This is a genomic window from Micromonospora sp. NPDC048868 (genome assembly GCF_043198195.1).
GTDB classification, from domain to species: domain Bacteria; phylum Actinomycetota; class Actinomycetes; order Mycobacteriales; family Micromonosporaceae; genus Micromonospora; species Micromonospora reichwaldensis.
The window spans coordinates 1-46,334 of sequence record NZ_JBICUN010000031.1; the positions used below are offsets into that span (position 1 = coordinate 1).

The 46,334-nt window shown below is 74.7% G+C and carries 44 protein-coding genes and 2 pseudogenes; 13 read left to right on the forward strand and 33 right to left on the reverse strand.

Going from position 1 to position 46,334, the window contains the following annotated elements; genetic code table 11:
* Positions 1–535: 535 nt before the first annotated feature.
* Positions 536–1,822: a tyrosine--tRNA ligase gene (tyrS, locus tag ACGFNF_RS29445; protein WP_393172191.1), complete on the reverse strand. Its 1,287-nt coding sequence runs from the start codon at positions 1,820–1,822 to the stop codon at positions 536–538.
* 101 nt (positions 1,823–1,923) lie between these two features.
* On the opposite strand from tyrS, the gene ACGFNF_RS29450 reads away from it, so the two are divergent.
* The gene (locus ACGFNF_RS29450; RefSeq protein WP_393172193.1) at positions 1,924–2,313 is read left to right on the forward strand and encodes a PaaI family thioesterase; all 390 of its coding nucleotides are present in this window, start codon (positions 1,924–1,926) and stop codon (positions 2,311–2,313) included.
* 51 nt (positions 2,314–2,364) lie between these two features.
* Here ACGFNF_RS29450 and ACGFNF_RS29455 read toward each other — a convergent pair whose 3' ends face one another.
* From ACGFNF_RS29455 to ACGFNF_RS29465, 3 genes are all read right to left on the reverse strand, one after another.
* Positions 2,365–3,684, reverse strand: a complete 1,320-nt coding sequence (locus ACGFNF_RS29455; RefSeq protein WP_393172149.1) for a hemolysin family protein — start codon at positions 3,682–3,684, stop codon at positions 2,365–2,367.
* A 131-nt stretch (positions 3,685–3,815) separates the two neighbouring features.
* On the reverse strand, positions 3,816–4,460 hold the full coding sequence (locus tag ACGFNF_RS29460) for a hypothetical protein (protein WP_132240207.1): 645 nt from the start codon (positions 4,458–4,460) through the stop codon (positions 3,816–3,818).
* A gap of 52 nt (positions 4,461–4,512) precedes the next feature.
* Positions 4,513–4,995 (reverse strand): GNAT family N-acetyltransferase, encoded by a 483-nt coding sequence (locus ACGFNF_RS29465; protein ID WP_357579135.1) that lies wholly within the window; start codon positions 4,993–4,995, stop codon positions 4,513–4,515.
* Between the two features lie 271 nt (positions 4,996–5,266).
* Between ACGFNF_RS29465 and ACGFNF_RS29470 the strand changes: the two genes are divergently transcribed.
* The 3 genes from ACGFNF_RS29470 (at position 5,267) to ACGFNF_RS29480 (ending at position 9,945) form a co-directional block, all read left to right on the forward strand.
* A complete protein-coding gene (locus ACGFNF_RS29470) occupies positions 5,267–8,014 on the forward strand; it encodes a cation-translocating P-type ATPase (RefSeq protein ID WP_393172152.1) in 2,748 nt (915 codons plus the stop codon).
* Between the two features lie 49 nt (positions 8,015–8,063).
* Positions 8,064–8,960 carry a universal stress protein gene (locus ACGFNF_RS29475; protein ID WP_393172154.1) on the forward strand — a complete coding sequence of 299 codons (897 nt, stop codon included), beginning with the start codon at positions 8,064–8,066 and terminating at the stop codon, positions 8,958–8,960.
* Between the two features lie 127 nt (positions 8,961–9,087).
* Entirely contained in the window at positions 9,088–9,945 is an 858-nt protein-coding gene (locus ACGFNF_RS29480) for a universal stress protein (protein ID WP_357579132.1), read from the forward strand.
* Positions 9,946–9,993: 48 nt separating this feature from the next.
* Here ACGFNF_RS29480 and ACGFNF_RS29485 read toward each other — a convergent pair whose 3' ends face one another.
* Complete coding sequence (locus tag ACGFNF_RS29485; protein ID WP_357579131.1) at positions 9,994–10,617, reverse strand: FMN reductase; 624 nt, start codon at positions 10,615–10,617, stop codon at positions 9,994–9,996.
* Positions 10,614–11,729 carry an LLM class flavin-dependent oxidoreductase gene (locus ACGFNF_RS29490; RefSeq protein WP_393172157.1) on the reverse strand — a complete coding sequence of 372 codons (1,116 nt, stop codon included), beginning with the start codon at positions 11,727–11,729 and terminating at the stop codon, positions 10,614–10,616. Before ACGFNF_RS29490 ends, ACGFNF_RS29485 begins: the two co-directional genes overlap by 4 nt.
* A gap of 237 nt (positions 11,730–11,966) precedes the next feature.
* Between ACGFNF_RS29490 and ACGFNF_RS29495 the strand changes: the two genes are divergently transcribed.
* A complete protein-coding gene (locus ACGFNF_RS29495; RefSeq protein WP_357579129.1) occupies positions 11,967–12,179 on the forward strand; it encodes a type II toxin-antitoxin system HicB family antitoxin in 213 nt (70 codons plus the stop codon).
* Complete coding sequence (locus ACGFNF_RS29500) at positions 12,176–12,400, forward strand: type II toxin-antitoxin system HicA family toxin (RefSeq protein ID WP_357579128.1); 225 nt, start codon at positions 12,176–12,178, stop codon at positions 12,398–12,400. The genes ACGFNF_RS29495 and ACGFNF_RS29500 overlap by 4 nt, the downstream gene beginning before the upstream one ends.
* Positions 12,401–12,511: 111 nt before the next feature.
* Here the strand turns inward: ACGFNF_RS29500 and ACGFNF_RS29505 are convergent, their stop codons facing one another.
* On the reverse strand, positions 12,512–13,144 hold the full coding sequence (locus ACGFNF_RS29505; protein ID WP_393172195.1) for a DNA-3-methyladenine glycosylase: 633 nt from the start codon (positions 13,142–13,144) through the stop codon (positions 12,512–12,514).
* 93 nt (positions 13,145–13,237) lie between these two features.
* Here ACGFNF_RS29505 and ACGFNF_RS29510 point away from each other — a divergent pair, with 93 nt between their 5' ends.
* Positions 13,238–13,654, forward strand: a complete 417-nt coding sequence (locus tag ACGFNF_RS29510; RefSeq protein ID WP_357579126.1) for a DNA-binding protein — start codon at positions 13,238–13,240, stop codon at positions 13,652–13,654.
* A gap of 50 nt (positions 13,655–13,704) precedes the next feature.
* On the forward strand, positions 13,705–14,061 hold the full coding sequence (locus ACGFNF_RS29515) for an MmcQ/YjbR family DNA-binding protein (protein ID WP_132240196.1): 357 nt from the start codon (positions 13,705–13,707) through the stop codon (positions 14,059–14,061).
* Positions 14,062–14,101: 40 nt separating this feature from the next.
* On the opposite strand, the gene argH is transcribed toward ACGFNF_RS29515, so the two are convergent.
* From argH to ACGFNF_RS29595, 16 genes and pseudogenes are all read right to left on the reverse strand, one after another.
* Positions 14,102–15,565 carry an argininosuccinate lyase gene (gene argH, locus ACGFNF_RS29520; protein ID WP_357579138.1) on the reverse strand — a complete coding sequence of 488 codons (1,464 nt, stop codon included), beginning with the start codon at positions 15,563–15,565 and terminating at the stop codon, positions 14,102–14,104.
* 14 nt (positions 15,566–15,579) lie between these two features.
* Positions 15,580–16,785 carry an argininosuccinate synthase gene (locus ACGFNF_RS29525; RefSeq protein WP_357579125.1) on the reverse strand — a complete coding sequence of 402 codons (1,206 nt, stop codon included), beginning with the start codon at positions 16,783–16,785 and terminating at the stop codon, positions 15,580–15,582.
* Positions 16,782–17,297: an arginine repressor gene (locus ACGFNF_RS29530; RefSeq protein WP_311414714.1), complete on the reverse strand. Its 516-nt coding sequence runs from the start codon at positions 17,295–17,297 to the stop codon at positions 16,782–16,784. Before ACGFNF_RS29530 ends, ACGFNF_RS29525 begins: the two co-directional genes overlap by 4 nt.
* Positions 17,294–18,271: an ornithine carbamoyltransferase gene (gene argF, locus ACGFNF_RS29535; RefSeq protein ID WP_393172160.1), complete on the reverse strand. Its 978-nt coding sequence runs from the start codon at positions 18,269–18,271 to the stop codon at positions 17,294–17,296. The genes ACGFNF_RS29530 and argF overlap by 4 nt, the downstream gene beginning before the upstream one ends.
* Before the next feature lie 277 nt (positions 18,272–18,548).
* Positions 18,549–19,827: pseudogene (locus ACGFNF_RS29540) on the reverse strand (acetylornithine transaminase); the annotation flags it as partial.
* Between the two features lie 242 nt (positions 19,828–20,069).
* Positions 20,070–20,954 (reverse strand): annotated as a pseudogene (gene argB / locus ACGFNF_RS29545) (acetylglutamate kinase); the annotation flags it as partial.
* Positions 20,951–22,123: a bifunctional glutamate N-acetyltransferase/amino-acid acetyltransferase ArgJ gene (gene argJ / locus ACGFNF_RS29550; protein WP_393172162.1), complete on the reverse strand. Its 1,173-nt coding sequence runs from the start codon at positions 22,121–22,123 to the stop codon at positions 20,951–20,953. The gene argJ and the pseudogene argB, both read right to left, overlap by 4 nt.
* Positions 22,120–23,121: an N-acetyl-gamma-glutamyl-phosphate reductase gene (gene argC / locus ACGFNF_RS29555; RefSeq protein WP_393172164.1), complete on the reverse strand. Its 1,002-nt coding sequence runs from the start codon at positions 23,119–23,121 to the stop codon at positions 22,120–22,122. The genes argJ and argC overlap by 4 nt, the downstream gene beginning before the upstream one ends.
* Positions 23,122–23,297: 176 nt before the next feature.
* On the reverse strand, positions 23,298–25,844 hold the full coding sequence (pheT, locus tag ACGFNF_RS29560) for a phenylalanine--tRNA ligase subunit beta (RefSeq protein ID WP_393172166.1): 2,547 nt from the start codon (positions 25,842–25,844) through the stop codon (positions 23,298–23,300).
* Positions 25,845–25,883: 39 nt separating this feature from the next.
* Positions 25,884–26,963 carry a phenylalanine--tRNA ligase subunit alpha gene (gene pheS, locus ACGFNF_RS29565; protein ID WP_393172168.1) on the reverse strand — a complete coding sequence of 360 codons (1,080 nt, stop codon included), beginning with the start codon at positions 26,961–26,963 and terminating at the stop codon, positions 25,884–25,886.
* Positions 26,964–27,173: 210 nt separating this feature from the next.
* A complete protein-coding gene (locus ACGFNF_RS29570; protein ID WP_357579117.1) occupies positions 27,174–28,019 on the reverse strand; it encodes an RNA methyltransferase in 846 nt (281 codons plus the stop codon).
* A gap of 32 nt (positions 28,020–28,051) precedes the next feature.
* The gene (gene rplT / locus ACGFNF_RS29575; RefSeq protein WP_030335718.1) at positions 28,052–28,444 is read right to left on the reverse strand and encodes a 50S ribosomal protein L20; all 393 of its coding nucleotides are present in this window, start codon (positions 28,442–28,444) and stop codon (positions 28,052–28,054) included.
* 31 nt (positions 28,445–28,475) lie between these two features.
* Positions 28,476–28,670, reverse strand: coding sequence for a 50S ribosomal protein L35 (rpmI, locus tag ACGFNF_RS29580; protein ID WP_007458415.1), 195 nt, complete (start codon positions 28,668–28,670; stop codon positions 28,476–28,478).
* A 19-nt stretch (positions 28,671–28,689) separates the two neighbouring features.
* Positions 28,690–29,313 (reverse strand): translation initiation factor IF-3, encoded by a 624-nt coding sequence (infC, locus tag ACGFNF_RS29585; RefSeq protein WP_089000940.1) that lies wholly within the window; start codon positions 29,311–29,313, stop codon positions 28,690–28,692.
* A 336-nt stretch (positions 29,314–29,649) separates the two neighbouring features.
* Positions 29,650–30,123, reverse strand: a complete 474-nt coding sequence (locus ACGFNF_RS29590) for a PH domain-containing protein (RefSeq protein WP_132240188.1) — start codon at positions 30,121–30,123, stop codon at positions 29,650–29,652.
* A 70-nt stretch (positions 30,124–30,193) separates the two neighbouring features.
* Positions 30,194–31,084, reverse strand: a complete 891-nt coding sequence (locus tag ACGFNF_RS29595; RefSeq protein ID WP_225852129.1) for a Crp/Fnr family transcriptional regulator — start codon at positions 31,082–31,084, stop codon at positions 30,194–30,196.
* A gap of 176 nt (positions 31,085–31,260) precedes the next feature.
* Between ACGFNF_RS29595 and ACGFNF_RS29600 the strand changes: the two genes are divergently transcribed.
* The 3 genes from ACGFNF_RS29600 to ACGFNF_RS29610 are packed head-to-tail and all read left to right on the forward strand — an operon-like array spanning position 31,261 to position 35,236.
* On the forward strand, positions 31,261–32,106 hold the full coding sequence (locus ACGFNF_RS29600) for a hypothetical protein (RefSeq protein WP_393172171.1): 846 nt from the start codon (positions 31,261–31,263) through the stop codon (positions 32,104–32,106).
* Positions 32,103–34,409, forward strand: coding sequence for a hypothetical protein (locus tag ACGFNF_RS29605; RefSeq protein ID WP_393172173.1), 2,307 nt, complete (start codon positions 32,103–32,105; stop codon positions 34,407–34,409). The genes ACGFNF_RS29600 and ACGFNF_RS29605 overlap by 4 nt, the downstream gene beginning before the upstream one ends.
* Positions 34,406–35,236, forward strand: a complete 831-nt coding sequence (locus ACGFNF_RS29610) for a hypothetical protein (RefSeq protein WP_393172175.1) — start codon at positions 34,406–34,408, stop codon at positions 35,234–35,236. Before ACGFNF_RS29605 ends, ACGFNF_RS29610 begins: the two co-directional genes overlap by 4 nt.
* A gap of 39 nt (positions 35,237–35,275) precedes the next feature.
* Here ACGFNF_RS29610 and ACGFNF_RS29615 read toward each other — a convergent pair whose 3' ends face one another.
* From ACGFNF_RS29615 to rpe, 10 genes are all read right to left on the reverse strand, one after another.
* The gene (locus ACGFNF_RS29615; protein WP_393172177.1) at positions 35,276–36,316 is read right to left on the reverse strand and encodes a DMT family transporter; all 1,041 of its coding nucleotides are present in this window, start codon (positions 36,314–36,316) and stop codon (positions 35,276–35,278) included.
* The gene (hisG, locus tag ACGFNF_RS29620) at positions 36,313–37,158 is read right to left on the reverse strand and encodes an ATP phosphoribosyltransferase (protein ID WP_357579111.1); all 846 of its coding nucleotides are present in this window, start codon (positions 37,156–37,158) and stop codon (positions 36,313–36,315) included. The genes ACGFNF_RS29615 and hisG overlap by 4 nt, the downstream gene beginning before the upstream one ends.
* A 45-nt stretch (positions 37,159–37,203) precedes the next feature.
* A complete protein-coding gene (locus ACGFNF_RS29625; RefSeq protein WP_088947482.1) occupies positions 37,204–37,467 on the reverse strand; it encodes a phosphoribosyl-ATP diphosphatase in 264 nt (87 codons plus the stop codon).
* Positions 37,468–37,573: 106 nt separating this feature from the next.
* Positions 37,574–38,071 carry a 6,7-dimethyl-8-ribityllumazine synthase gene (ribH, locus tag ACGFNF_RS29630; protein ID WP_393172180.1) on the reverse strand — a complete coding sequence of 166 codons (498 nt, stop codon included), beginning with the start codon at positions 38,069–38,071 and terminating at the stop codon, positions 37,574–37,576.
* A gap of 2 nt (positions 38,072–38,073) precedes the next feature.
* On the reverse strand, positions 38,074–39,339 hold the full coding sequence (locus ACGFNF_RS29635) for a bifunctional 3,4-dihydroxy-2-butanone-4-phosphate synthase/GTP cyclohydrolase II (RefSeq protein ID WP_393172182.1): 1,266 nt from the start codon (positions 39,337–39,339) through the stop codon (positions 38,074–38,076).
* A 76-nt stretch (positions 39,340–39,415) separates the two neighbouring features.
* A complete protein-coding gene (gene pnuC / locus ACGFNF_RS29640) occupies positions 39,416–40,114 on the reverse strand; it encodes a nicotinamide riboside transporter PnuC (RefSeq protein ID WP_393172184.1) in 699 nt (232 codons plus the stop codon).
* Positions 40,114–40,797, reverse strand: coding sequence for a riboflavin synthase (locus ACGFNF_RS29645; RefSeq protein ID WP_393172186.1), 684 nt, complete (start codon positions 40,795–40,797; stop codon positions 40,114–40,116). The genes pnuC and ACGFNF_RS29645 overlap by 1 nt, the downstream gene beginning before the upstream one ends.
* Position 40,798: 1 nt before the next feature.
* Positions 40,799–41,860: a bifunctional diaminohydroxyphosphoribosylaminopyrimidine deaminase/5-amino-6-(5-phosphoribosylamino)uracil reductase RibD gene (gene ribD / locus ACGFNF_RS29650; RefSeq protein ID WP_357579345.1), complete on the reverse strand. Its 1,062-nt coding sequence runs from the start codon at positions 41,858–41,860 to the stop codon at positions 40,799–40,801.
* Positions 41,861–42,275: 415 nt separating this feature from the next.
* Positions 42,276–43,232, reverse strand: a complete 957-nt coding sequence (locus tag ACGFNF_RS29655; RefSeq protein ID WP_121395205.1) for a response regulator — start codon at positions 43,230–43,232, stop codon at positions 42,276–42,278.
* Between the two features lies 1 nt (position 43,233).
* Positions 43,234–43,914 (reverse strand): ribulose-phosphate 3-epimerase, encoded by a 681-nt coding sequence (rpe, locus tag ACGFNF_RS29660; protein WP_393172188.1) that lies wholly within the window; start codon positions 43,912–43,914, stop codon positions 43,234–43,236.
* A 246-nt stretch (positions 43,915–44,160) separates the two neighbouring features.
* Here rpe and ACGFNF_RS29665 point away from each other — a divergent pair, with 246 nt between their 5' ends.
* Entirely contained in the window at positions 44,161–45,048 is an 888-nt protein-coding gene (locus tag ACGFNF_RS29665; RefSeq protein WP_357579343.1) for a septum formation family protein, read from the forward strand.
* Positions 45,049–45,159: 111 nt separating this feature from the next.
* Positions 45,160–46,050, forward strand: coding sequence for a septum formation family protein (locus ACGFNF_RS29670; RefSeq protein WP_357579342.1), 891 nt, complete (start codon positions 45,160–45,162; stop codon positions 46,048–46,050).
* The last annotated feature ends 284 nt before the right edge of the window (positions 46,051–46,334 follow it).

Consider the following 46,334-nt stretch of genomic DNA (forward strand, 5'->3'; position numbering starts at 1 on the left):
CTTATCAAGCACCCTGTTGAGTTCTCAAAGAACAACCACACACCGCCCAGAAACCCCACACCGTGGAGCACCCGACCCGGGGCATTTCGTTCACCGTGTCCGCCGCTCTCGCGCCGGGCACTTTTACTACGTTACCCGGTGGTTTCCGCCGTGTCAAACCGCTTCGTAGCGATCCGCACCACTTCAACCCGATTTCCGGGCGCCACGCGACATCGGCTTGCGCCGTTGTCGATTGTGACTTCCGGCAGGCCGGCCGCCGCGGGTCTCCCGCGAGCTCGCCCGGTTCCCTACCGGCGATGAACCATACCCGGTCGGCTCCGCCTCGCCAAATCCGCCTCGCGGCGGATCCGGGGCACCGCCCGGTCACGGGCCGGTGAGTGCAACTCGCCGGACCCGAAAGCTCGTTGCCGCGCCCGGCCTCCGGTTACTTTGCCCCGGTTCGTCCGTTCCGCGCTGGCAGAGAGAAAGTTACGCCCCCGGCGGATCGATCGTCAAATCCGCCGCGGGCGTCCCACGTCACGTCTGGAACGTACGGCTAACCCCGCAGCTCGACACCGGCGAACGACCGCTTGCCGCGGCGCAGCACCAGGTACCGGCCGTGCAGCAGGTCGCCGGGGCCCACGGTGGCGTCCGTCTCGGTGATCCGGGTGTTGTTCACGTAGGCGCCGCCCTCGGCGATCACCCGACGCGCCTCCTTGAGGCTCTGCACCAGCCCGGAGTCCCGCAGCAGCCCGGCGACGTCGGGCAGCTCGTCGACGTGCACGAGACCGGCCTCGGTCAGCGCGGCCCGCAGCGTCGCCGGCGCCAACCCGTCCAGCGAGCCCCGGCCGAAGAGCGCCTGGCTCGCGGCGACCACCTGTGCCATCTCCCGCTCGCCGTGCACCAGCGTGGTCAGCTCCTCGGCGAGCGCACGCTGCGCCGCCCGGGCCGCCGGACGCTCGGCGGTCTCCTTCTCCAGCGCCTCCAGCTCCTCCCGGGAGCGGAAGCTGAAGTAGCGCAGGTAGCGACTCACGTCCCGGTCGTCGACGTTGACCCAGAACTGGTAGAACGCGTACGGGCTGGTCATCTCGGGGTCGAGCCAGATGGCGCCGCCCTCGGTCTTGCCGAACTTCGTGCCGTCGGACTTCGTCACCAGCGGCGTGGTGAACGCCTGCACGGGCCCGGCACCGCGCCGGCGGACGTAGTCGACGCCGGCGGTGATGTTGCCCCACTGGTCCGAGCCGCCGAACTGGAGCCGGCAGCCGTGCCGGCGGTGCAGCTCGAAGAAGTCGTTCGCCTGGAGCAGTTGGTAGCTGAACTCGGTGAAACTGATGCCGCTCTCCAGCCGCGCCTTCACCACCTCCCGGGCCAGCATCTTGTTGACCGGGAAGTGCTTGCCGACGTCGCGGAGGAACTCGACCACCGACATCTCGCCGGTCCAGTCCAGGTTGTTGACCAGGTGCGCCGCGTTCTCCCCCTCGTACGAGACGAAGGGGGCGAGCTGGTCGCGGATCCGCGCCACCCAGCCGGCGACCACCTCGGGCGGGTTGAGGCTCCGCTCGGCGCTCTCCTTCGGGTCGCCAATCTGGCCGGTGGCGCCGCCGACGAGCAGCAGCGGCCGGTGCCCGGCGAGCTGGAGCCGACGGGCCGTGGCGACCTGCATGAGGTGGCCGACGTGCAGGCTCGGCGCTGTCGGATCGAAGCCCACGTAGTAGGCGGTGGAGCCGCCGTCGAGCAGCGCACGCAGCTCGTCGAGGCCGGTGGAGTCCTGGATCAGGCCCCGCCAGTGCAGGTCGTCGGTCAGGGAGTCCCGCCCGGGCGGCGGGAGGCTGCTGTCGGTCACGGTCACCGATTCTCCCTCACGAGCCCCGGCGGGCAGTACCGGGTTTGCCCGGGCGAGCCGCGGCGTAGGCTGGCCACGCCGTGATCAAGGAGGGGACCACCGTGGACGTGCCGGATCTGACGGGTGGCTTCGTCGCCCTGCTCGGCCTCAAGCTCGACGAGGTCGACGGCGACCGGGTGGTGATCCGTTGGCAGGTCCGCCCCGAGCTGCACCAGCCGTTCGGGATCCAGCACGGCGGCGTGTACTGCTCGGTGGTCGAGACGGCTGCCAGCATCGGCGGGTCGCTGTGGCTCGGCGAGCGCGGACGCGTCGTGGGCGTGTCGAACCAGACGGACTTCCTGCGCGCTGTCCGCGACGGCGAGCTGACCGCCGTGGGCACCCCCGTGCACCGGGGGCGCAGCCAGCAGCTCTGGCAGGTGGAGATCACCGACGCCGACGCCCGGCTCGTGGCCCGCGGCCAGGTCCGGCTGCAGAACCTCTACCCGGCCTGACCGGCCGAGGCGCGTGACGGCGCCGGCCGCACGGCGGCAGCGGGGACGCGTTCAGCCCCGGGCCTCGTCCAGCACGGCCTCGGCCTCGTCGGGCGCCGGCTCGGCCCCCCGGCGCAGCCGGACCCCGACGATCGCGCGGTGGTCGATGCGGGTCACCTCCAGCTCCCAGCCGTCCACGACGACGCTCTCCCCCGCCACGGTGGGGATGTGGCCGAGGCAGGCGAGCAGGAGGCCCGCGATGGTGGTGTAGTCGCCGCCGGGACGGCTGGGCAGCTCGACGCCCAGATCGACGAGGTCGTGCACGGGGAAGGTGCCGGGGAGCAGCAGGGCGCCGTCGGGCTCGGTGCGCACGGAGCGCACGTCCCGGTCGGTCTCGTCGTAGATCTCCCCGACGATCTCCTCGAGGATGTCCTCCAGGGTGACGATCCCGTCGACCGCGCCCCGCTCGTCGACCACCAGGGCGATGTGCTGGCGTTCGGCCTTGAACTGCCGCAGCGCGTCCACCACCGGCAGGGAGTCCGGCAGCAGCATCGGCGGGCGGGCGCACTCGTCGACCGGCCGGTCCTCGGGGACGCCGACGAGGTCACGCAGGTGGATCACGCCGACCGCGTCGTCGAGGCCGCCGTGCCGGACCACCGGCGCCCGGGAGTGGCCGGTGGCGGCCAGCAGCAGCCGCGCGGCCTCCGCCGTGGTGCCGCTGTCGAGCGTGAAGACCTGCAACCGGGGTACGAGGACCGCCCGCAGCTGCCGGTCGGCGATCTCGACGGCGCCGGCGATGATGGTCCGCTGCTCCTTGGTGAAGCCGTGGTTGCCGGCGACGATGTCCCGCAGCTCGTCGGGGCCGATCTCGTCGGGCTCGTGCTTCGGGTTGAGCCCGACGAGGCGTACCACCAGGTCGCTGGTGGCGCCGAGGGCCCAGACGGCCGGCCGGGTCACGGAGGAGAGCAGGTCGAGCGGGCGGGCCACAAGCAGGGCCCACCGCTCGGCGGCCTGCATGGCGATCCGCTTCGGGGCCAGCTCGCCGAAGACGAGGGTGACGAAGGTCAGCACCAGGGTGACCGCCACGATCGCGACGGTCTCGGCGGCGCCGCCGAACGCGCTGAGGAGCGGTACGAGGGGCTTGGCCAGCGACACCGCCGCCGCGGCGGAGGCGAGGAAGCCGGCGAGGGTGATCCCGATCTGGATGGTGGCCAGGAAGCGGTTCGGGTCCTTGGCGAGGCGGGCCAGCACCCGCCCGGCCCGGCTGGTGCGTTCCAGCCGCTGGATCTGGCTGTCCCGCAGCGAGACCAGGGCCATCTCGCTGCCCGCGAAGACCGCGTTGAGGACGACCAGGACGCCGACCAGGGCCAGTTGGGTCCAGATGCTCTGCACGCCCGGCTCTCCTCACGCGGGACAGGTGCCCGCCGGTACGACGGTCACCGCCGGCCGAAGGCCCCGGCCGGCGTAGGGCACTCTGTGCCCACCGGACCGGCCGGCGAATCCTCGCCCCGGGCGGGATGTGATCAGATCCGCCCGGCGACCGGCGGGGCGGGCAGGTCGAGGGCGTACGAGCGGCCCTCGGGGCGGAAACCCAGCCGGTGGTAGTACGGGGCGACCATGCCGGGCGGGGTGATCACCCGGCGGAAGCCCCGGTCGGTGAAGAGGCTGCTGCGCCGGTAGACGAACTCGCCCGGGGTGAAGTCCCGGAACCGCCGGGTCACGTAGTCGAGGTCGACCTGCGCCACGCCGTCGGCCTCGGCGTGTGACAGCACCACGCCGACCACCTCGTCGGCGCGTACGACCAGGAACGCCGAGCGTTCGGCGGCGGTGCCGGGGGGCCAGCGGAAGCCGGGGTTGAACCGGGCGATGTCGGCGGCGTGCACACTCAGCGTGTGGGCCAGGAACTGGTCGTCGACGCCGACCTCGACCACCTGGTAGGTGGCCTCGTCGTGGCGGGTGGCGAGCATGCTCCGCAGGTACCAGACGTTGATCACGGCGAGTACGACGTTCAGCCCGACCATGGGCCAGACCTGCACGGCGGCGTTGTAGCCGATCAGGATCAGACAGCCGACCAGGTTCAGGGCACGCAGCCGGAGGATGCGCGTCTGCAGCAGCGACCAGACCAGCAGCGCGGAGCCGGTCCAGCCGATCAGTTCCAGCCAGTTCACCCCGCGAGAGTAGTGCTCGCGCGGATGCGGTGACCCGGCGGGCGGCGGCGGGTCAGTCGCCGGCCAGCTCCAGCACCCATTCCTCCACCTCGGTGCCCCGGCCGTTGGCGTAGCCCCGGTCCTCGCCGATGACGACGAAGCCGCACTTGCGCAGCACGGCGAGCGAGGCGCGGTTGTCCTTGGCGGCGCGGGCGTGCACCGGCCGTTGGGGCAGCTCGCGCAGCAGCGCGGCGAGCGCCGCGGTGGCGTGGCCCCGACCCCAGCGTCGCGGGTTGATCCAGTAGCTGACCTCGGTGCGCCCGTCGGCCGGGAACGCGACCACGTGGCCGACGACCTCGTCGCCGACGACCACGGTGCGTGGGACGTTGCGCTCGTCGGCGCGCACGCGGCGCCAGTGGGCGTCGAAGCGCTCCCGGTCGGTCGGGTCCTCCGGCCCGAAGGCGGCCATCCAGTTGGCCTCGGCGTCCTGCTCGTGGGCGAAGAAGTGGGGCAGGTCGTCGTCGCGGACGGGGCGCAGGCGCAGCTCGGCGGTCACGGGCCCGAGGATAGGGCCGACCACCGACAACCGGACCGCTGGCGCCCGGCTGGCCGGGACGCCCGGTGGCCCGGTGGCGCTGCGGGATCCGCGTCACACCGGACCGCTGGCCGGGACGCCCGGATCCGCGTCGCACCCGCGCGCCGGCCGTGGGCGGCAGGGCCGTTGGTCCCGGGTCGGTTGGGCGGAACTCCCCTGGCCGGTGCCGTCCGACGGGACGAGGGTGGGATCGGGACGGTGCGCCGCGACGGCGCCGGCAGGGCGGAGGGCGATGTGGGACGGTGCGGAGAACGGCGGCCGTGGGGGCGTACCGGTGCCCGCTGACACCTCGACCAGGCCGGCGGCCGGGCTCAGCTCGGCGGAGGCCGCCGCCCGGCTGCGCGCGGACGGGCCGAACGCGGCGGTCGCGCCGGCCCGGCGCCGTCTGGGCGGGCGCGTCCTGCACCAGCTCAGCGACCCGCTGGTGGCGTTGCTGCTGGCCGCCGCCGTGGTCACCACCGTGCTGCGCGACTACCCGGACACCGCGGTGATCGTGCTGGTGGTGCTGGTGAACACCGCCATCGGCGTGGTGCAGGAGGTCCGCGCCGACCAGGCGATCGCCGCGTTGGACCAGCTCGCCGCGCCCACCGCCCGGGTCGTCCGGGACGGCCGGGACGTCGTCCTGCCCGCCGCCGACCTCGTCCGTGGTGACCTGGTGCGGGTCGAGGCCGGCGACGTGGTCCCGGCCGACCTGCTGCTCGCCGAGGCGGCCCGGCTGAGCGTCGACGAGTCGGCGCTGACCGGGGAGTCGGTGCCGGTGACCCGGGCCGTGGGCGAGGAGGCCAGCGCGGGGACCGTGGTCACCACCGGGCGGGCCACCGGCACGGTCGTACGCACGGGCGCCGCGAGCGCGCTCGGCCGGATCACCGCCCTGGTGGCGTCCACCCGGCCCGCCGCCACCCCGTTGCAGCGCCGCCTCGCGGGGCTCGGCCGGATGCTCGGTTTCGCCGCGGTGGTGCTCTCGGGGCTGGTCTTCGTCATCGGCGTCGTCGGCGGGCGGCCGGTGGTCGACATGGCGGTCACCGCGGTGAGCCTCGTGGTGGCGGCCGTGCCCGAGTCGCTGCCGGCCGTCGTCACCCTCGCCCTCGCCCTCGGCGCCCGCCGGATGGCCGGGGCGCGGGCCATCCCCCGCCGGCTGCACGCGGTCGAGACGCTCGGCTCCGTCACCGTCATCGCCTCCGACAAGACGGGCACGCTCACCGAGGGCCGGATGGCGGTGCAGCACGCCGTCACCGCCGGCGGCTCCCGCTACGGCGTCACCGGCAGCGGTTACGCGCCGCAGGGCGCGGTGCACCAGCAGGGGGCGCCGGTGGCCGTACCGGACGACCTGCGCCGCCTGGCGCGCGCCGGGCTGCTCTGCAACGACGCGACCCTGGCCCCGCCCACCGACGAGCGGCCGGAGTGGGCCGCCGTCGGCGACCCGCTGGAGGCGGCCCTGGTCGCCTTCGCCGGCCGGTGCGGCCTCGACCCGGAACTCACCCGGTCGGCGTGGCCGCGCGTCGCGGAGCACCCCTTCGACCAGGAGCTGCGCCGGATGACCACCGTGCACCGCTCCTGCGACCGGCGGTACCTGGTGGTGTGCAAGGGCGCGCCGGAGAACGTGCTGGCCGCGCCGCTTGTCGACGCCTCCGCCGAGGAGATCGCCGAGCTGACCGCCGTCGCGCACCGGCTAGCCGCCGAGGGGCTGCGGGTGCTGGCCGTCGCGTCCGCCGTGGTGGACGCCCCGCCGGCCGATCCCGCCCGGCCGGTCGGGCTGCGGCCCGTGGGGCTGGTCGCCGTGGGCGACCCGCTGCGCGCGGGGGCGGCCGACATCGCGGGCAGCTTCGACGACGCCGGGGTCCGGCTGGTGCTGGTCACGGGCGACCACCCGGCGACCGCCGCGGCGATCGGCGGCCAGTTGGGGCTCTGGCGCGAGGGCGACCCGGTGGTACGCGGGGACGACGGCGACCCGGCGCGGGCGCACCCGCAGGCGCGGGTGTTCGCGCGGACCCAGCCGGAGCAGAAGCTCGACATCATCGCCGGCCTCCAGTCGCGGGGGCACGTGGTGGCGATGACCGGCGACGGGGTGAACGACGCCCCCGCGCTGCGTCGCGCCGACATCGGGGTGGCGATGGGCGGCGGCACGGAGGTCGCCCGGCAGGCCGCCGACCTGGTGCTCGTCGACGACGACCTGTCCACGGTGGCCGCCGCGATCGGTGAGGGCCGCCGCATCTACGACAACATCCGGCGGTTCCTGCGCTACGCGCTCTCGGGTGGGGTCGCCGAGATCGCCGTGATGCTGCTCGGCCCGCTGTTCGGGCTGGCCGTACCGCTGCTGCCGGCGCAGATCCTCTGGGTGAACCTGCTCACCCACGGCGTGCCGGGCGTGGCGCTGGGCGCGGAGCCGGCGGAGCCCGGCACCCTGCGCCGGGCGCCGCGCTCCCCGTCGGAGTCGGTGCTCGGGGCCGGCCTGGGCCGCGACGTGCTGGTCACCGGCGGTCTGATCGCCGCCGTGGTGCTCGGCGCCGGCGTGCTCGCCGCGCACTGGGACCGGCCCTGGCAGTCGGTGGTCTTCGTGGTGCTCGGCCTGGCCCAGCTCGGGGTGGCGCTCGCGGTCCGCGCGCCGCGACCGCACGGCGCCCGGCACGGCAACCTGGCGCTGCCGGTCGCGGTGGCGGTCTCCGCGCTGCTCCAGGTCGCCGGGGTGCTGCTGCCGCCACTGCGGGAGCTGCTCGGCACGCAGCCGCTCGACGCGGCGGAACTGCTGGCCTGCGCCGCCGTCAGCGTGCTGCCCGGGCTGGTGCTGCGGCTGGCCCGCCGCCCGGGTGGCGGCGACGGCCCGACGGACGCGCCCCTGCCGGACGGGAGCGCAGGGGGTCCGGACGCGGTGGCCGGTGTCGGAGGGCCCGCGCGGAGCGCGTCGGTGTCGGACGGCCCGGCCGGTGACCGTCAGCCTGCGATTCGGGACCAAGGTCCCGCTGGTCGGGACGACCGCCTCTGACGGGTAGCGTGCGGACGGAGCAGGCTGAAGGTGGACGAAGGAGGAGTCGATGACCATCAACACCGGTGCCCCCGTCGTGGTGGGTGTGGACGGCTCGGCCGCCGCGCTCGACGCGGTCCGGGCGGCGGCGCGGGAGGCAGCGCAGCGGCAGCGTCCGCTGCGGGTCGTGCACGCCTTCATCTGGCCCCTGACGCGCGCCCCGCTCGGTGCCGCCGAGGGCGCGCCGGCCGGCGCCGGCCTACGCAACCAGGCCGAGCGGTACGTCGCCGAGGCGATCGCCGAAGCCACGAAGGTCGCCCCGGACGTGCCGGTGACGGGTGTGGTGGTCGACGGCGCGGCGACCCCCGTCCTGCTCGCGCAGTCCCAGGACGCCGCCCTTCTGGTGCTTGGCCACCGGGGCCTGGGCGGCTTCGCCGGGCTGCTGCTCGGCTCGTCCACCGTGCAGGTCTCCGCCCACGCGCAGGTGCCCGTCCTCGTGGTGCGTGGCGAGGTGCGCGCCGACGGCCCGGTCGTCGTGGGCGTGGACGGCTCCGAGTGCTCCCTCGAGGCCGTGGAGTTCGCCTTCGAGGAGGCGAGCCGCCGGGGTGCCCCGCTGGTCGCGGTGCAGGCCTGGCTCTATCCCACGCCGGCCGGCCCGGGCGACATCCTGCCCCTGGTGTACGACCTGGACGCCTACGCCGCGGACGAGGAACGCGCCCTCGCGGAGTCCGTCGCCGGTTTCGCCGAGCGCTATCCCGACGTGCCGGTGCAGCACCGGCTGGTCCGGGGCTCCCCGGGCGGCGTACTGGTGGAGGAGTCGAAGAAGGCCCAGCTGGTGGTCGTGGGGGCGCGCGGCCGGGGCGCGCTGGGCGGGCTGCTGCTCGGCTCGGTCAGCCACGCGGTTTTGCACCACGCGCACTGCCCGCTGGTGATCGTGCGGCACCCGAAGCGGGCCGACGCGTCCTGATCCGGTCACCGCACCACGACGCCGTCGCGTCGGCCGCTCCCCCGGCCGGCGCGACGGCGTCGACGCAAATGCCGGCGGGTCGGCGGTGCCCCGTCGACAATGGCCTGATCGATCTCTGGGAGGGCTCATGAACCGACCCGTGGTGGTGGGTGTGGACGGATCACCGGCGAGCCTGCTGGCGGCGGAGCACGCCGCCCGGGCCGCCGTGCTGCGGTCCCGCCCCCTGCACCTGGTGCACGGATACCTGCATCCGCTCGGTTACGGCGTGCCGGTCAACCCGTACGACCTGGGGTTGCCGGCGCCGACCGAGGAGGCGCAGAAGATGTTGGAGACGACGGCCGCCGACCTCGCCGAGCGCTGCCCGGGGCTGACCGTCGAGGTACGCCAGGTGGCGGGCGGGCCGGGTGCGACGCTGGTGGAGGAGTCCCGGCGGGCCGAGCTGGTGGTGGTGGGCAGCCGGGGGCTGGGCGGCTTCGCCGGGCTGCTGCTCGGCTCGGTCGGCACGCAGGTGGCCGCCCACGCGCACTGCCCGGTGCTGGTGGTGCGCCCCGCCGAGGAGCCGATCCCCGTCGCCGGGCCGGTGCTGGTCGGGGTGGACGGGTCGGAGCCCGCCGAGCTGGCGGTCGGGTACGCGGCCGACGAGGCGGCCCGCCGGGGCGACGGGCTGGTGCTGTTGCACGTCGGGCCCCCGGACCGCGCGCCGGCGGACGAGGCGACGGAGACGCAGGCCGCCGAGCTGCTGGCCACCGCCGCGGCGGCCGTCCGTGGCAGCCACCCGGGGCTGGCCGTGGAGGAGCGGGTGCTCCGGGCGCCGAAGGCCGAGCAGGCACTCGTCGAGGCCAGCGGGGACGCGGCGCTGGTGGTGGTCGGCTCCCGGGGCCGGGGCGGGTTCGCCGGGCTGCTGCTCGGCTCCGTCAGCCAGGCCCTCGTGCAGCACGCGCACTGCCCGGTGCTGGTGGCCCGCCCGTACGGTCACGCCCGCTGACGTGCCCCGACCCGCCGGCCCCGGGCGGGGTCGGCGGGTCGGCGGCGATCAGTGGTCCCTGCCGCCGAGCAGCTCGTCGAAGCTGGTGGTGAGGGCGAACGGGTCGGCGGGGCCGGTGGACGCCGGCCGCCGGTGGACCTGATCGGCCAGCTCGCCGCCGGCGCGGGCGATCCGCGCCCGCAGCGCGCCGTCGGCGGACCCGGCGGACCAGTCCTCCGGAGCGGCGAAGACCGCGGTGGGAACCACGACGGACCGCAGGTGGGCGAACATCGGACGGAGAGCGTGTTCCAGCGCCAGCGAGTGCCGGGCCGTTCCGCCGGTGGCGCCGACCAGCACCGGCCGGTCCGCGAGCGCGCCGGGCCCGACCAGGTCGAAGAACGACTTGAACAGCCCGTTGTACGAGGCGTGGAAGATCGGCGTGACGGCGATCAGCCCGTCCGCGCCGGTGACCGTGTCGAGCACCTCCCGCAGCGCGGGCGACGGGAAGCCCGTCAGCAGGTGGTTGACGATGTCGTGGGCGTGCTCGCGCAGCTCGACGGGGCGGACGTCGACGTCGTCGCCGCGCCGGGCCAGCTCGTCGCGGGTGGCCGCGGCGAGCTGGTCGGCGAGCAGCCGGGTCGACGAGGGCCGCCCCAGCCCGGCCGACACCACGGCGAGGGTGCGGCGGGTCATCGGCCCGCTCCCGTCCCGGCGCGATCCGCGGCGTCGCCGCTGGTGGCGGCGTCCCGCAGGGTCGCGTGGGTGGGCGCGGCCGGCACGTGCGCCGGGCGCAGCGACTCGAACTCCTTGCGCAGCACGGGGACGACCTCCTCGCCGAGCAGGTCGAGCTGCTCCAGCACGGTCTTCAGGGGCAGGCCGGCGTGGTCCATGAGGAACAGCTGGCGCTGGTAGTCGCCGACGTAGTCGCGGAAGCCCAGCGTGCGGTCGATGACCTGCTGCGGGCTGCCGACGGTCAGCGGGGTCTGCGCGGTGAACTCCTCCAGCGACGGGCCGTGCCCGTAGACGGGCGCGTTGTCGAAGTACGGCCGGAACTCCCGCACCGCGTCCTGCGAGTTGCGCCGCATGAACACCTGCCCGCCGAGGCCCACGATGGCCTGGTCGGCGGAGCCGTGGCCGTAGTGGGCGTAGCGCTGCCGGTAGAGCCCGACCATCCGCTGGGTGTGCTCCTTCGGCCAGAAGATGTGGTTGGCGAAGAAGCCGTCGCCGTAGTAGGCGGCCTGCTCGGCGATCTCGGGGCTGCGGATCGAGCCGTGCCAGACGAACGGCGGCACGCCGTCGAGCGGGCGCGGCGTCGACGTGAACGACTGCAACGGGGTACGGAAGCGGCCCTTCCAGTCGACCACGTCCTCGCGCCAGAGCCGGTGCAGCAGGTCGTAGTTCTCGATGGCCAGGGGGATGCCGTTGCGGATGTCCTGGCCGAACCACGGGTAGACCGGCCCGGTGTTGCCGCGCCCCATCATCAGGTCCACCCGGCCGTCGGCGAGGTGCTGGAGCATCGCGTAGTCCTCGGCGATCTTCACCGGGTCGTTGGTGGTGATCAGCGTGGTGGAGGTGGAGAGCAGCAGGCGCTCGGTGCGGGCGGCGATGAAGCCCAGCATGGTGGTGGGCGACGACGGCACGAACGGCGGGTTGTGGTGCTCGCCGGTGGCGAAGACGTCGAGGCCGACCTCCTCGGCCTTGAGCGCGATGGTGACCATGGCCTTGATCCGCTCATGCTCGGTCGGCTCGCGACCGGTGGTCGGGTCGACCGTGACGTCGCCGACGGTGAAGACTCCGAACTGCATGACCAGCTCCTCGCGTTGTCCCTGGCCGGGGCCGCTGCGGCGCCCGGACGCACCGCACAACATGTTTGACGAGTCAACTATTCCGCCACCGGAGGCACCGCCGGTGGCCGCCGCCACCTGTCCGCGCAGGTGCCTCGCTTCGAAAGGCGCCGCGCGTGGCGCCCTGGCACAACGTGTCCCACGAACCGCCTGACGCGTAAAATGACGGAGCCGACTCGCCGGATCAGGAGGACCTTGATGGTTCGGACATTCACTGCGGCGGTTCACCAGGAAGACGACTGGTACGTCGCCCGATGCCTTGAGCTGGATGTCGCCAGCCAGGGCGAGACACTCGATGACGCCATGGCCAACCTGAGGGAAGCGGTGGAGGTCTACCTCGACGAGGCCTTCGAGCCGAGCATCGAGGCGACTCCGCTGGTGACATCCTTCCAGGTGGAAAAGGCCGCATGAGCCCGGCACTCGCCGATCTCCCGCTACGCAGGGTCCTCGCCGCACTCACCAAGGCCGGATTCGAACACGTACGGACCAAAGGAAGCCATGCGGTCTACCGCAACTCTGCCGGCAACGTTGTCGTCGTTCCACAGCACAACACGATCAAGCGGGGAACTCTCGCCTCCATCCTCCGTCAGGCCGGGTTGACGCCGGCGGAGTTCCAGCAACTGCTCGGCTGACGTCGTTCCCGCGTACCGCCGACAGGCCGTCGCCCGGCGGGACTGGAACGGCCTGCCGGCGGGCCGGGCCGGCTGCGCCACTTTGGCCTCCGCCCTCTGACGACAGCCGCGTCACGACCGCCGGCGCGGCACGTGCCGGCGGTAGGCGCTGACCGTCGGGTCGCCGGTGATCCAGAACCGCCACGGCACGTCGTGCGCGCCGGTGACGCCGACGCGCGGCCCGGCGGCGACCGCCTCGTCGGGCACCGGCACCTCGGCCGGGCGCAGCCGGACCGGACCGTCGTTGAGCAGCCAGCGACCGTAGGCGCTCTTGTCGATGCCCAGGGCCGCGCAGAGCCGGGCGGGCCCGCGCGCGAGTTCGACGTCCCGGCGTACGGCGGGGCGCCGGGCGCGGGCCGTCTCGACGCCGTCGACCACCTCGCCGGCGCGCAGCAGCACCGCCGAGGCCTCCCCCTCGATGCCCGTGACGACGTTCATGCACCAGTGCATGCCGTAGGTGAAGTAGACGTAGGCGTGCCCGGCCGGCCCGAACATGACGGCGTTACGCGGGGTGCGACCGCGGTGCGCGTGCGACGCCGGGTCGCCGGCCGTCCCGGCGTACGCCTCGACCTCGGTGATCCGGACGGTCACGTCGCCGGCGGTCAGCCGGCAGCCGAGCAGGGCCCGGGCGGCCGGCACCACCGGGCCGGCGAGCAGGTCGGCCAGCCCCGCGAGGTCGGCGGGCCGGCGCTGGGAGTACGCCACCACGAGCACGACCCTATCCGCCGGCGCCGCCCAATGCCGGAGAGCCCTCAACATTCCGTTGACAACGTAGCGTTGAAGTGATGAGGTGCTCGCATGACCGATTCCTTCACCGCCCCCGACGCCGGCGCGTCCCGGGCCCACCGCACCTACGAGGCGCTGCACCGGATCAGCGAGCGGCACGCCGGCACCGAGACGCGGCGCCGCCGGCACACCAACCCGTACGTACCGGACACCTACGAGGCGGTCGCGCTCGTCATCGCCCTGGCCGCCGGCGGGGCCGAGGTGGAGTCCGACGAGGAGCCCGTCGACGAGGCGGACCTCGTCGCGGCGCTCACCCTCGTGCCGCACCTGCGCGCCGAGGTCGACACGATGGAGGCGGGGCTGCTGACGCTGGCCCGCAGCCGCGGACTGACCTGGCAGCAGATCGCGTACGGGCTCGGGCTGGGCAGCGCGCAGGCCGCCAAGCAGCGCTTCGAACGGCTCTCCGCCCGCACCGCCACCACCGGGTGACGCCGCCGATGGACGAGACTGGGCGCGGGATCGGTGTCGAGGAGGACGCGATGACGCGCGAGGAGATGCTGGCGTACTGCCTGGGGAAGCCGGGAGCCTGGCTCGACCGGCCGTGGGAGGGCGACGAGGTGGTGAAGGTCGGCAGCCGGATCTTCGCCTTCCTCGGCTCCGCCGGCGGCGACCAGCCGACCGTCGGGGTGAAGTGCGGCCCGAGCCGGGACGTGGCCGACGAGTGGCTGCACCGGCACCCGGGCGACGCGCGGCCGTCGCCGTACATCGGGCGCGCCGGCTGGAACACGCTGCGCCTGGCCGGCGGCATCGACGAGGAGGAGCTGATCGAGGCGGTCGACGCCTCGTACGACGCGGTGGTGGCGAAGCTGCCGAAGCGGGAGCGCCCGGCGGGCTGAACCCCGCGCGACGCCGGCGGCGCCGCGCGGGGTCGGCGACTCAGCGGGGTACGACCCGCTCGGCGGCCCACTCCCGCCAGGTGGCGAGCTTGTCGGCGGCGGCGGCGAGCTGGTCGGCGACCGGCCCGGGACCGGTCGAGCCGGGCGTGATCCGGGCGGCGAGCGCCGAGCGGACCGAGAGCACGTCGCGCACCGACGGGTCGAGGTGCTCGCTGACGGCCGCGAGGTCGTCGTCGCTGACCTCGTCGAGGGCGCAGTCCCGGGCCACGCAGAGCGCCACCAGCCGCCCGGTGATCTCGTGCGCGTCGCGGAACGGCACGTTGCGGCGCACCAGCCAGTCCGCCACCTCGGTGGCGAGGGAGAACCCGACCGGCGCGGCGGCCACGAGCCGGTCGGCGCGTACGGTCATCGTGGAGATCATCCCGGCGAGCGCCGGCAGCAGCAGCTCCAGGGTGTCGACCGCGTCGAAGGCCGGCTCCTTGTCCTCCTGCATGTCCCGGTCGTAGCTCATCGGCAGGCCCTTGAGCATGGTGAGCACGCTCATCAGCCCGCCGACCAGCCGGCCGGACTTGCCCCGGGCCAGTTCGGCGATGTCCGCGTTCTTCTTCTGCGGCATGATCGACGAACCGGTGGCGAACGCGTCGTCCAGCTCCACCCAGCCGAACTCCTGCGACGTCCAGAGCACCACCTCCTCGCCGAGGCGGGACAGGTGCACCCCGATCATCGCGGTGACGAACAGGAACTCGGCGACGAAGTCCCGGTCGGCGACCGCGTCCATCGAGTTGGCGAAGGACGTGCGGAAGCCCAGCTCCTTGGAGACGGCCACCGGGTCCAGCGGCAGGCCGGAACCGGCGAGCGCGCCCGCGCCGAGCGGGCTGACCGCCGTGCGGTGGTCCCAGTCGCTCAGCCGCTCCAGGTCGCGCAGCAGCGGCTGCACGTGGGCCAGCAGCCAGTGCCCGAACGTGACCGGCTGGGCGTGCTGCAGGTGCGTCATGCCGGGTGCGGCGGTCTCCACGTGCCGCTCGGCCTGCTCGACCAGGGCCTCGGCCAGCTCGACCAGCCGACCGGCCACGCCCCGGGCGTGGTCGCGCAGGTAGAGCCGCAGGTCGGTGGCGACCTGGTCGTTGCGGGACCGGCCGGCGCGCAGCTTGCCGCCGAGGCTGCCGAGCCGCTCCAGCAGGCCGCGCTCCAGGGCGGTGTGCACGTCCTCGTCGTCGACCGTGGGACGGAACTGCCCGGAGGCGCAGGCGGCCTCCAGATCGTCCAGGGCCGCGAGGATGCGGCCCAGTTCCTCCGGGTCGAGCAGGCCGGCCCCCGCGAGCACCCGGGCGTGCGCCCGGGACGCCGCGATGTCGTACGGGGCCAGCCGCCAGTCGAACTGCACGCTCACCGACAGGCGGGCCAGGGCCTCGGCGGGGCCGCCGGCGAATCGGCCGCCCCACAGGCTCGTGCGGTTGGTGGCGGCGCTGTTCTCGGTCAGGCTCTTGTCGTCCACGGCGCCCATTCTGGTGGTCATGGTCAGCAGCCGCCCAACCGGGCGTCCCGTGCGGCGGCCATCTCGCTGGGCAGGCCCCAGAGCCGCACGAAGCCCTTCGCCAGGGACTGGTCGAAGGTGTCGCCGGTGTCGTAGGTGGCCATGCCGAAGTCGTAGAGGCTGGCCTCGGAGCGGCGCCCGGTGACGGTGGCCCGGCCGCCGTGCAGGGTCAGCCGCACCTCGCCGGTGACGTGCCGCTGCGCGTCGTCGATGAACGCGTCCAGCGCGCGCTTCAGCGGCGAGAACCAGAGGCCGTCGTAGACCAGCTCCCCCCAGCGCTGGTCGACGCCGCGCTTGAACCGGGCCAGGTCCCGCTCCACGGTCACCGCCTCCAGCTCCTGGTGGGCGGTGATCAGCGCGATCGCGCCCGGTGCCTCGTACACCTCGCGGCTCTTGATGCCGACCAGGCGGTCCTCGACCATGTCGAGCCGGCCGACGCCCTGGGCGCCCGCGCGCCGGTTGAGCTCCCGGATCGCCTGGTACGGGGTGACGGTCTCGCCGTCGATCGCCACCGGGACGCCGGCGTCGAAGGTGATCACGACCTCGTCGGCGTCGCGCTCCTGCGCCGGGTCGCAGGTGTACGAGTAGAGGTCCTCGATCGGCGCGTTCCAGATGTCCTCCAGAAAGCCCGTCTCGACGGCGCGGCCCCACAGGTTCTGGTCGACGGAGTACGGGGACTTCGCCGACACGTCGATCGGCAGCCCCTTCTCCTCGGCGAAGGCGATCGCCTTGTCCCGCGTCCAGGCGAAGTCCCGGGCCGGCGCGACGATCCTCAGGTCGGGGGCGAGCGCGCCGAGGCCGACCTCGAAACGGACCTGGTCGTTGCCCTTGCCGGTGCAGCCGTGCGACACGATGGTGCCGCCGTGCTTGCGCGCCGCGGCCACCAGGTGCTTGACGATCAGCGGCCGGGACAGTGCGGAGACCAACGGGTAGCGGTCCATGTAGAGCGCGTTCGCGCGGATGGCCGGCAGGCAGTACCCGGCGGCGAACTCGTCGCGCGCGTCGACCACCTCCGACTCCACGGCGCCGCAGTCCAGGGCGCGCTGCCGGATGGCGTCGAGGTCCTCGCCGCCCTGCCCGACGTCCACCGCCACGGCGATCACCTCGGCGCCGGTCTCCTCGGCCAGGTACGGGATGGCGACGGAGGTGTCGAGCCCTCCGGAGTAGGCGAGCACGACCCGCTCGGTCATGGTGTGGTGTTCCCTTCGACGTTCTCTTCGCGGCGGGCCCAGCCGGCGAGCTTGTCGCCGAGCGCGGCCCCGCCGACGGCCTCGCGGGCCACGACGAGGATGGTGTCGTCGCCGGCGATGGTGCCGACGACCTCGGGCAGGCCCGCCCGGTCCAACGCGCTGGCCAGGTAGTGGGCTGCGCCCGGCGGGGTGCGCAGTACGGCGATGTTGCCGCTGGCGTCGACCCCGTTGAGCAGCTCGCGCAGCAGCCGGACCAGCCGGGCCGGCGCCGCCTCGGCGTCGCGCAGCGGCCGGTGGCCGTCCTCGGGGATGAGGTAGACGGCCCGCCCGTCGCCGCCGCGCGCGGTGACCGCGCCCAACTCCTTGAGGTCCCGGGAGAGGGTGGCCTGGGTGACCTGGATGCCGTCGCCGGAGAGCAGGTCGGCCAGCTCGGTCTGCGAGTGGATCGCCTTGTCGCGGATCAGCTCGACGATGCGGGCGTGCCGGGCGGCACGGGTCAGCGGGGCGGTCATGGTGTCTCCCTGGTCGCGGCGACGCCCGGCGCCGCCGCGTCCGGGGCGGCGGGCGCGGCCCCGAGGAGGAACGTCAGCAGCGCCTTCTGGGCGTGCAGCCGATTCTCCGCCTGGTCGAACACGACGCTCTGCGGGCCGTCGAGCACCTCGTCGGTGATCTCCTCGCCCCGGTGCGCGGGCAGGCAGTGCAGCACGACGGCGTCGGGCGCGGCGTGCCCGAGCAGCGCGGCGTTGACCTGGTACGGCAGGAACGGGGTGATCCGGTCCAGCCCGTCGTCCTCCTGCCCCATCGAGGTCCAGGTGTCCGTGGCGACCACGTCGGCGCCGGCCACCGCCGCCACCGGATCGGTCAGCGCCTGCACCGAACCCCCGGTGCCGGCGGCGATCTTCGCGGCCCGGGCGACCACCTCCGGGTCGGGGCCGAAGCCCGCCGGCCCGGCGACCCGGACGTGCATGCCGGCGGTCGCCCCGGCCAGCAGGTACGAATGGGCGAGGTTGTTCGCCGCGTCGCCGACGTACGCCAGCGTCCGGCCGGCGGTGCCGCCGCAGTGCTCGCGGACGGTGAGTAGGTCGGCCAGGAGCTGGCAGGGATGGAAGCCGTCGGTGAGCGCGTTGACCACCGGCACGCCGGCGCCGTCGGCCACCTCGGCGATCCGGTCGTCGCCGTGGGTACGCAGCACGATCGCCGCGACGTAGCGGGACAGCACCCGGCCGGCGTCGGCCAGGGTCTCGCCCCGCCCGAAGTGGGTGACCTGGGTGTCCACCACGAGCGGGTGCCCGCCCAACTCGGCGATGCCGACGTCGAACGAGAACCGGGTACGCAGGCTCTGCTTGTCGAACAGCACCGCCACCGACCGGGGCCCGGCCAGCGGCCGGTGACCGAACCGGTCGGCCTTCATCCGCGCCGCCAGATCGAGCACGGCCGACTGCTCGGCGGGGCTCAGGTCGTCGTCCCGCAGGAAGTGCCGGATCACGCCCCCGCCTCCGCCGTGCTCGGCATCGCCCCGCCGCCGCTGGACGGCCTGGGTGCGGTGGGCGTGGTCGGCGGCGTGGACACGGTGGGCGGCGTCAACGCGGCCGGCGCGGTGGCTGGCGTGGGCGCGGTGGGCGCGGAGGGCGCTGTCGACGCCGTGAACGCGGTGGGTGCGGTGGGTGGCGTCGAGATCTTGGTAGGTTCCGGCCCCTGGAGGGGCCGTTTCTCACCAAGATCCGACGCGGAGCCGGCGGCGGCAGCCGGGGATGCTCCGGCAGCCGACGGGACAGAGGCGGCGGGCGGGACGGAGGCGGCGGCGGGCGGGACGGGGGCGGCGGCGGTCGCGACGGAGCCGGCGGTGGAAGTGGCAGCGGCGGCACCGGCGGCGGCCGGGGACGCCGCGTCGAGGGCGGCCGGGAGGGCGGCCAGGAAGTCGTCGGCCTGGGCGACGGTGAGGATCAGCGGCGGGGCGAGCCTCAGCACGCCGGGCTGCGCCGGGTTGGCCAGGAAGCCGGCCTCCCGTAGCGCCTCGGCGAGCACCTTCGAGACGGGCGCGGTGAGTACCACGCCGAGCAGCAGGCCCGCGCCGCGTACGTTGTCGACCAGCGGGTGGTCGAGCGCCTCGATCCCCCGGCGCAGCCGCTCGCCGACCCGCGTGACGTGGTCGAGCAGCCCCTCGCTGGCGATGGTCGACACCACCGCGAGGGCTGCGGCGCAGCTCACCGGGTTGCCGCCGAAGGTGGTGCCGTGCGAGCCGGGGGCCAGCAGCTCGGCGGCGCGGCCGAAGGCCAGGCAGGCGCCGATGGGCAGCCCGCCGCCGAGCCCCTTGGCCAGGGTCACCACGTCGGGCTCGATCCCCTCGGCCTGGTGCGCGAACCAGTGCCCGGTACGCCCGACACCGGTCTGCACCTCGTCGAGCACCAGCAGCACGCCGTGCCGGGCGGTGATCCGGCGTGCGGCGGCCAGGTAGCCGGCCGGCGGGACCACCACGCCGTTCTCCCCCTGGATCGGCTCCAGGATCACCATCGCGGTGGCGTCGGTGACCGCCGCCTCCAGGGCCGCCACGTCGCCGTAGTCGACGTGGGTCACCTCACCGGGCAGCGGGCGGAACGGGTCGGCCTTGGCCGGCTGGCCGGTGAGGGCGAGCGCGCCCATCGTCCGGCCGTGGAAGCCGCCCCGGGTGGCGACCACGTGCGTGCGGCCCGTCAGCCGGGAGAGCTTGAACGCCGCCTCGTTGGCCTCCGCGCCCGAGTTGGCGAAGAAGACCCGTCCCGGCCGCCCCGCCAGGGCCAGCAGCAGCTCGGCAAGGGCCACCGGCGGTTCGGCGACGTACAGGTTCGAGACGTGCCCGAGGGTGGCGACCTGCTTCGACACGGCGGCCACCACGGCCGGGTGGGCGTGGCCGAGGGCGTTGACCGCGATGCCGCCGACGAGGTCGACGTACTCCCGGCCGGCGTCGTCGACCACGACGGCGCCGGAGCCGGCGACGAGGGCGAGCGGCGGCGTGCCGTAGTTGTCCATCATGGACTGTGCCCAGCGCTCGACGAGCGTGCTCATCCGGCGATCGTGCCTTCCTGGTTGGCAGCGGCGGAGCTGACAGGCCCGCTCCTCGCGCTGACGTTGTCCGGTTCGTTCGCGACCGCGGGGCTCGGTCGCTCCGCTCCCGCACTCCTCGCACTCACGGCACCACCTTCGTTCGCGACTGCGGGGCTCGGTCGCTCCGCTCCCGCACTCCTCGCACTCACGGCACCCTCTCCGTTCGCGACTGCGGGGCTTGGTCGCTCCGCTCCCGCACTCCTCGCGCTCACGACCATGGTGCCGAATCCTTCCGAGGTGAAGACCTCCAGCAGCGTGGAGTGGGCGACCCGGCCGTCCACGACGTGCGCGGCCGGCACGCCCTGTCGCACCGCCCGCAGGCACGCCTCCATCTTCGGGACCATGCCGCTGGACAGCGACGGCAGCAGCGCCGCCAGGTCGTCGACGGTGATCTCGCTGATCAGGCTGTCGGTGTCGGGCCAGTCGGCGTAGAGGCCCGGCACGTCGGTGAGGACGACCAGCTTGCGGGCGTCGAGGGCGACGGCGAGCGCGGCGGCGGCAGTGTCGGCGTTCAGGTTGTGCAGCACCCCGTCGGCGTCGGGCGCCACGGTGGAGATCACCGGGATGCGGCCGGCCCCGATCAGGTCGGTGACCGCCGAGACGTCGACCGACTCGACGTCGCCGACCTGCCCGACGTCGACCGGTTCCCCGTCCACGTACGCGGGCCGCCGCACGGCGGTGAACAGTCCGGCGTCCTCGCCGGAGAGGCCCACCGCGAACGGCCCGTGGGCGTTGATCAGGCCGACGAGTTCCCGGCCGACCTGGCCGACCAGGACCATCCGGACCACGTCCATCGCCTCCGGGGTGGTGACCCGCAGGCCGCCCCGGAACTCGCTGGCGATGCCCAGCCGGCCGAGCATGGCGGAGATCTGCGGGCCGCCCCCGTGCACCACGACCGGCCGGAGGCCGGCGTAGCGCAGGAAGACCATGTCGGCGGCGAAGGCCCGCTGGAGCTCGGGGTCGACCATGGCGTTGCCGCCGTACTTGACCACGACGGTCGAGCCGGAGAAGCGGGCCAGCCAGGGCAGCGCCTCGATCAGCGTGGCCGCCTTGACCTGGGCGCGGGCGAGGTCGGTGGAGAGGCTCATGTCGAGTAGGCCGAGTTCTCGTGCACGTACGCGTGGGACAGGTCGTTGGTCCAGATCGTGGCCTCGGCGGCGCCGGCGTGCAGGTCGATGCGGATGGTGACGTCCCGGCCGGTCAGGTCGACCTTCGACCGGTCCTCGGCGGCGGCGCCGGAGCGGCACACCCAGACGCCGTTGACGGCGACGTCGACGCCGTCGGGCTCGAACGCGGCGGCGGTGGTGCCGACGGCGGCGAGGATCCGGCCCCAGTTCGGGTCGTTGCCGAACAGCGCGGTCTTGACCAGGTTGTTGCGGGCCACCGAGCGCCCCACCTCGACCGCGTCGTCCTCGCTGGCCGCGCCGACCACGTCGATGGCGATCTGCTTGGTGGCGCCCTCGGCGTCGGCGATGAGCTGCTGGGCCAGGTCGTGGGCGGCGGCGGTGACCGCCGCCGCCAGCTCGGCCGGGGTCGGCACGATGCCGCTCGCGCCGCTGGACAGCAGCAGCACCGTGTCGTTTGTCGACATGCAGCCGTCGGAGTCGATCCGGTCGAAGGTGACCCGGCACGCCTCCCGCAGCGCGGCGTCGAGGTCCTCCGGCCCGGCCACCGCGTCGGTGGTCAGCACGCAGAGCATGGTGGCCATCGCCGGGGCGAGCATGCCGGCGCCCTTGGCCATGCCGCCGACGGTCCAGCCGCTGCCCCGGGCCACCGCGGTCTTGGGCCGGGTGTCCGTCGTCATGATGGCTTCGGCGGCCGCCGGACCGCCGTCGCGCGCCAGCCGGCGGATCGCCGAGCGTACGCCGGGAAGCAGCTTGCCCATCGGCAGCCGCTCGCCGATCAGGCCGGTCGAGCAGACCGCCACGTCGGCGGCGCCCAGCATCAGCCGTGGGCTGGCCGCGGTGAGCGCGGCGGCGGTGTGCTCGGCGGTGGCGTGGGTGTCCTGGAAGCCGGCCGGGCCCGTGCAGGCGTTGGCGCCACCGGAGTTGAGGATCACGGCGCGCGCGACGCCGCCGCGCACCACCTGCTGCGTCCAGAGCACCGGCGCGGCCTTGACCCGGTTGGCGGTGAACACGCCGGCGACACCGGCGTCCGGGCCGTCGTTGACGACAAGCGCGACGTCGCTCGCGCCGCTGGTCTTGAGCCCGGCGGCCACCCCGGCCGCCCGGAACCCCCGCGGAGTCGTGACACTCATGGTGCTATCCCCCAGGTGGAGAGGCCCGTCGTCTCCGGCAGGCCGCACATCAGGTTGGCGTTCTGCACGGCCTGGCCGGCGGCGCCCTTGCCGAGGTTGTCCAGCGCGCTGAGCACGATCATCCGGCGGGAGTCGACGTCGACCGTGGCCTGCAGGTGGCAGGAGTTGGAGCCGAGGGTGGCGGCGGTGTGCGGCCAGGCCCCCTCGGGCAGAACGTGCACGAAGGGCGCGTCCGCGTACGCCTCGGCGAGCACCGCCCGCGGGTCGACGCCCCGGGCCGGCACCGCCGTCACGGTGGCGAGGATGCCCCGGGGCATCGGCGCGAGCACCGGGGTCAACGACAGCCCGGTCGCGCCGGTGGCCTGCTTGATCTCCGGGACGTGCTGGTGGGTGCCCACGCGGTAGGGCGACAGGTCGCCCATCACCTCGCTGCCGAGCAGGTGCGGCTTGGCCGCCTTGCCGGCGCCGGAGGTGCCGGAGGCGGCGACGACCACCACGTCGGCCGGGGAGGCGGCGCCGGCGGCGATCAGCGGGGTGAGGGCCAGGATGATCGCGGCGGCGTAGCAGCCGGTGTTGGCGACCCGGGTGGCGCCGGCGATCAGCTCCCGTTGGCCGGGCAGCTCGGGCAGGCCGTAGGTCCACGGTCCGGCGTGCGTGCCGCCGTAGTAGTTGGCCCAGGCGTAGGGGTCGGCGAGGCGGTGGTCGGCGCCCAGGTCGACGACCCGGACCTCGGGCGGCAGCTGGGCCGCCAGGGCCGCCGACTGGCCGTGCGGCAGGGCCAGGAAGACCAGGTCCGCGTCGGCCAGCGTCGCCGCGTCCGTCTCGCCGAGGACCAGGTCCAGCCCGGCGAGCTGGGGGTGTACGACGTCGAGCCGGTGCCCGGCCTGGCTGTGCGCGGTGGCCGCGACCAGCTCGAACTCCGGATGCCCGGCGACCAGGCGGATCAGCTCGCCGCCGGCGTAGCCGCTCGCCCCGGCGACCGCGACTCGGATACCCATCCCCACCTCCGCATGACTATGCAGAGGAGGCTAGCAAGCAACGACGCCCGCCTGCAAGTTCATGCAGTCGACTGCATGGGAATGAGGCTGGGCCCGGTCGCCGCTCCCACCCACCCGTGCAGCCGGGGAACGACGGGGGCTCCTCCCGCGCCGGCGGAAGGAGCCCTCGTCGTCACTCAGGCGCCGCGCAGGGTGGCGCCGAAGCGTTCCGCGGCGCGAGCGACCGCCGCGTCCCGGGCCGCCACCGCCTCCTCCACGGTCAGCGTCCGGTCCGGGGCCCGGAAGGTGAGCTTGTACGCAAGCGACCTGCGCCCCTCGCCGAGCTGCTCCGAGGCGTACACGTCGAACAGGCGCACCTGCTCCAGCAGCCCGCCGGCGCCCTCGACGAGGGCCTGCTGCACCTGCGCCGCGGGCACCGAGGCGTCCACCACCAGCGCCACGTCGATCAGCGCCGGGGGGAAGCCCGAGACGACCGGCCCGGACGCCACCGGGGCGGCCGGCAGCGCGTCCAGGTCCAGTTCCATGGCGCTGGTACGCCGGGGCAGCTCCAGCGCCGCCACGACCGCCGGGTGCAGCTCGCCGGCGTGCCCGACCACCGTGCCGTCGACCAGCAGCTCGGCGCAGCGGCCGGGGTGCCAGGGGGCGTACTCGGCGGCCCGGACCTCGATCCGGTCCACCGGGACGTCGGCGGCGGCGAGCACGTCGCGGCCGGCCTCCACGGCGTCCGCCCAGCCGGCCGGGCGGCCCGCGCCCCACCAGCCGGCCGGCTCGACGTCGCCGGTCAGCACGACGGCGACGTGTCGGGGCTGGTCGGGCACCACCGCGTCGGCGGCGGCGAACTCCTCGTCGGTGGGTCGCCGGTCCACGCCCATCGCCGGCGGGCGGCCGGCGTCGGGACGCGGGTGGAACACCGCGCCGATCTCGTAGAGGGCGAGGTCGCGCTGGCCCCGGCCGAGGTTGCGCTTCGCGATGCCGAGCAGCGGGCCGAGCAGCGTGGTGCGCAGCAGCGGCTCCTCCTCCGACAGCGGGTTGGCCAGCCGCACCGCGCTCCGGCGCGGGTCGTCGGCCGGCAGGCCGAGCTGGTCGGACAGCCCGGGGGCGACGAACGGGTGCGCGAGCACCTCCACGTACCCCCGCTCGGCGAGCGACCGGGCCACGGCCCGGCGGCGGCGCTGCTGCCAGGTCAGGCCGCGGCCGGGCGGCGCGGTCGGCAGCACGGACGGCACCCGGTCGTACCCGTCGAGGCGGACCACCTCCTCGACCAGGTCGGCCGGGTCGGTCAGGTCGGGCCGCCAGGTCGGCGGAGTGACGCTGAGCGCGCCCCCGGTGCCGGCGGCCACGCCGACCTCGCCCGGGTCCTCGGCCAGCCGGTCGGCGCCCCTGGCCACCGTGCAGCCGACCTGCTCCAGCAGGGCGGCCACCCGCGCTGGCGGATAGCTCACGCCGATCCGCTGGCTCGGCAGGTCGGCCGGCAGGACGACCGGGGTACGCGGCCGGACGTGGTCGATGTCGAGGATCTCGTCACCGGCCGCGCCACCGGCGTGCTCGGTGAGCAGCCGGACCGCCCGCGCGACGGCCACCAGCGGCAGGGCCGGGTCGACGCCCCGCTCCCACCGCTTCGCCGCCTCGCTGAACAGCTTGTGCCGGCGGGCGGTACGCCCGACCATCACCGGGTCCCAGTGGGCGGCCTCGAAGAGCACGTTCGTCGTCCCGGCGACGACCTCGCTGGTCTCGCCACCCATCACGGCGGCCAGCGAGATCGGGCCAGAGTCGTCGCAGATCACCATGTCCTCGGGCGCGAGGGCGCGGGTGACCCCGTCCAGGGTCGTGAGCTTCTCCCCCGCCTCGGCGCGGCGGACCACCAGCGGCCCGGCGATCCGGTCGGCGTCGAAGGCGTGCATCGGCTGGCCCAGTTCGAGCATCACGTAGTTGGTGATGTCGACCGGCAGCGAGATGCTGCGGATGCCGGCGACGGTGAGCCGCCGCTGCATCCAGTCGGGGCTCTGCGCCGTCGGGTCGACGCCGCGCACGAGGCGGGCGGCGAACCGGTCGCAGCCGACGGTGTCGCGCACCTCGACCGGGTATGCCGGCTCGGCGGTGCCGCCGGGCGCGGGCGCCAGGCCCGGGTCGCGGAACGGCACGCCGAGGGCGTGCGACAGCTCCCGGGCCAGGCCGCGGACGCTCATCGCGTACCCCCGGTCGGGGGTGATCTCCAGGTCGACCACGACGTCGTCGAGGCCGACGACGGGCCGCGCGTCGTCGCCCGGCTTGGCCGGGGTGTCCTGGGGCAGCACGACGATGCCGTCGTGGTCGTCGCCCAGGCCCAGCTCCCGCGCGGAGCAGATCATGCCGTGGGAGTTGCGCCCGTACGTCTTGCGGGCGCCGATGGCGAAGCCGCCGGGCAGCACGCCGCCGGGCAGGATCACCACGACCCGGTCGCCGGGGGCGAAGTTGCGCGCCCCGCAGACGATCTCCTGCGGCTCGCCGGTGCCGTTGGCGTCGCCGACGTCCACCCGGCAGAACCGGATCGGCTTCTTGAAGCCGGTCAGCTCCTCGATCTCGCGGACCTCACCGACCACCAGCGCACCGGTGACGGTCTCCCGCAGGTCCACCACGGACTCGACCTCGATGCCCAGGCCGACCAGGGCCTGCTCCAGGTCGCCGGCGGGCAGGTCGGCAGGGAGGTCGACGTACTCCCGCAGCCAACTGACAGAAACTCGCATGACTCAGACCACCGTCTCCATGACTCGTACCCGCATCGCCTACGCCCCGACCCCGAACGCGCGGGTGAACCGCACGTCGCCCTCGGCCATGTCCCGCATGTCGCTGACCCCGTGCCGGAACATCACCGTCCGGTCGATGCCCATGCCGAACGCGAATCCGGAGTAGACCTCGGGGTCGATGCCGCAGGCGCGCAGCACCCGCGGGTTGACCATGCCGCAACCACCCCACTCGACCCAGCGCGGGCCGTCGCGGTGCTCCGGGAACCAGACGTCGAACTCGGCCGACGGCTCGGTGAACGGGAAGTAGTGCGGCCGGAAGCGGGTCTTCGCGCCCTCGCCGAACATCGCCCGGGCGAAGTGGTCCAGGGTGCCGCGCAGGTGCGCCATGGTGATGCCCCGGTCCACCACGAGCCCCTCCACCTGGTGGAAGACCGGCGCGTGGGTGGCGTCCAGCTCGTCGGTGCGATAGACCCGGCCCGGCACGATCACGTAGATCGGCGGCTTGCGGGTCAGCATGGTGCGCGCCTGCACCGGCGAGGTGTGCGTACGCAGGACGAGGCCGGAGCCCTCCGTGCCCTCCGGCGGCGCGACGTGGAAGGTGTCCATCAGGCCGCGCGCCGGGTGGTCGGCGGGGATGTTCAGCGCGTCGAAGTTGGTCCACTCCAGCTCGACCTCGGGCCCCTCGGCCACCTCGTAGCCCATGCCGACGAACAGGTCGCTGACCTGCTCCATCAGGGTGCTGATCGGGTGCCGGGCGCCCCGGGGCCGCCGGTTGTGGGGCAGCGTCACGTCGACGCGCTCCTCCACCAGCACCCGTTGCGCCTGTTCCCGGTCCAGGACCTCCTGGCGGGCCGCGTACGCGGCGTCGATGGCGCGGCGGGCCTCGTTGACCCGCTTGCCGGCGTCGGACTTGGCGGCCGGCGGCAGCGCGCCGATCTCGCGGCGGGCCAGCGAGACCGGGGACCGGTCGCCGAGGTGCGCCGGGCGCAGCGCGGTCAGCGCGTCCGGGTCACCGGCCTCGGCGAACGCCTTCTCGGCGGCGGCGACGGCCTCGGCCAGGGCGGCCGGGTCGAGCAGGGCGACCTGCTTCGGGTCGTACGGATCGTTGCGGTAGCTCATGGCGTACGGGCACTCCCTCACGGCGGCGCCAGCCCTCACGGGCGGCGAAGCGAGTCTACGGACGCGCGGCTGTGCCGCAGCCCGCCGGTGGGAGTTGTGCGGGGAGCAGGTCAGGCCCGCCGCCCGCCGACACCGGCGGGCTGGCTAAACGAACGCCGTGGCGCGTTCATGGGCGGACGGTCTCCCCTGCGATCTGTCTCGACGGCCGGGTCACGACCGCCGCTGTGCTCTCGCCGAAGCGTACAGGCAGACGGCGGCGGCCGCAGCCAGGTTCAGGCTCTCGGCGCGCCCGTGCAGGGGCACCCGGACCCGGGCGTCGGCGGCGGCGGTGAGCGCCTCGGGCAGGCCGTGCGCCTCCGCGCCGAAGAGCCAGGCCGTGGGGGCGGCGAGCCGCCCGTCGTCGGCGAGGTCGTCGAGGTCGTCCTCGCCGTAGCCGGTGGTGGCGAGCACGGTGAGCCCGGCGGCGCGCAGCGCCGCGACGACGTCCACCGGGTCGGGCGCGCGGACCACGTCGACGTGGAAGAGGCTGCCGGCCGAGGCCCGCACGCACTTGCCGTTGTACGGGTCGACGGCCTCGCCGGCGAAGACCACCACACCCGCGCCCGCGGCGTCGGCGGTGCGCAGCACGGTGCCGGCGTTGCCCGGGTCGCGGATCCCGGCGAGCACGGCCACCAGGCGGGGCCCGTCGGCCAGGGCCCGCTCCAGCGGCACGTCGAGGTGGCGGCAGACGGCGACGAGGCCCTGCGGGGCGACGGTCTCGGCCAGCGCGGCGAGCGCCTCGTCGGTCGCCTCGGAGACGGGCACGTCGGCACGGGCCGCGACGGCGGCCAGGTCGGCGTGCCGGTCCAGGGCGGCGGGCGTACCGAAGAGTTCGGTGACCACGCCCGGGCGGGCCAGGGCCTCGCGGACCGCCTGCGGCCCCTCGGCCAGGAAGCGGCCGGCGGCCTCGCGGTCCCGGCGGCGCTGCAACCGGCGGGCGGCGACCACCCTGGGGGTACGCGGGGTGAAGGGGCCGGAGACAGCGTCGAGGCGTCTCCCGCGCGATGGTGACTGCATGGGAGACGCCTCGATCTGCTGGTGCGCGGGGATCAGGCGGCCTGGGCCGCCGCGCCGCCGGTGCCCTCGGCCGCGACCGCGGCCCGGGCCAGCTCGACGATCGCCGCGAAGGCGGCGGCGTCGTTGACGGCCAGGTCGGCCAGGATCTTGCGGTCGACCTCGATGCCGGCCAGGCGCAGGCCCTGGATCAGGCGGTTGTAGGTCATCCCGTTGGCGCGGGCGCCCGCGTTGATCCGCTGGATCCAGAGCTGCCGGAAGTCGCCCTTGCGGTCGCGACGGTCCCGGTAGGCGTACTGCATCGAGTGCAGCACCTGCTCCTTGGCCTTGCGGTAGAGGCGGGAGCGCTGACCGCGGTAGCCGCTCGCGGTCTCCAGCAGGGTACGACGCTTCTTCTGGGCGTTCACAGCCCGCTTGACGCGTGCCATCTCAACTCCTAATTACGTAAGGTGGCGCGCGTCAGCGGCCGAGCAGCTTCTTGATGCGCTTGACATCGGCCTTGGCCAGCACCACGGTGCCGGTCAGCCGACGGGTCTGGGTGGAGGGCTTCTTCTCCAGGTTGTGCCGGAGGCCGGCCTGCTGGGCAACGATCTTGCCCTTGCCGGTCACCTTGACCCGCTTGCCCATCCCCGTGTGGCTCTTCATCTTCGGCATGTGGAACGTCTCTCCCCTGTTACTCGCCGCTGTTGTCGGCGACGGTGCCGGTGTCACCGGCCGCTGCGGGCTCGCCGGCCGGGGCGCCCTCGGCGTCCCGCTCCCGCGGCCCGCCCCGGGTGGCCGTGGCGGCGACCGCGGCGGCCTTGGTGGCGCGGTGCGGCGCGAGCACCATGATCATGTTTCGACCGTCCTGCTTCGGAGCGGCCTCGACGTACCCCAGCTCCGAGATCTCCGACTCGAGCCGGCGCAGGAGCCGGTAACCCAGCTCCGGGCGGCTCTGCTCGCGACCGCGGAACATGATCGTCACCTTGACCTTGTCGCCCGCCTTGAGGAACCGCACCACGTGACCCTTCTTGGTCTCGTAGTCGTGCGGGTCGATCTTCGGGCGGAGCTTCATCTCCTTGATGACGGTCTGCTGCTGGTTACGCCGCGCTTCGCGCGCCTTCAGTGCGCTCTCGTACTTGAACTTGCCGAAGTCCATGAGCTTGCACACCGGCGGGCGCGCCATCGGCGCAACCTCGACCAGGTCCAGGTCGACGTCCGCGGCCAGCTGAAGGGCGCGCTCCAGCGGGACGATGCCCACCTGCTCACCCTCGGGGCCGACCAGTCGGACCTCACGTGCCCGGATCTGCTCGTTCACGCGTGGTTCGACGCTGATGGGGCCTCCTCGAGTCGGAATCTCTACGTGGCCGACCCTCGCGGCTCCCGGGTGGGAGCCGACCCGGAAAGCAGAAGGCCCCGGCGCATGCCAGGGCCCGCTCGACCGGTCGGCACGATCACATGATCGCGCATCCGGTGCCGGGGCGTGCCCGGAACCGGTGACCGGACCCGGCCACCGTGGTGGCGACTCGGGTGGGAGCAGGCGCTCCTCTTTCAAGGCTGCACGCATGGGCGCGATGCGCACACACGAAGACAGCCTGGTCGACTTGCTAACACTACACCCCCGCCCGGACACCCACCCAACCGGGCACCCGGGTCAGCGGCCGGCGGCGCCCTCGGTGAGCCGGGCCTGGTGCGCCTGGTGCAGCCGGCGCAGGGCGCGGACCCCCTCGACGGCCCGCTCCTTGTCGGCGGCCTGGAGGGCGACCATCGGCAGCAGGTCGTCGTCGTGCAGCTCCAGGCTGGCCCAGGGCGCGCCCCGGTCGAAGCGGACCCCCCGGACGACCTCCCACGGCAGCTCGTACGAGCCGACGAGGTTGCGCACGCGCACCCCCGACGCGTTCGCGTCGACCCGGGGACGGGTGAAGATCAGGACGGCGAGCGCACCGAGGACGCCGAGCCCGACCATCGCGATCTGGTCGCCCCGCTGGAAGCTGCCGTAGCCGTTGCCCGTCGCGCCGCTCAGCGAGGTGGCCAGCAGGCTGAACACCACGAACAGCACGGCCGCGCAGGCCCAGCAGACCACTCGGATGCGGCGCGGGCGCAGGTGGACGGACTCGATTTCGCTCACCCCACCAGTCTGCCACCCGGTCCCGGCCGTTCCCGCGCCGCCACACGCTCCGCCCCCGCCCGGCGCCCCGTCAGTCCTCCCCGGCCTCGAGCTCGCCCATCCGCCGCAGCCGGGGCAGATCGCGGACGGTGATCCGGCGGTAGTCCGTGTCGACCAGGCCCTCCGTGCGCAGTTCACGCAGGGCCTTCTGGATGGAGGTCTCGGCGGCGCCGCAGATGCTGGCGAGTTCGGGCTGGGTGAGCCGCACGTCGATGACGACGCCGTCGCGAACCTGGCGGCCGTGGGTGCGGCAGAGCTCGGCGACGACCCGGGCGACCCTGATCTTCACCGGATAGGAGGTGAAGTCGATGCGCCGCCGGTTGGACCAGCGCAGCCGGTCCGACACCATCGCCGCCAGCTCCAGCGCGGCGTCCGGGTGCTCCTTGAGGAACATCTTGAACCGGTCGGGCTGGATGACCCGGTACGTCGCCGGCCCGCAGGTGGTGACGCTCGCCGAGCGGGGCCGGTCGTTGAGCGCCGACATCTCGCCGACGAGGTCGCCGCCGACGCGCAGGGCCAGCAGTGCCGCCCGCCCGTCCGGAAGGGTCGCGGTGACCTTCGTCAGCCCCTCCTCGAGCAGCACCAGGTGCGACTCCCGTACGCCCTCGTGGATGACGATCTGTCCGGGCGGGACGCGCCGGCGCACCCCCAGCTCCAGCAGGGCGGCACGAACCGGGGGACCGAGCCGTTGCAGGAACGTGCCGTACGGCCAGGTGACGTCGGACAGTTCGGCTGGTCGTCGCATCAGCGCTCTCATCCTCCTCGGCCAGCGACAGCCGTCGAAGCGTAGCCGGCCCTGCGCGTAGCGCGACGCCCGCAGGCGCAGGGCGGCGGCGACGGCGAGCTGGACGATCACCCACGCCAGCAGGACGCCCGGCGGCCAGCCGACCGCGAGCAGCAGCTCCATCAGCCCGATCCTCATGCGACCAGGACACCGGCCCACCGCGTGCCGGACCCCCGAACAGGACGGGATGACGCCCCACCGACAGTTCCGGGCGATGCCGTACTTCTACGGGGTTCCGCCGGGCCCGCCCCGGTTCGATGTCCCCTGCGGTGCCCGCCTGTGGGGCGGGTCGGGCGACGAAGGGCGGCACGACGATGCGACATCCCGAGCGACGACTGTTGATCTCCGTGGACATGGAGCGGTACAGCCGGCGCACCAACCTCCAGCAGTACGAGGCGCAGAAGCACTTCCGGGAGCTGCTGCACGAGGCGGCCGGCGACGTCGGCCTGGACCGGGTCGCCTGGACGACGCAGCAGGCCGGCGACGGCGAGCTGGCGATCCTCCCCCGCGACGTGGCCGAGTCCCGCGTCATCGGCCGCTTCGTACCGGAGCTGAACAGGCGGCTGCGCAGCTACAACAGCAGCCGGGTGCCGGCCGCCCGGATCCGCCTGCGGGTCGCCGTCCACCAGGGACTCGTCCACCTGGACGGGGCCAACGGCTTCCCCGGCAACGCCGTCGTCCTCGTCTGCCGGCTGTGCGAGGCGGCACCCGTGAAGCAGGCCCTGGCGGCCTTTCCCGACGCCGGGGTGGCGCTGGTCGTGTCGGCGGAGATCTACCGCGACGTCGTCACCGAGTACCCGGAGGAGATGCGCCCCGAGCGGTTCCGGCGGGTCGAGGTGACCCACCCGGACAAGGGGTTCCGGGAGGACGCCTGGTTCTGCGTCGTGGACGAGGACATGTCCGCCCTGCCGGCGGCGGAGGACGCCGGTACGCCTTCCCCGGCGCCCGTCTCCACGACGCCGCCCGCTCCGGGAGGCGGAGCCCCGGGTGGGGGGCCGCCGGAGTCCCCGGCGACCCGGACGCCGCCGGGCGCGGGCGACATCCGCACGGGTGACATCCGGGTCGACGGCCAGAACGCGATCGGGCACGGCGCCACGGCGATCGGTTCCGTCGGGCGCGACCTGACCTTCGGTGGCGGACGGGAGGGCCGGGCACGGTGACCGCACCCCACTTCCCGTACCCGCCCGTCGTCGTCGGCGACGACGCCGACCCGGACGGGCCCCGGGACGCCCCCGGTGACGACGGGTACGACCGTCCCACGGAAGGCCCGGCGGCGGGCCCGGACCAGGACCCACCGGACGGGCGGACGGACCCGGCGGACCCGGCGACGGGGACCGGGTCGTCGGAGGGCGGCGAGGCGGACGAGCCGGAGGAGCCGCTCGACTCGGCGGACGTCATCCGCGGACTGGCCGACCTGCTCGGCGGCGCCACGATCGGCCTGGGCGACGTACGGGTACGGGGCCAGAACGCCACCGGGCACGGCGCCGTCGCGATCGGCACCGTCAACGTGACCACTGCGGGAGCCGACGGCACGGGGCGGATCTGGTACGAGAGCCTGAGCGGGAACGAGGTCGGGGAACTGGCGCAGGGGTACGCGCCGACGTCCAGCGACCAGCAGCTCGACCGTCACCTCAAGCGCCGCCACCTGGTGTGCCTGTCCGGCCCGTCCGCCAGCGGCCGGTTCACCTCCGCCGTCCTCGCCACCGCCCGCCGGCACGGGCTCGACCGCGCCTGCGTCCTCGGCGCGGAACAGCCCGCCGACCTGCTCGGGTCGAGCGAACGGTTGCCCGCCGGACGCGGGTACGTGCTCCGGCTCGCGGACAGCGCGGCGAACGCCGTCGACGGGTTCACCCTCGTGGCGCTCGCGGCACGGGCCGAGGCGACCGGCATGACGCTGATCCTGGTCGGGGACTTCTCCCGGCGCGGTCAGGACCTCGCCGGGCACGTCGTGGAGCATCGGGTGCCGCCGGCGGTGGAGGTGTTCCGGGCGCGGCTGCGCCAGCAGTTGGCCGGGCTGTGCGTCGGCTGGTGCCCGGACGGATGCGACGGCACCTGCGTGGAGCGGTACGTCGACGACGAGTGCGTCACCCATCCGCTGCTCTCGGCCTACCTCGCCGGCGAGCCCCGTCCGGGCGAGGTGGTGCCCGTCGTGGAGCTGATCGCCCGGACGGTTCCGCACGGCCCCGCCCTGACCGAGCGGTTGGAGCAGCTGCTCCCCCGCCAGCTACGGGAGCGCGCGGCGCAGATCCTCGACGCCGGCCGACCCGACGGCCCGGACGGGGTCGACGCCTGGGCGGCCGACCGGGCCCGCGCCTTCCGGCTGACCTGCGCCGTACTGGCCGGGCAGCCGGTGGCGGAGATCGACCAGGCGGCCCGACGGTTGGCCGGAACCGACCTCACCGGGACCGACCTCACCGGGACCGCCTCCGTCGGACCCCGGCTGCGCGGCCCCGAACTGGACACGCTCCTGGGGTCGACGCTGCGCCAGGCCGTCGTCGTGGTCGGCGACGAAGGCGCCGCGGGGGGCCGGCGGATCGAGTTCGGCGCCGGCAGCGAGCAGCTCCGTTCGACGTTGCTCGAGGTCGCCTGGACGGACTGGTGGCTGCCCGGGCAGCTGCTCGGCTGGCTGGCGGACCTGGTCCGCTCCGACGTGCCGGGGATCCGGCAGGCCGCCGCGGGCGCCATCGGCTGGTCGGCCGGGCGGGACGTGCGGGCAGCCCTGGAGACGGTCGGCGACCTGGCCCGGGAACGGCGGGCGGGCGTCCGGCAGGCCGCCGCCATCGTGCTGGTCGCCATGGCGATGCAACCCGGCCTGCGCCAGCGCGTACGGACCGAACTCGACCAGTGGGCCGCCGGGCCGGCGGCGCACCTGCGGGACACCGTCGCGCGGGCGTACGGGCTCGGACTGGCCCGCCTCTGGCCCGACGCCGCCCTCGTGCAGTTGCGCCTGGTGGCGCAGGCCCGCATGCAGCGGCGGAACAACTCCGTGGTCCGGGGCCTGGTCGAGGTCTACCGGGACGGCCACGCGGCCACGCTCGTGCCGGAGCTGGTCGACTGGACCGCGTCCGACGACCCGGAGGTGCGGCTGCACGCGGCGCGGACGCTGCGCGTCCTCGCCGACCGCTGGGCCGAGCCGCCCAGGGAGCACTGGCCGGAGCTGCTGGACCTCGTCCGGCGGCGGATCGTCAGCCCGGGCGACGTGGCCGCGCTCTGGGCCGTGGCGCTGGGCATGCCGCAGACGGCCTACCGCTCGTGGCGGACGCTCGGCTTCTGGCTGAACCGGGCGGACGGCAATCCCGAGGTCGCCGCCCACTGCGTGGCCCTGCTCCGGCACGTGATCGCCGGTCGGCCGCCGCTGCGACACCGCCTCGACCACCAGGTCCGCCACGTCTGGCGGCCCATCATGCCGCGCAACGACCTGCTCGACGCCGTACACGCACTCATCGACGAGGACCTGTCATGACGACTCACCCCACCGGGCCACCCCCCACGGCAGCGTTCGTACCGCCCCAGCCGGAGCGCCGCCGCTGGTGGCACGCCTTCTTCCCGCCGGTCGAACCGGTCCCTCCCGCCGGGCCACCGGCGCCCCCGGTCCCCGACACCGTGACGTTCCGCCACGACGTGCCGCAGCCGATCCTGGTCCCGGCCAGGGGCGACGCCTTCGACTTCCGGCTGCACGTCGTCTACAACTGGACCGCGCAGAACATGCCCTACGAGGCGCTGCGGCTGCGGGCCGAGCGGTATCTCGCCTGGGCGGGTGGCATCGTCCGGGAGCGGGCGGTGGATCTGGCCCGCCAGTACGAGCCGCACCGCTCGCACGACCTGGAGCGGGCGCTCAACGACCGGCTGGCCGGTCAGCGCTGGCCCCGGGAGGGTGCCCAGCCCTACTTCTGGGTGCAGGTGCGGGTCAGCCCGGACGAGCGGGTGCGGGAGCGGCTGCGGCCGTACTGGGAGCAGCGGATCAAGCTCGAGTGCGACCACGAGCTGGAGAAGATCAGGGCCCAGCAGGCCGACGAGCTGACCCGCCGGTGGTGCGCCGTGCTGCAGAGCCTGAAGGACGATCCGGTCACCGCGCACGCGGCCCGGCTGACCGGTGAACAGTTCGCGGAGGTCTTCCGCCGGTACGTGGAGGAGCGCCGGGGGACGGTGCCGGACCTGGTGCAGCTGCTGCGGGAGGCCGTGCGGGGGCACGGCGACCTCGGCATGGGGCCGTCGGAGTACACCGAGGCGTGGGACGCGGCGATCCGGACGTACGAGCGACGGCACGGGCTCTCCGAGCGGACGAACTGACCGACGGGCCCCTCCCGCGTACCGCCGGATCGTCGGCGCCTACCCCGGCGTCGCTGATCCGGCGGTCGCGGCGGGGGCCCCCGGACCGGCGGCGGTCGGCGGCACGGCGTCGCGCGGACCCCGCCGGCCGGCGCCTCGGCCGGCGACCAGGGCGGCCGCCAGGGTGAGCAGCGCGCCGGCCAGCACCGGCAGCCGCAGGCCGGGGCCGCCCGGCAGCAGCGCGTCCAGCAGCAGGGCGCCGCCCAACTGGCCGGCGACCAGGGCGAGCCCGGTGCGCAGCACGCCGACCGCCGGGACGCCGACCAGCAGGGCGGCCACGATGACGACGCCGAGCAGGCCGCCGGTGTAGAGGTACCAGTCGTCCGGCCAGGTCGGGCCCGGCCCGGTGAGGGCGCCGGCCAGCGCCGCGACCAGCAGCACGACGGGCGTGGCCGTGGCGAAGTTGACCACCATTCCGGCGGCGGCCGAGCTGGCGGCGGAGACCCGCGCGTTCAGCGCGGACTGGAGCGCGACACCGAGCCCGCCGGCCACGGCGAGCAGGACCAGGCCGAGGGCGAGGTCGCCGACGGGCTGGCCGAGCTGGGCCAGCGTCACGGCGGTCACGCCGAGCAGCGCGCCGGCCACCCGGGGCGGGGTGAGCGCCAGCCGCCCCACCGGCGCCAGCCCGGCCCGGTCGACGGCCAACCCGCCGAGGCTGCCGCCGGCGACCTGGGCGATGGTGAAGACCGCCACCCCGAGCACGGGCACGATGTACGCGCCGGCCAGCACGATGCCCGCGCCGCCGAGCCCGCCCAGGTACGTCCACCAGGGCAGCCGGGCCCGGCGCAGCGCGGCCAGGCCGGTGCGCGCCGAGGGCAGCGCCAGGACCCCGAGGCCGACCAGCAGCGCCCCGCCGAGGTTGTTGACCACCGCGCCCAGGGTCGCGTTGCCGGCCCGCTCGCCCAGCTCGGCGTTGGCCGCGCCCTGGGCCGCCGAGGCGACGCCGGCGAGGGTGACCAGGGTCAGCGCCACCCACGGCGGCAGGGCGCGCGACACCGGGGACGGCGCCGGGGCACCCGCCGCCGTGGGCGAACGGCTCACAGCCGGCAGGCGTGGATGTTGGTGACCAGGATCGCGCGGGCCCCGAGCTCGTACAGCTCGTCCATGATCCGGTGCACGTCGTCGCGGAGCACCATCGCCTGCACCGCCACCCAGCCCTCGCGGTGCAGCGGGGAGACGGTCGGCGACTCGATGCCCGGGGTCAGCGAGCTGGCCCGGTCGAGCAGGCCGGCCGGCACGTCGTAGGCGAGCATCACGTAGCGGCGGGCGACCAGCACCCCGTGCAGCCGGCGCAGCAGCTGCGCGGCCTGCGGGTGGGCCTCGGCGTCGGCGCGGCGGACCAGCACCGCCGACGAGCGCAGCAGGGGCTCACCGAAGACCACCAGGCCGGCCTGGCGCAGCGTGGTGCCGGTCTCGACCACGTCGGCGACCACGTCGGCGACGCCCAGCCGGATGGCGTTCTCCACCGCGCCGTCGAGGCGGGTCACCTCGGCCTTGACGCCCAGCTCCGCGAGGTGCCGCTCCACGAGCCCCGGGTACGCGGTGGCGATCCGGTGCCCGCCCAGCTCCCGCACGTCGTCGACGTCCTCCGGGCGGGCGGCGAAGCGGAAGGTGGCCCGGCCGAAGTCGAGATCGATGACCTCCTCGGCCGGCGCGCCGGAGTCGATCAGCAGGTCCCGGCCCGTGATCCCGACGTCGAGGTCGCCGGAGCCGACGTAGGTGGCGATGTCCTTCGGGCGCAGGTAGAAGAATTCGACGTCGTTGGGCTCGTCCCGGCAGACCAGGTCCTTCGGGTCGGTGCGCTGGCGGTAGCCCGCCTCGCGCAGCATCTGGGCGGCCTTCTCGGCCAGGGCGCCCTTGTTCGGAATGGCGACACGCAGCATGACGGAGTGCTCCTTCGATCGAAACTGATCAACGACGGGGCGCACTCACAGATGTCGGTAGACGTCCTTCAGGTCGAGGCCGCTGGCCAGCATCAGCACCTGGACCTGGTAGAGCAGCTGGGAGATCTCCTCGGCGGTGCGTTCCGGCCCCTCGTGCTCGGCGGCCATCCACGACTCGGCCGCCTCCTCGACGACCTTCTTGCCGATGAAGTGCACGCCCTTCTCGAGCGCGGCGACCGTGCCCGAGCCGGGGGTGCCCGCGGCGGCCTTGGCCTGCAGCTCGGCGAACAACTCCTCGAACGTCTTCACGCCGCGATTCTTCCAGCCGCCCCGACGGCGCCGGTGCGCCGGGTCAGGCCCCGCTCACCGACCGGGAACGCGGCACGGCGGCGGCGCGGCCCCGGTCGGTCGGATGTCAGCCGCCGAAGCCGACCCGGTGGCCGTTGCTGGCGAGGGCGCGGATGGCCAGGGCGGCGTCGAGGGCGGCGACGGTGGCCGACCAGCCCTTGTCCTCCGCCGAGCCGGGCAGCCCGGCCCGGTCCCGGGCCTGCGCGAGGGTGTCGACGGTCAGGACGCCGTGCGCGACCGGCTTGCCCTCGTCCAGCGCCACCCGGGTCAGCCCGTCCGTGACCGAGCGGCAGACGTAGTCGAAGTGGGCGGTGGCGCCGCGGATCACCACGCCGAGCGCGACCACCACGTCGCAGCGCCGCGCGAGGGCCTGGGCCACCACGGGCAGCTCGACCGAGCCGGCCACCCGGGCGGTGACCGCCCGGGCCCCGCACGCCTCGGCGGCGGCGACCGCCCGGTCGAGCATGTGGTCGGTCAGCTCGCCGTGCCAGCGCGCCGCGACCACGCCGACGGTCATCCCGGCGGCGTCCACCGCCGTCACGCCCGGTTCACCGAAACCCGCCATGCCTACGCTCCGATCTCGTCGCCGAGGACCGGGCGGCCCATCGGGGCCTCGGTCACCTCGTCCAGCTCGTCCAGCAGGTGCCCCATCCGGTCCCGCTTGGTGCGCAGGTAGCGCACGTTCTCCGGGTGCGGGCGCACCGGCAGCCCCTCGCGGCCGATGACGGTCAGCCCGTAGCCCTCCAGCCCGGCGCGCTTGGCCGGGTTGTTGGTGAGCAGCCGCATCGAGCGCACCCCGATGTCGTAGAGGATCTGTGCGCCGGTGCCGTAGTCGCGGGCGTCGGCCGGCAGGCCCAGGTCGAGGTTGGCGTCGACCGTGTCCCGGCCCTGGTCCTGGAGCTGGTACGCCTGGAGCTTGTGCAGCAGGCCGATGCCGCGCCCCTCGTGGCCGCGTACGTAGAGCACCACGCCCCGCCCCTCCCGGGCGACCCGGTCCAGGGCGGCGTCGAGCTGCGGGCCGCAGTCGCAGCGCACCGAGCCGAACACGTCCCCGGTGAGGCACTCGGAGTGCACCCGCACCAGCACGTCGCGCCCGTCGCCGATCTCGCCCGTGACCAGGGCCACGTGCTCGGCCGAGTCGTGCTCGCTGCGGTAGCCCAGGGCCCGGAACACGCCGTGCCGGGTGGGCATCCGGGCGTCGGCGACCCGCTCGACCTGCTTCTCGGTCCGCCGCCGGTACGCGACCAGGTCGGCGATGGTGACCAGGGTCAGGGCGTGCTCGGCGCAGAACTTCTCCAGGTCCGGCACCCGCATCATGGTGCCGTCGTCGTTGACCAGCTCGCAGAGCACGCCGGCGGGGCGCAGCCCGGCCAGCCGGGTCAGGTCGACGGCGGCCTCGGTGTGGCCGGGCCGGCGCAGCACGCCGCCCTCGCGGGCCCGCAGCGGCACCACGTGCCCGGGGCGGGCCAGGTCGGCCGGGCCGGTGCCGGGGTCGGCGAGCAGCCGGATGGTGTGCGCCCGGTCGGCGGCGGAGATGCCGGTGCTGACGCCCTCCCGGGCGTCCACGGTCACCGTGTAGGCGGTGCCGCGCCGGTCCTGGTTGGTGTGGTGCTGCGGCGGCAGGTCCAGCCGGTCGCACTCGCTCTCGGTCAGCGGCGCGCAGATGTAGCCGGACGTGTGGCGCACCATGAAGGCGAGCAGCTCCGGTGTCGCCAGCTCGGCGGCGAAGATCAGGTCGCCCTCGTTCTCCCGGTCGGCGTCGTCGACCACGACGACGGGCCGGCCGGCGGCGATGTCCGCCACCGCCTGCTCGATGCTGCCAAAGGTGCTCATGCCGGCACTCCGCTTCGCTCCGTGCCGCCATGAGGCAGCACCGCACTGAGCCTGATGATTCGCTCGCTTCGCTCGCTCATGCCACGGCCTCCGAGTAGGTCGACGGGATCGGGGCGGGCGCCGGGCGGGCGGCCCGCGAGGTGCGCCACCAGGCGACCAGGCCCCAGGCGCAGAACGCGCCGTAGACGAGGTACATGGCGGCCGAGGGGTAGAACCCGCCGCGCAGCAGCAGCGGCACGCCGACCGCGTCGACGGCGATCCAGATCAGCCAGAAGTCCACCCAGCCGCGCGCCATGCCGTACGTGGCGAGCAGGCTGCCGGTGAGGATCCAGGCGTCCGGCAGCGGCCCCCAGGAGCCGAGCGCGGCGAGCAGCGGGTACGCCGCCGCGGTGCCGATCCCGGCCGCGGCCAGCAGGCCGAGCCGTTCCCGGCCGGTGGCCCAGCGGGGTGCCACGGCGGCACCGTCTCCGTCGCCGCCGTGGCGGCGGTTGCGTGACCAGCGCCACCAGCCGTAGACGCTCAGCGAGAAGAAGAAGACCTGCCGGCCGGCCTGCCCGTAGAGGTCGTGCGCCTGCGGGGTGGCGAAGACGCCGCCCAGGAAGACGGTGAACAGCAGCGCGTTGCCGATCATGCCGACCGGCCAGGCCCAGACCAGCCGGCGCAGGCCGAAAACCGCCGACGCCAGCCCGAACCCGTTGCCGACGATCTCCCGGACCAGCACCGGCGACCCGGCGATGTCGACCTGCGCGTGGAGCAGCCACCCGAGCGGGCCCATCAGGCAGCCCCGCCCGTCGTGGCGGCGCCCGGCAGACCCGTGACCGGCAGCCCACCGGGCGGGCCGGCGTCGGCAACGGCGGGCTCGGCCAGCCGGGCGCCGAGCAGCCGCTCGACGTACTTGGCGAGCACGTCCACCTCGAGGTTGACCGGGTCGCCGACGCCCCGGGCGCCGAGGGTGGTCAGCTTCAGCGTGGTCGGGATCAGGCCGACCGCGAACCAGTCCGCGCCGACGCCGGCGACGGTCAGCGAGACGCCGTCGACCGTGATCGAGCCCTTCTCCACCACGTACCGGGCCAGGGCGGCGGGCAGCCGGAACCGGACCGTCTCCCACTGCGCGGCCGGCTCGCGGGCGATCACCTCGCCGACGCCGTCGACGTGCCCCTGCACGAGGTGCCCGCCGAGGCGGCTGCCCAGCGCGGCGGCCCGCTCCAGGTTGACCGGGTCGCCGGCCCGCAGCGCGCCCAGCGCGGAGCGGCGCAGCGTCTCCCCCATCACGTCCGCGGTGAAGGTCCCGTCGGAGACGTCGACCACGGTCAGGCAGACGCCGTTGACCGCGATCGAGTCGCCGTGCCGGGCGTCCGAGGTGACCAGCGGGCCGCGGACCGCGACCAGCGCCGAGTCACCCGCCGTCTCCGTGATCCGGACGACCTCACCCAACTCCTCGACGATGCCGGTGAACATGTCAGCCCTCCCTCTTCCGGGGCAGCGCGGTGATCCGCAGGTCGGGTCCGACCTGCGTGACGTCGACGAACTCCAGGTCGATGGCCTCGGCGATGGTGTTCACCCCGGCGTCGACCAGGGCGGTCGGGCCGGCGCCGAGCAGCCGGGGCGCGACGTAGCCGACGATCTTGTCGACCAGGCCGGCGGCCAGGAAGGCGCCGGCCAGCTTCGGGCCGCCCTCCAGCAGCGCGGCGCGGATCCCCCGGCCGTGCAGCGCGGCGAGCAGCGCCGGCAGGTCGACCCGGCCGTCGGGCCCGGTGCCGACCTCCGCCGCGGTGGCGATCCACGTGCGCGCCGCGCCGTCGCGGACGCGGGCGTCGGCCGGCGTACGACCCTCGGTGTCCACCACGACCCGCAGCGGCTGCCGGATGGCGAGCGTGCCGTCGCGCAGGTTGCGGGCGGTGAGCCGGGGGTCGTCGGCGAGGACCGTGCCGACCCCGGCGAGGACCGCGTCGACGGTGCCGCGCAGCGCGTGCACGTCCATCCGGGCGGCCTCGGAGGTGATCCACATGCTGGTGCCGTCGGCCGCCGCCGACCGGCCGTCCACCGTCGCGGCGAACTTCCAGATCACGTACGGCCAGCCCCGGCGCATCGAGGTGAGCCAGGCGACGTTGCCGGCCTCCGCCTCGCACGCGCGTACCCCCGTGTCGACCTGGATCCCGGCGGCGCGCAACGTGGCGGCGCCCCCGGTGGCGAGGGGGTTGGGGTCGGGCACGGCGATGACGACCCGGGCGACTCCGGCGCGCACCAGCGCGGTGCTGCAGGGGCCGGTGCGACCGGTGTGGTCGCAGGGTTCCAGGGTGACCACGGCGGTGCCGCCCCGGGCCCGCTCCCCCGCCTGGGCGAGCGCGACGATCTCGGCGTGCGGCCCGCCGGCGTAGGCGTGGAACCCCTCGCCGACCACCTGCCCGTCGGCGTCGAGCAGCACGCAGCCGACCACCGGATTGGGGCTGGTCGTGCCGAGACCGCGCGCGGCGAGTTCCACCGCGCGACGCATCGCCTCATCGACGGAGACGCCGGCCATGCCCTGCCCTCTCACTCGCCGGTCGACGCGCGGGCGGGCAGGGGAGGCAACGGCATGGGGCCGCGAGCGTGCGGCGGCGGAGATCCGGGTACGGCGGGGCCGCCCCGGGGGGCGCGCACGGCACGCTGAACTCAGCGGCCGGGCAGGGCCCATCCGTCCCGCGCGCTGTCTCCCATCCGGACTGTCTGGGGGCGGGTTTTCCCGCTCCCAACCGTCGGCCCCGGATTCTCACCAGGTCCACCGGGCGGCACGAGGCCGACCGGGTCGCGGGCTTACCACGGTCACACCGTGGATCACCGCCGGTTCGGAATTACACCGAGTCCCGCCAGCGCGTGGTGGGTACACGGGAAGTGTTACACGCCGGACGGGGGGTCGCGCCACCCGGGCGTGGTACTTCACAGCAACAGCGCACGAATCAGGTAACCCCGCGCCGGCGGTCCACCGCCACGTACGAGCCGGGTTGGCTCTTGGCCACCGTCTTCATCTCGGACGCGACCGCGATCGCCTCCAGCGGGTCGGTGAACCGCTTGCCGGAGTCGGAGAGGGACACGCCGATCGACAGGGTGACCAGGGCGGCCCGCCGGATGTTGCCCCGGCGGTCCTTCAGCTCCACGTAGCCGCGCGCGGCGTCGACCGGGTCGTAGAGCGAGTCGGCGGCCTTCTCGAAGTCGGCGGAGACCCGGGAGGTGAGCGGCCGGACCTGCTCCGGGGCGCAGACGATGACGAAGTCGTCCCCGCCGACGTGCCCCAGGAAGGCCGGTGGCAGCCCGACCGAGACCACCGCCCGGTGCAGGCTGCGGGCCAGGGCCGAGATGAAGTCGTCGCCGCGGACGAAGCCGTACCGGTCGTTGACGCTCTTGAACCGGTCGATGTCGATGTAGCCGACGGCGTAGTCGACCCCGCTGCGGACGCGGTCGGAGATCTCCCGGCGGATGCGGCTGTTGCCGGGCAGCCCGGTCAGCGGCGAGACCTCGCGGAACTCCTTGTTGCGGCGCAGCGTGGAGCTGACCCGGGCGACGAGTTCGGCGGTGTCGAAGGGCTTCACCAGGTAGTCGTCGGCGCCGGCGCTGAGCCCGTGCACCTTGTCCACCGTCATGCCCTTGGCGGTCAGCATGATCACCGGCAGGGCGGAGGTCATCGGGTCGGCGCGCAGCCGCCGGGTCAGCTCCAACCCGTCGATGCGCGGCATCATCAGGTCGACCACCGCCAGGTCGGGTCGCTGGCGCTCGATCACCTCGAGCGCCTCCTGCCCGTCGCTGGCGTGGATCACCTCGAAGCCGTGCAGCCGCAGGTTGAACGCGACGAAACGCGCGATGTCCTCGTCGTCGTCGACGACGAGGATGACGTCCGGACGGTCGCCGGCCGGTTCCACGTCAGGCTCCGGGGGCGGCGTGTTCCGCGAGTGCCCGCAGCTTCCGGATGGCCTCGGCGGGGTCGTCGGCGCCGTAGACGGCGGTGCCGGCGACGAACGCGTCGGCCCCCGCCTCGGCCGCCTGGGCGATGGTGTCGGCGGCGATGCCACCGTCGACCTCGATGCGCAGTTCGAGGTGGCCGGCGTCGACGTGCCGGCGGGCCGCGCGCACCTTGTCCAGCAGCTGCGGGATGAACCGCTGCCCGCCGAAGCCGGCCTTGATGGTCATGATCAGCAGCGTGTCGAAGCTCGGCAGCAGCTCCAGGTACGGCTCGATCGGGGTGTCCCGGTCGATCGCCAGCCCCGCCTTGGCCCCCGCCGAGCGCAGGTCCTTGGCCAGGGCCACCGGATCGTCGCACGCCTCGGCGTGGAAGGTGACGTTGTACGCCCCGGCGTCGGCGTAGCCGGGCGCCCAGCGGCGCGGGTCCTCGATCATCAGGTGCACGTCGAAGGGCAGCTCGGTGGCGGCCCGCAGGCTCTGCACCACGGGCAGCCCGATGGTCAGGTTGGGCACGAAGTGGTTGTCCATGACATCCACGTGCAGCCAGTCCGCGGCGTTCTCGACGGCGCGGACCTCCTCGGCGAGGCGGGCGAAATCGGCGGCGAGGATGCTGGGCGCGATGATCGACGGCGGTACGGTCACCGGGCCAGTGTACGAACGTGGCCGACGGCCGCCCGCAGCGCGCCACCAACGGGACACCCGGTGACCCGACGGTGACCAGTGGTGCAGAATTGGTCCTCCCGGCTCGGCGAAACCGGACGAAGGGCCATCCGTGACTGGCCGGACGACGGAAACGCGGCGAGACTCCATCAGGGACGGTGACGTGAGCCGCACGCCCGCGCGGTGCCCGGCGGCGGTCGACGCGTCAGCTCCCGGAAAGGGCGGACGATGCGACGGTGGCTCGCGGCGCTGGCGCTGGCCGGCACGCTGACGGTCCTGCTGTCCGGCTGCGTACGACCGGGCGGCTCCGACGGCGACCTCACCGACGACTGGCCGGCGCTGCGGGCGCCGCAGCTGTTCGTGCCGGCCACCGACGCCTGCCTGCCCCGGATCACCGCCGTCGTGCAGGCCCGCACCTACGAGGCGGTGGACTGCTCCCGCAACCACCTGGCCGAGACCGTGCACGTGGGCAGGTTCGCCGGGCCGGCCGCCGACGGCGACCGGCCCGAACCGGGATCCGCGGCCCTGCGGCCCGCCCGCGCCGAGTGCGACCAGCGCGCCCGCGAGGTGCTCGGCGGCGACTGGCACGCCGCCCGCGTCACCCTCACCATCGCCCTGCCCTCCGCCCCCGCGTGGCGCGCGGGCGCCCGCTGGTTCCGCTGCGACCTGAGCGAGACCGGCAGCATCGACAACACCCGGCCGGTGAACCGCACGGGCAGCCTGCGCGGCGCGATGATCGGCGACTCCCCGCTGCTGCACCGCTGCTTCGACCCCAAGCTGATCGGCGACAACCTGAACTACATGGCCCCGGTGCTGTGCACCGAGCCGCACCGCGCCGAGTTCGTCGGCGTCTACCTGGAGCGGGACATGACCTGGGCCGAGTTCGGCCGGTCCCACCGGCAGGCGCACACGCGCTGCATGGCGCTCATCGCCGCCTTCGCCGAAGTGCCCGTCAACAGCGACCTGCCGTACCGCGCGGGCTCGATCTTCTATCCCCCGTCGCAGCGGGAGTGGCAGGAGGGCGACCGGGGCGTGCGGTGTTTCCTGTGGAGCGACGACCGGAAGCTGACCCGCTCCATGCGGGGCGCCGGCCCGCAAGGGTTGCCCGCGAGCTGAGCGGGGGTGCCGTATGCTGCCGCACCGTGGCGTGTCCGGCCGCCTCCGCGCCGGCGGGACCGTCGCGCTGGCCGCCGCCGGAGTGCGGCCCACGAACGGCGGGAGGTCGGGATGCGACGGTGGTGGACGGCGGCCACGGTGGGCGCGATGACGGCCCTGGCGCTCGCCGGTTGCGGCACCCCGGCCGGCACCGACCGTGACCTGACCGACGACTGGCCGGCGCCCGCCGCGCCGCAGGCGTTCGTGCCCGCCGCCGGGGTCTGCCACGCCGGCGTGCAGGACGTCGGCTACCTCACCGCCTACCACCCCGTCGACTGCGCCGTGTCGCACCGCACGGAGACCGTGCACGTCGGCACGCTGACCGGGGCGGGAGCCGACCGGGTCACGCCCCCGCCGGCCGGCTCGGCCGGCATGCGTGCCGCCCGCGCCGAGTGCGACGCGAAGGTCAACGAGGTGGTCGGCGGCGACTGGCGCTCGGGCCGGCTCGGGCTGAGCGTGGTGCTGCCGTCGCCGCAGGCATGGGGCGGCGGCGCCCGCTGGTTCCGCTGCGACCTGAGCGAGCAGACCAGCCTCGACGAGGCCGCCGCGAAGGCCCGCACGGGCAGCCTGAAGGGCGCGCTGACCGGTGCCGCCCCGCTCGCCCACCGCTGCTTCAACCCGAAGACGCGGGCCGACGAGGTGCGGGAGATGGTGCCGGTCGCCTGCACCAGCAAGCACCGCGCCGAGTTCGTCGGCGTGTGGCAGGCCCCCGACACCAGCTACGACGACTTCGGCCGGGACACCCGGAAGGTGCACCGGGCGTGCCGGACGCTGATCGCGAAGTACGCGAGGGTGCCGGACAACGGCGACCTGCAGTACCGGGCCGGCTCGATCTACTACCACCCGTTCGAGCGGGAGTGGCGCAACGGCAACCGGGGCGTGCAGTGCTTCCTGTGGGTCAGCGACCGCAACCTGACCCGGTCGGTGAAGGGCGCCGGCACGAAGGGCCTGCCGGTCACCTGAGCGGGGGGGGGGGGGGGGGGGGCCGCCCCCCCCCCCGGGGGGGGGGGGGGCGCGGGGGGGGGGCGGGGGCGGCGCCGGAGCGGGGGGGGCAACCGGCGGGGGCCGGGGCGCGGGAGATTGGCGGGTCCCCGGGGGGGCCGCGGCGGGGGGGGGGCGGGGGGGCCCGCCCCCCCCGCCCCCCGGCCCCCCCCCCCCCCCGGGGGGCGGGTGGGGCCCGCCGGCGGCGACCCGCTGGAGGCGGCCCTGGTCGCCTTCGCCGGCCGGTGCGGCCTCGACCCGGAACT

Excerpts from the sequence above, each read along its gene's own strand:
- ACGFNF_RS29470 (WP_393172152.1), top strand. The coding sequence starts at position 5,267 with ATGTGGGACGGTGCGGAGAACGGCGGCCGTGGGGGCGTACCGGTGCCC.
- ACGFNF_RS29475 (WP_393172154.1), top strand. The coding sequence starts at position 8,064 with ATGACCATCAACACCGGTGCCCCCGTCGTGGTGGGTGTGGACGGCTCG.
- ACGFNF_RS29480 (WP_357579132.1), top strand. The coding sequence starts at position 9,088 with ATGAACCGACCCGTGGTGGTGGGTGTGGACGGATCACCGGCGAGCCTG.
- ACGFNF_RS29485 (WP_357579131.1), bottom strand. The coding sequence starts at position 10,617 with ATGACCCGCCGCACCCTCGCCGTGGTGTCGGCCGGGCTGGGGCGGCCC.
- ACGFNF_RS29490 (WP_393172157.1), bottom strand. The coding sequence starts at position 11,729 with ATGCAGTTCGGAGTCTTCACCGTCGGCGACGTCACGGTCGACCCGACC.
- ACGFNF_RS29495 (WP_357579129.1), top strand. The coding sequence starts at position 11,967 with ATGGTTCGGACATTCACTGCGGCGGTTCACCAGGAAGACGACTGGTAC.
- ACGFNF_RS29500 (WP_357579128.1), top strand. The coding sequence starts at position 12,176 with ATGAGCCCGGCACTCGCCGATCTCCCGCTACGCAGGGTCCTCGCCGCA.
- ACGFNF_RS29510 (WP_357579126.1), top strand. The coding sequence starts at position 13,238 with ATGACCGATTCCTTCACCGCCCCCGACGCCGGCGCGTCCCGGGCCCAC.
- ACGFNF_RS29515 (WP_132240196.1), top strand. The coding sequence starts at position 13,705 with ATGACGCGCGAGGAGATGCTGGCGTACTGCCTGGGGAAGCCGGGAGCC.
- argH (WP_357579138.1), bottom strand. The coding sequence starts at position 15,565 with ATGGGCGCCGTGGACGACAAGAGCCTGACCGAGAACAGCGCCGCCACC.
- ACGFNF_RS29525 (WP_357579125.1), bottom strand. The coding sequence starts at position 16,785 with ATGACCGAGCGGGTCGTGCTCGCCTACTCCGGAGGGCTCGACACCTCC.
- ACGFNF_RS29530 (WP_311414714.1), bottom strand. The coding sequence starts at position 17,297 with ATGACCGCCCCGCTGACCCGTGCCGCCCGGCACGCCCGCATCGTCGAG.
- argJ (WP_393172162.1), bottom strand. The coding sequence starts at position 22,123 with ATGAGTGTCACGACTCCGCGGGGGTTCCGGGCGGCCGGGGTGGCCGCC.
- argC (WP_393172164.1), bottom strand. The coding sequence starts at position 23,121 with ATGGGTATCCGAGTCGCGGTCGCCGGGGCGAGCGGCTACGCCGGCGGC.
- pheT (WP_393172166.1), bottom strand. The coding sequence starts at position 25,844 with ATGCGAGTTTCTGTCAGTTGGCTGCGGGAGTACGTCGACCTCCCTGCC.
- pheS (WP_393172168.1), bottom strand. The coding sequence starts at position 26,963 with ATGAGCTACCGCAACGATCCGTACGACCCGAAGCAGGTCGCCCTGCTC.
- ACGFNF_RS29570 (WP_357579117.1), bottom strand. The coding sequence starts at position 28,019 with ATGCAGTCACCATCGCGCGGGAGACGCCTCGACGCTGTCTCCGGCCCC.
- rplT (WP_030335718.1), bottom strand. The coding sequence starts at position 28,444 with ATGGCACGCGTCAAGCGGGCTGTGAACGCCCAGAAGAAGCGTCGTACC.
- rpmI (WP_007458415.1), bottom strand. The coding sequence starts at position 28,670 with ATGCCGAAGATGAAGAGCCACACGGGGATGGGCAAGCGGGTCAAGGTG.
- ACGFNF_RS29595 (WP_225852129.1), bottom strand. The coding sequence starts at position 31,084 with ATGAGGATCGGGCTGATGGAGCTGCTGCTCGCGGTCGGCTGGCCGCCG.
- ACGFNF_RS29600 (WP_393172171.1), top strand. The coding sequence starts at position 31,261 with ATGCGACATCCCGAGCGACGACTGTTGATCTCCGTGGACATGGAGCGG.
- ACGFNF_RS29610 (WP_393172175.1), top strand. The coding sequence starts at position 34,406 with ATGACGACTCACCCCACCGGGCCACCCCCCACGGCAGCGTTCGTACCG.
- hisG (WP_357579111.1), bottom strand. The coding sequence starts at position 37,158 with ATGCTGCGTGTCGCCATTCCGAACAAGGGCGCCCTGGCCGAGAAGGCC.
- ribH (WP_393172180.1), bottom strand. The coding sequence starts at position 38,071 with ATGGCGGGTTTCGGTGAACCGGGCGTGACGGCGGTGGACGCCGCCGGG.
- ACGFNF_RS29635 (WP_393172182.1), bottom strand. The coding sequence starts at position 39,339 with ATGAGCACCTTTGGCAGCATCGAGCAGGCGGTGGCGGACATCGCCGCC.
- pnuC (WP_393172184.1), bottom strand. The coding sequence starts at position 40,114 with ATGGGCCCGCTCGGGTGGCTGCTCCACGCGCAGGTCGACATCGCCGGG.
- ACGFNF_RS29645 (WP_393172186.1), bottom strand. The coding sequence starts at position 40,797 with ATGTTCACCGGCATCGTCGAGGAGTTGGGTGAGGTCGTCCGGATCACG.
- ribD (WP_357579345.1), bottom strand. The coding sequence starts at position 41,860 with ATGGCCGGCGTCTCCGTCGATGAGGCGATGCGTCGCGCGGTGGAACTC.
- ACGFNF_RS29665 (WP_357579343.1), top strand. The coding sequence starts at position 44,161 with ATGCGACGGTGGCTCGCGGCGCTGGCGCTGGCCGGCACGCTGACGGTC.
- ACGFNF_RS29670 (WP_357579342.1), top strand. The coding sequence starts at position 45,160 with ATGCGACGGTGGTGGACGGCGGCCACGGTGGGCGCGATGACGGCCCTG.